This is a genomic window from Paenalcaligenes hermetiae (genome assembly GCF_039543645.1).
GTDB lineage: Bacteria > Pseudomonadota > Gammaproteobacteria > Burkholderiales > Burkholderiaceae_B > Paenalcaligenes > Paenalcaligenes hermetiae.
Map to the genome: position 1 here is coordinate 1 of NZ_BAABKD010000009.1, position 57,671 is coordinate 57,671.

51 protein-coding genes, 2 tRNA genes and 1 pseudogene (1 of these 54 running past the window's edge) are annotated in these 57,671 nt (G+C 48.0%); 24 read left to right on the forward strand and 30 right to left on the reverse strand.

The features are described from left to right. A pseudogene (gene tnpA / locus ABD980_RS05705) lies at positions 1 to 231 on the forward strand (IS200/IS605 family transposase); the annotation flags it as partial. Between the two features lie 92 nt (positions 232 to 323). On the opposite strand, the gene ABD980_RS05710 reads toward tnpA, so the two are convergent. After that, positions 324 to 398: transfer RNA gene (locus tag ABD980_RS05710), tRNA-Arg, on the reverse strand. 94 nt (positions 399 to 492) lie between these two features. Between ABD980_RS05710 and tsaE the strand changes: the two genes are divergently transcribed. Together tsaE and ABD980_RS05720 are read left to right on the forward strand one after the other, a co-directional pair. After that, positions 493 to 993, forward strand: coding sequence for a tRNA (adenosine(37)-N6)-threonylcarbamoyltransferase complex ATPase subunit type 1 TsaE (gene tsaE / locus ABD980_RS05715; RefSeq protein ID WP_260649260.1), 501 nt, complete (start codon positions 493 to 495; stop codon positions 991 to 993). Continuing rightward, positions 963 to 2,309 carry an N-acetylmuramoyl-L-alanine amidase gene (locus ABD980_RS05720; protein WP_300648702.1) on the forward strand — a complete coding sequence of 449 codons (1,347 nt, stop codon included), beginning with the start codon at positions 963 to 965 and terminating at the stop codon, positions 2,307 to 2,309. The genes tsaE and ABD980_RS05720 overlap by 31 nt, the downstream gene beginning before the upstream one ends. 58 nt (positions 2,310 to 2,367) lie before the next feature. On the opposite strand, the gene ABD980_RS05725 is transcribed toward ABD980_RS05720, so the two are convergent. After that, positions 2,368 to 3,009, reverse strand: coding sequence for a VTT domain-containing protein (locus ABD980_RS05725; protein ID WP_345370270.1), 642 nt, complete (start codon positions 3,007 to 3,009; stop codon positions 2,368 to 2,370). 104 nt (positions 3,010 to 3,113) lie between these two features. On the opposite strand from ABD980_RS05725, the gene mutL reads away from it, so the two are divergent. Then, positions 3,114 to 4,901, forward strand: a complete 1,788-nt coding sequence (gene mutL, locus ABD980_RS05730) for a DNA mismatch repair endonuclease MutL (RefSeq protein ID WP_345370272.1) — start codon at positions 3,114 to 3,116, stop codon at positions 4,899 to 4,901. Positions 4,902 to 4,904: 3 nt separating this feature from the next. Further along, positions 4,905 to 5,840: a tRNA (adenosine(37)-N6)-dimethylallyltransferase MiaA gene (gene miaA, locus ABD980_RS05735; protein WP_345370274.1), complete on the forward strand. Its 936-nt coding sequence runs from the start codon at positions 4,905 to 4,907 to the stop codon at positions 5,838 to 5,840. A gap of 73 nt (positions 5,841 to 5,913) precedes the next feature. On the opposite strand, the gene purM is transcribed toward miaA, so the two are convergent. Next, positions 5,914 to 6,963 carry a phosphoribosylformylglycinamidine cyclo-ligase gene (gene purM, locus ABD980_RS05740; RefSeq protein ID WP_260649231.1) on the reverse strand — a complete coding sequence of 350 codons (1,050 nt, stop codon included), beginning with the start codon at positions 6,961 to 6,963 and terminating at the stop codon, positions 5,914 to 5,916. 230 nt (positions 6,964 to 7,193) lie between these two features. On the opposite strand from purM, the gene ABD980_RS05745 reads away from it, so the two are divergent. The 3 genes from ABD980_RS05745 to folK are packed head-to-tail and all read left to right on the forward strand — an operon-like array spanning position 7,194 to position 9,753. Continuing rightward, the gene (locus ABD980_RS05745; RefSeq protein WP_345370276.1) at positions 7,194 to 7,895 is read left to right on the forward strand and encodes an HAD family hydrolase; all 702 of its coding nucleotides are present in this window, start codon (positions 7,194 to 7,196) and stop codon (positions 7,893 to 7,895) included. 8 nt (positions 7,896 to 7,903) lie between these two features. Beyond that, complete coding sequence (pcnB, locus tag ABD980_RS05750) at positions 7,904 to 9,268, forward strand: polynucleotide adenylyltransferase PcnB (RefSeq protein ID WP_345370278.1); 1,365 nt, start codon at positions 7,904 to 7,906, stop codon at positions 9,266 to 9,268. After that, positions 9,265 to 9,753, forward strand: coding sequence for a 2-amino-4-hydroxy-6-hydroxymethyldihydropteridine diphosphokinase (folK, locus tag ABD980_RS05755; RefSeq protein ID WP_345370280.1), 489 nt, complete (start codon positions 9,265 to 9,267; stop codon positions 9,751 to 9,753). The genes pcnB and folK overlap by 4 nt, the downstream gene beginning before the upstream one ends. An 81-nt stretch (positions 9,754 to 9,834) precedes the next feature. Here the strand turns inward: folK and ABD980_RS05760 are convergent, their stop codons facing one another. The 5 genes from ABD980_RS05760 to ABD980_RS05780 all read right to left on the reverse strand — a co-directional run bounded on the left by ABD980_RS05760 (position 9,835) and on the right by ABD980_RS05780 (position 14,572). Further along, positions 9,835 to 10,002 carry a hypothetical protein gene (locus ABD980_RS05760; RefSeq protein ID WP_260649235.1) on the reverse strand — a complete coding sequence of 56 codons (168 nt, stop codon included), beginning with the start codon at positions 10,000 to 10,002 and terminating at the stop codon, positions 9,835 to 9,837. A gap of 1 nt (position 10,003) precedes the next feature. Then, positions 10,004 to 11,095 carry a YeeE/YedE family protein gene (locus ABD980_RS05765; RefSeq protein ID WP_260649236.1) on the reverse strand — a complete coding sequence of 364 codons (1,092 nt, stop codon included), beginning with the start codon at positions 11,093 to 11,095 and terminating at the stop codon, positions 10,004 to 10,006. A gap of 8 nt (positions 11,096 to 11,103) precedes the next feature. Then, on the reverse strand, positions 11,104 to 12,060 hold the full coding sequence (locus ABD980_RS05770; RefSeq protein WP_300648714.1) for a sulfurtransferase: 957 nt from the start codon (positions 12,058 to 12,060) through the stop codon (positions 11,104 to 11,106). Between the two features lie 161 nt (positions 12,061 to 12,221). Then, positions 12,222 to 13,745 carry a fumarate hydratase gene (locus ABD980_RS05775; RefSeq protein WP_345370283.1) on the reverse strand — a complete coding sequence of 508 codons (1,524 nt, stop codon included), beginning with the start codon at positions 13,743 to 13,745 and terminating at the stop codon, positions 12,222 to 12,224. Positions 13,746 to 13,804: 59 nt separating this feature from the next. Further along, complete coding sequence (locus ABD980_RS05780; protein ID WP_300646742.1) at positions 13,805 to 14,572, reverse strand: crotonase/enoyl-CoA hydratase family protein; 768 nt, start codon at positions 14,570 to 14,572, stop codon at positions 13,805 to 13,807. Positions 14,573 to 14,808: 236 nt separating this feature from the next. Between ABD980_RS05780 and glyQ the strand changes: the two genes are divergently transcribed. The 7 genes from glyQ (at position 14,809) to ABD980_RS05815 (ending at position 21,595) form a co-directional block, all read left to right on the forward strand. After that, on the forward strand, positions 14,809 to 15,717 hold the full coding sequence (glyQ, locus tag ABD980_RS05785) for a glycine--tRNA ligase subunit alpha (RefSeq protein ID WP_345370286.1): 909 nt from the start codon (positions 14,809 to 14,811) through the stop codon (positions 15,715 to 15,717). Next, positions 15,717 to 17,852: a glycine--tRNA ligase subunit beta gene (gene glyS / locus ABD980_RS05790; RefSeq protein WP_345370288.1), complete on the forward strand. Its 2,136-nt coding sequence runs from the start codon at positions 15,717 to 15,719 to the stop codon at positions 17,850 to 17,852. The genes glyQ and glyS overlap by 1 nt, the downstream gene beginning before the upstream one ends. Continuing rightward, complete coding sequence (gene gmhB / locus ABD980_RS05795) at positions 17,852 to 18,388, forward strand: D-glycero-beta-D-manno-heptose 1,7-bisphosphate 7-phosphatase (RefSeq protein ID WP_345370290.1); 537 nt, start codon at positions 17,852 to 17,854, stop codon at positions 18,386 to 18,388. The genes glyS and gmhB overlap by 1 nt, the downstream gene beginning before the upstream one ends. A gap of 1 nt (position 18,389) precedes the next feature. Beyond that, a complete protein-coding gene (locus ABD980_RS05800; RefSeq protein WP_345370291.1) occupies positions 18,390 to 19,133 on the forward strand; it encodes a lysophospholipid acyltransferase family protein in 744 nt (247 codons plus the stop codon). Continuing rightward, positions 19,105 to 19,896, forward strand: a complete 792-nt coding sequence (locus tag ABD980_RS05805; RefSeq protein WP_345370293.1) for a M48 family metallopeptidase — start codon at positions 19,105 to 19,107, stop codon at positions 19,894 to 19,896. The genes ABD980_RS05800 and ABD980_RS05805 overlap by 29 nt, the downstream gene beginning before the upstream one ends. Positions 19,897 to 19,906: 10 nt before the next feature. After that, positions 19,907 to 20,302 (forward strand): lactoylglutathione lyase, encoded by a 396-nt coding sequence (gene gloA, locus ABD980_RS05810; protein WP_260649245.1) that lies wholly within the window; start codon positions 19,907 to 19,909, stop codon positions 20,300 to 20,302. A gap of 63 nt (positions 20,303 to 20,365) precedes the next feature. After that, positions 20,366 to 21,595 (forward strand): nucleoside recognition domain-containing protein, encoded by a 1,230-nt coding sequence (locus ABD980_RS05815; protein ID WP_345370297.1) that lies wholly within the window; start codon positions 20,366 to 20,368, stop codon positions 21,593 to 21,595. Here the strand turns inward: ABD980_RS05815 and rsmA are convergent. From rsmA to ABD980_RS05830, 3 genes are read right to left on the reverse strand one after another with little or no spacing between them, the layout of a single operon-like run. After that, entirely contained in the window at positions 21,592 to 22,377 is a 786-nt protein-coding gene (rsmA, locus tag ABD980_RS05820; RefSeq protein ID WP_260649247.1) for a 16S rRNA (adenine(1518)-N(6)/adenine(1519)-N(6))-dimethyltransferase RsmA, read from the reverse strand. The genes ABD980_RS05815 and rsmA overlap by 4 nt on opposite strands. A gap of 7 nt (positions 22,378 to 22,384) precedes the next feature. Then, the gene (locus tag ABD980_RS05825; RefSeq protein WP_345370299.1) at positions 22,385 to 23,770 is read right to left on the reverse strand and encodes a peptidylprolyl isomerase; all 1,386 of its coding nucleotides are present in this window, start codon (positions 23,768 to 23,770) and stop codon (positions 22,385 to 22,387) included. A 1-nt stretch (position 23,771) separates the two neighbouring features. Beyond that, entirely contained in the window at positions 23,772 to 26,150 is a 2,379-nt protein-coding gene (locus tag ABD980_RS05830; RefSeq protein ID WP_345370301.1) for an LPS-assembly protein LptD, read from the reverse strand. Between the two features lie 136 nt (positions 26,151 to 26,286). Here ABD980_RS05830 and ABD980_RS05835 point away from each other — a divergent pair, with 136 nt between their 5' ends. The 3 genes from ABD980_RS05835 (at position 26,287) to ABD980_RS05845 (ending at position 28,791) form a co-directional block, all read left to right on the forward strand. Further along, positions 26,287 to 27,321, forward strand: a complete 1,035-nt coding sequence (locus tag ABD980_RS05835) for an aminoglycoside phosphotransferase family protein (protein ID WP_345370303.1) — start codon at positions 26,287 to 26,289, stop codon at positions 27,319 to 27,321. A 4-nt stretch (positions 27,322 to 27,325) separates the two neighbouring features. Next, positions 27,326 to 28,009, forward strand: coding sequence for an N-acetylmuramate alpha-1-phosphate uridylyltransferase MurU (murU, locus tag ABD980_RS05840; RefSeq protein ID WP_345370305.1), 684 nt, complete (start codon positions 27,326 to 27,328; stop codon positions 28,007 to 28,009). A gap of 86 nt (positions 28,010 to 28,095) precedes the next feature. Beyond that, positions 28,096 to 28,791, forward strand: a complete 696-nt coding sequence (locus ABD980_RS05845; RefSeq protein WP_300648051.1) for a DUF6776 family protein — start codon at positions 28,096 to 28,098, stop codon at positions 28,789 to 28,791. A 63-nt stretch (positions 28,792 to 28,854) separates the two neighbouring features. Here ABD980_RS05845 and ABD980_RS05850 read toward each other — a convergent pair whose 3' ends face one another. Genes ABD980_RS05850 through ABD980_RS05860 form a run of 3 tightly spaced genes read right to left on the reverse strand, consistent with a single transcriptional unit; the run spans position 28,855 to position 31,341 of the window. Further along, on the reverse strand, positions 28,855 to 29,637 hold the full coding sequence (locus ABD980_RS05850) for a MetQ/NlpA family ABC transporter substrate-binding protein (protein WP_260649261.1): 783 nt from the start codon (positions 29,635 to 29,637) through the stop codon (positions 28,855 to 28,857). A 31-nt stretch (positions 29,638 to 29,668) separates the two neighbouring features. Continuing rightward, positions 29,669 to 30,334: a methionine ABC transporter permease gene (locus tag ABD980_RS05855; RefSeq protein ID WP_260649262.1), complete on the reverse strand. Its 666-nt coding sequence runs from the start codon at positions 30,332 to 30,334 to the stop codon at positions 29,669 to 29,671. Then, positions 30,331 to 31,341, reverse strand: coding sequence for a methionine ABC transporter ATP-binding protein (locus tag ABD980_RS05860; protein WP_345370310.1), 1,011 nt, complete (start codon positions 31,339 to 31,341; stop codon positions 30,331 to 30,333). The genes ABD980_RS05855 and ABD980_RS05860 overlap by 4 nt, the downstream gene beginning before the upstream one ends. A 503-nt stretch (positions 31,342 to 31,844) precedes the next feature. On the opposite strand from ABD980_RS05860, the gene ABD980_RS05865 reads away from it, so the two are divergent. Continuing rightward, a complete protein-coding gene (locus tag ABD980_RS05865; protein ID WP_345370312.1) occupies positions 31,845 to 32,639 on the forward strand; it encodes a hypothetical protein in 795 nt (264 codons plus the stop codon). A gap of 177 nt (positions 32,640 to 32,816) precedes the next feature. Here ABD980_RS05865 and ABD980_RS05870 read toward each other — a convergent pair. From ABD980_RS05870 to mnmC2, 3 genes are all read right to left on the reverse strand, one after another. Next, a tRNA-Lys gene (locus tag ABD980_RS05870) sits at positions 32,817 to 32,892 on the reverse strand. A 172-nt stretch (positions 32,893 to 33,064) separates the two neighbouring features. Further along, on the reverse strand, positions 33,065 to 35,248 hold the full coding sequence (locus ABD980_RS05875) for a glycoside hydrolase family 31 protein (protein ID WP_377536137.1): 2,184 nt from the start codon (positions 35,246 to 35,248) through the stop codon (positions 33,065 to 33,067). 109 nt (positions 35,249 to 35,357) lie between these two features. Further along, positions 35,358 to 37,181: a tRNA (5-methylaminomethyl-2-thiouridine)(34)-methyltransferase MnmC2 gene (gene mnmC2, locus ABD980_RS05880; protein ID WP_345370314.1), complete on the reverse strand. Its 1,824-nt coding sequence runs from the start codon at positions 37,179 to 37,181 to the stop codon at positions 35,358 to 35,360. A 94-nt stretch (positions 37,182 to 37,275) separates the two neighbouring features. Between mnmC2 and ABD980_RS05885 the strand changes: the two genes are divergently transcribed. The 4 genes from ABD980_RS05885 (at position 37,276) to mgtE (ending at position 41,390) form a co-directional block, all read left to right on the forward strand. After that, positions 37,276 to 38,121, forward strand: a complete 846-nt coding sequence (locus ABD980_RS05885; RefSeq protein WP_345370316.1) for an inositol monophosphatase family protein — start codon at positions 37,276 to 37,278, stop codon at positions 38,119 to 38,121. A 99-nt stretch (positions 38,122 to 38,220) separates the two neighbouring features. After that, a complete protein-coding gene (locus ABD980_RS05890) occupies positions 38,221 to 39,426 on the forward strand; it encodes a M20 aminoacylase family protein (RefSeq protein ID WP_345370318.1) in 1,206 nt (401 codons plus the stop codon). 90 nt (positions 39,427 to 39,516) lie between these two features. Next, the gene (locus tag ABD980_RS05895) at positions 39,517 to 39,918 is read left to right on the forward strand and encodes an acyl-CoA thioesterase (RefSeq protein ID WP_260649268.1); all 402 of its coding nucleotides are present in this window, start codon (positions 39,517 to 39,519) and stop codon (positions 39,916 to 39,918) included. 2 nt (positions 39,919 to 39,920) lie between these two features. Further along, positions 39,921 to 41,390: a magnesium transporter gene (gene mgtE / locus ABD980_RS05900; protein WP_300647394.1), complete on the forward strand. Its 1,470-nt coding sequence runs from the start codon at positions 39,921 to 39,923 to the stop codon at positions 41,388 to 41,390. A 2-nt stretch (positions 41,391 to 41,392) separates the two neighbouring features. Here mgtE and ABD980_RS05905 read toward each other — a convergent pair whose 3' ends face one another. The 5 genes from ABD980_RS05905 to ABD980_RS05925 form a co-directional block, all read right to left on the reverse strand. Then, positions 41,393 to 42,292, reverse strand: coding sequence for a CobW family GTP-binding protein (locus tag ABD980_RS05905; RefSeq protein WP_345370322.1), 900 nt, complete (start codon positions 42,290 to 42,292; stop codon positions 41,393 to 41,395). Then, the gene (locus ABD980_RS05910; protein ID WP_345370324.1) at positions 42,276 to 43,901 is read right to left on the reverse strand and encodes an amidohydrolase; all 1,626 of its coding nucleotides are present in this window, start codon (positions 43,899 to 43,901) and stop codon (positions 42,276 to 42,278) included. The genes ABD980_RS05905 and ABD980_RS05910 overlap by 17 nt, the downstream gene beginning before the upstream one ends. 4 nt (positions 43,902 to 43,905) lie before the next feature. Next, positions 43,906 to 45,303, reverse strand: coding sequence for a sodium/glutamate symporter (locus ABD980_RS05915; protein ID WP_345370326.1), 1,398 nt, complete (start codon positions 45,301 to 45,303; stop codon positions 43,906 to 43,908). Between the two features lie 187 nt (positions 45,304 to 45,490). After that, positions 45,491 to 48,214 carry a preprotein translocase subunit SecA gene (gene secA, locus ABD980_RS05920; RefSeq protein WP_300647430.1) on the reverse strand — a complete coding sequence of 908 codons (2,724 nt, stop codon included), beginning with the start codon at positions 48,212 to 48,214 and terminating at the stop codon, positions 45,491 to 45,493. Between the two features lie 128 nt (positions 48,215 to 48,342). Next, positions 48,343 to 49,230, reverse strand: coding sequence for a M23 family metallopeptidase (locus tag ABD980_RS05925; protein ID WP_300647398.1), 888 nt, complete (start codon positions 49,228 to 49,230; stop codon positions 48,343 to 48,345). Positions 49,231 to 49,247: 17 nt separating this feature from the next. Between ABD980_RS05925 and ABD980_RS05930 the strand changes: the two genes are divergently transcribed. Continuing rightward, a complete protein-coding gene (locus ABD980_RS05930; protein WP_300647400.1) occupies positions 49,248 to 49,730 on the forward strand; it encodes a DciA family protein in 483 nt (160 codons plus the stop codon). A 21-nt stretch (positions 49,731 to 49,751) separates the two neighbouring features. On the opposite strand, the gene lpxC is transcribed toward ABD980_RS05930, so the two are convergent. The 8 genes from lpxC to ftsW form a co-directional block, all read right to left on the reverse strand. Continuing rightward, on the reverse strand, positions 49,752 to 50,675 hold the full coding sequence (gene lpxC, locus ABD980_RS05935) for a UDP-3-O-acyl-N-acetylglucosamine deacetylase (protein ID WP_300647402.1): 924 nt from the start codon (positions 50,673 to 50,675) through the stop codon (positions 49,752 to 49,754). 153 nt (positions 50,676 to 50,828) lie between these two features. Continuing rightward, positions 50,829 to 52,037, reverse strand: a complete 1,209-nt coding sequence (gene ftsZ, locus ABD980_RS05940) for a cell division protein FtsZ (RefSeq protein WP_300647403.1) — start codon at positions 52,035 to 52,037, stop codon at positions 50,829 to 50,831. 96 nt (positions 52,038 to 52,133) lie between these two features. Further along, positions 52,134 to 53,360: a cell division protein FtsA gene (ftsA, locus tag ABD980_RS05945; protein WP_345370330.1), complete on the reverse strand. Its 1,227-nt coding sequence runs from the start codon at positions 53,358 to 53,360 to the stop codon at positions 52,134 to 52,136. Between the two features lie 12 nt (positions 53,361 to 53,372). Then, a complete protein-coding gene (locus tag ABD980_RS05950; protein ID WP_260649275.1) occupies positions 53,373 to 54,182 on the reverse strand; it encodes a cell division protein FtsQ/DivIB in 810 nt (269 codons plus the stop codon). A 2-nt stretch (positions 54,183 to 54,184) separates the two neighbouring features. Next, positions 54,185 to 55,129, reverse strand: a complete 945-nt coding sequence (locus ABD980_RS05955; RefSeq protein ID WP_300647404.1) for a D-alanine--D-alanine ligase — start codon at positions 55,127 to 55,129, stop codon at positions 54,185 to 54,187. Continuing rightward, a complete protein-coding gene (gene murC, locus ABD980_RS05960) occupies positions 55,126 to 56,535 on the reverse strand; it encodes a UDP-N-acetylmuramate--L-alanine ligase (RefSeq protein WP_300647405.1) in 1,410 nt (469 codons plus the stop codon). The genes ABD980_RS05955 and murC overlap by 4 nt, the downstream gene beginning before the upstream one ends. Next, positions 56,532 to 57,602 (reverse strand): undecaprenyldiphospho-muramoylpentapeptide beta-N-acetylglucosaminyltransferase, encoded by a 1,071-nt coding sequence (gene murG, locus ABD980_RS05965; RefSeq protein ID WP_300647406.1) that lies wholly within the window; start codon positions 57,600 to 57,602, stop codon positions 56,532 to 56,534. Before murG ends, murC begins: the two co-directional genes overlap by 4 nt. Next, positions 57,599 to 57,671: the 3' end of a putative lipid II flippase FtsW gene (gene ftsW, locus ABD980_RS05970; protein WP_345370335.1), read on the reverse strand. 1,118 nt of this gene lie beyond the right edge of the window; only the last 73 of its 1,191 coding nucleotides appear in the window; the start codon falls outside the window, past its right edge; its stop codon occupies positions 57,599 to 57,601. The genes murG and ftsW overlap by 4 nt, the downstream gene beginning before the upstream one ends.

The following is a 57,671-nucleotide window of genomic DNA, read 5'->3' on the forward strand; positions in this document are numbered from 1 at the left end:
GGACGGCGAGGACGATCACGTTCACCTGCTTGTGGAATACCCGCCCAAGGTGGCTGTCTCCAATCTCGTGAACCGCCTCAAAGGCGTCTCCAGTCGCCTGCTGCGCAAGGAACGGCCCGACATCCAGAAGCGCTACTGCTGTGGTCGCCGTCGTACTTCGCCTCATCCTGCGGCGGTGCGCCGATCTTCATCGTGCGGCAGTACATCGAACAGCAGCAAACCCCACACTGAAACCCAAAGACAAGGACGGCTGCGCCGTCCGCGCTATCCTTCCCCGCCCTGAACGGCGGGGCTTGTCGCGCACCGGGTCAGCCTCCTAATGCTGGCGGCCCCAGCAGGAATCGAACCTGCAATCTTCCCTTAGGAGGGGAAAGTTATATCCATTTAACTATGGGGCCAAAAGACCTAAAATTATAAAAACAACTCCTTGCCACGGCAATACTTTGTGGCTCATTTTTGCCTTCGACTGCGCATTTACATTATTTAACGCTTATGCTGAGCTTTGATCCTTTACTTGCTTCCGCCACTTTTTATCTTGCAGATGAAAATGCCACTATAGCGCTAGCCCAACAACTCGCCCAAATCGTTTGTCCGGCTCAAAACCGCATCCACCTTTACCTACAAGGGGACTTAGGTGCAGGGAAAACAGCATTTACTCGTGCTTTTTTACGAGCTCTTGGTGTAACTGGCCGGATAAAAAGCCCCAGCTATGCGTTGTTAGAAAGCTATAAAGTTTCTAGTTTTAATCTGTACCACCTTGATTTTTATCGATTTAATGACCCAGAAGAATGGGTTGAAGCCGGTTTTCGTGATATTCTAGAAGAAGACAATGCGGTGGTTTTAATTGAGTGGCCAGATAAAGCCGGCGGTCTACTGCCCGCCCCTGACCTCAATTTGTTCCTTCAGTATGAAAACGAAGGACGACGTCTCACCATTACTGCCCATAGTATCAAAGGACAAACATGGCTAAAAACAATCACACAGAACAACTAGATGCGGGGTTATGCCCAAACCGACGTCGTTTTGTGGCTTCGGCAACGACGTTATTGGTATTTCCAATCGTGCCTCGTATCGCCCACGCCAACAGCATTGTTGCCGTGCGTACTTGGCCTGCCGATGATTACACCCGTGTCACCCTGGAATTAGATCGTGAATTAAAATCCGAACACTTTACCTTAGCCAACCCACACCGCATGGTAATTGACCTACATGGTATCACGATCAACTCCACATTACGTGAACTCGTGTCTAAGGTTCGTGCCAACGACCCTTACATTAGTGATGTACGAGTAGGGCAGTTTCAACCAGATGTAGTACGCTTGGTATTAGATCTCAAACAGCCTATTGCGCCGCAGGTCTTTACCCTCAAGCCTATTGGCGAATATAAATATCGCTTAGTCATCGATCTTTACCCCTTGGTGGCTCGTGACCCCCTGCTTGCCTTGCAAAACGCAGAGGATACCGACCCTTTGGCGGCTGTACTCGAGCAGCTCGCTCAATCGCAGCCCTCTGTTCCAGTACCCACCGTTAAAGGTCAAACAGCCCCCCCTGTTGCGGCAACGCCTCCTCCGGCCCAGCTACCTAAGGTCACGCCTACACCCGCTAACCGCCCAATTTTAATTGCGCTTGATCCCGGGCATGGCGGCGAGGACCCCGGTGCTATTGGTCCCGGCGGTACACGCGAAAAAGATGTGGTACTACAAATCGCCCATCGTCTCAAAAAGCTTATTGACGCCCAACCCAATATGCGTGCTTATATGACACGCGATAAGGACTTTTTTGTTCCACTTGGGGTGCGCGTTCAAAAAGCTCGTCGTGTAAAAGCGGATTTATTTATTTCTATCCACGCTGATGCTTGGATTAAGCCATCTGCTCGCGGCTCTTCTGTATATGCTTTATCGCAAACTGGCGCCACCAGCTCTGCAGCTAGCTGGTTAGCAAAAAAAGAAAACGAAGCGGATTTGGTCGGTGGTATTAATATTGGTTCCCATAATAAACAGGTAGCTCAGGTACTGTTGGATCTTTCCACCGCAGCACAAATCAATGACTCAATTCGCGTAGGCACTGGCGTGCTTTCCGAAATCGGTAAAATCAATAAGCTCCATAAACGTCAAGTTGAGCGTGCGGGCTTTGCGGTACTCAAAGCCCCAGACATCCCCTCGATTCTCATTGAAACCGCTTTTATCAGTAACCCGACTGAAGAAAAGCTATTACGCAGCCCTGCACATCAAGAAAAACTCGCTCGCGCCATGCTTAATGGCATTCAAGATTATTTTAAATCTGGTGCCGCTTTAGCACAGCGCTCCTAGCTCCAAAGTAAAGGCCGTAGATACCACGGCCTTTGTACAAGCATCTCGTTAAATGTATTTATTTTAAAGCGCGACGGCTTTGTATAAAGCGCCAAGCTACTCCGCCCGCAACAGGCACTGCTGCCGCACTAATACCGATCAAGACAATCGTACTTAAATGGTCTTTAATAATAGGGACATTACCAAAAAAATACCCGAGTGTAATCAAGCCAAAAATCCATAACCCTGCCCCTAGAAAATTGTACGCTTGAAAGCGCCACACAGGCATGCTCCCCACCCCTGCTACAAACGGAGCAAATGTTCGAAACACAGGTAAAAACCGTGACATAACTACTGTTTTTCCACCATGTTTAGCATAAAAAGCCTGTGTTTTAAGCAAAGCTTTTTTATCCAGAAAACGGGACTCAGTACTAAACACCTTGGGGCCAATATACCGCCCCACATGATAGTTCACTGTATTCCCTAATATTGCAGCAACAAATAGAAGCAGCGCTAGAGCTACCGGGTTCAATAGTCCGGAAGCCCCAAAAGCTCCTGCAATGAACAATAAAGAATCGCCTGGCAAAAACGGTAACACCACTAAACCGGTTTCCCCAAAAATAATCAAAAACAAGATTAAATAAATCCAAGCCCCATACTGCTCCACCCATAACCCCAGGTACTGATCAATATGCAATAACATGGTTAAAATCTCAGGCATGGTTCCCCTTTAAACGAAATGATATTTTGATATAGCTGGCATTGTACGCCGTTTTTCCGGCAACGCATGCACTACAATAGTGACCAGATTTTATAGATAACGCCATGACATACCGTACGATTCAACCCCTACCTCCCTTACTGGTTAGCCAAATAGCAGCCGGAGAGGTCATTGAGCGCCCAGCATCGGTGCTCAAAGAACTTCTCGAAAATGCGCTAGACGCCGGTGCACAAACTATTGAGATCCGTCTTGATGGAGGAGGAATACGCCGTATCGCTGTCACCGACGACGGTCACGGTATCCCAAAAGAGCAGTTGCATTTGGCGTTAACCCAGCACGCTACCAGTAAAATTCGCTCTCTCGAGGAGCTCGAGGCTGTCGCCTCAATGGGTTTTAGAGGCGAGGCGCTGCCATCTATTGCCTCGGTAGCCACGTTAAGCCTACGCTCCCGTACCGCCGATGCCGAACATGCTTGGGAACTACACGCTGGACAATTAGAACCCCAGCCTAGCTCCGGCAGTCGCGGTACGACTGTAGATGTACGACAAATTTTTGATCATATTCCTGCCCGGCGTAAGTTTTTACGTACAGAATCCACTGAGTTGGGCCACTGCATTACGGCTGCTGAACGTATTGCCCTTGCCCACCCGCATGTGGCTTTTCGAATTTTTCATAATAATAAAATCAGCCGTCATTGGCCCTCCGGGACTATACAGGACCGTATCATGCAAATTTTGGGGGCTGATTTTGTGGAGCAATGCGTCGGGGTCGAAGCCGAACACGATTTAATCCGTCTCGAGGGTCTCACTATTCGCCCCGCTTTTGCTAAAAGTCGTACCGATCAGACCTTCACCTTTGTCAATGGTCGCTTTGTTCGCGACCGTCTCATGATTGCGGCCATTCACTCCGCTTATAAGGATGTACTCCATGGCGATCGTAAGCCGGCTTATGTTCTTTATCTTTCCGTCGATCCCACTTCTTTGGATGTGAATGTGCACCCCGCCAAGCACGAAGTCCGTTTTCGAGAACAAAATGCTGTGTTTGGTTTTATTCAAACTCATCTGCAACAGGCTCTGGCTGAAAACCAAGCACAGCGGGTACAACAATCAGAGCCTTCTGCTCCTCATACCACACCACCCAGCTCTAGCGCCATACCGCGAGCTCAACAACATTTTGCGCTTCATGAGCCTCAGCAACCTGCGCCCAGTGCTGAGCAATGGCAAGACTTTTATGCCCCCCTTACAACGCCCCCTTCCTCGACTCCAACTGCCCCTACACTACAGCAGGTCACAGAGCTAGCCGCTGAGGCTCTCCCCATGGGTATGGCCTTAGCTCAATTACACGGGGTATATATTTTATCGCAGGTTAAAAACGGATTAATTCTGGTGGATATGCACGCAGCGCATGAGCGTGTGGTCTATGAAAAGCTCAAGCAAGCTATGGATCAACGTGACCTTCCCATGCAGGAACTCCTGGTTCCAGTGGTTTTTTCATGCAGCCAAACAGAGAGTGCTCTCGTAGAGGAATTTCAAAGTCAACTTGAAACCCTCGGATTGATCATGCGCCCCACTGGTCCCACTTCTGTCGCCGTACGGGCTGTGCCTGCCTTATTAGCCAATGGCGATATCGAAGCCTTAGCCCGCCATGTTTTGGCAGACCTACAACGTTTTGGGCAATCAACTCGCCTTGAAGCCCAACGCAATGAGCTTCTATCTACCATGGCTTGTCATGGCGCCGTACGCGCCAATCGCCAGCTTACACTCACCGAAATGAATGCGTTGTTAAGAGAAATGGAAAAAACAGACCGGGCCGATCTGTGTAATCATGGGCGCCCTACCTGGTTTTACTGGAGTATGAGTGATCTGGATAAGTTATTTTTACGAGGCCAATAACAAATGACAGAACCGACTATTATTTGTTTAACAGGCCCAACAGCAGCAGGGAAAAGTGCCTCTACCCTAGCCATCGCACAACGCTGGGATGTAGAAATTATTGTCATGGACTCAGCCACCATTTATCGTGGTATGGATATAGGCACCGCTAAACCCTCCCCTCAAGAGCAAGCCCTGGTGCCCCATCATTTGATTGATATTCTAGATCCAGCTCAAAGCTACTCCGCTGCTGGCTTTGTCCACGATACTGAACAACTTATTGACGCGATCCATGCCCGCGGTAAGCATGTTCTTCTATGTGGTGGCACCCTGCTCTATTACAAAGCCCTACGCGAAGGACTGAGCCAACTTCCTGAGTCCACCCCTGCCCTACGCGCACAGCTCGATGAAGAAGCCGCAGAAAAAGGATGGCCAGCTCTACACGCCGAGCTCGCCACGGTCGACCCTGAGACGGCTCAGCGCCTCGCTCCCAATGACAGCCAACGTATACAGCGCGCGCTCGAAATTTATCGCCAAAGCGGCAAGCCCATGTCCCAATGGCTACGAGAGGCGCCCCCAAAACCCTTACGTCAGCGTCAATATCACACGCTCAGCTTAGAGCCCACCGAACGCCAACAACTTAGCCCACGTATTGCTCAGCGTTACCAGCAAATGATTGAACAGGGGCTCGTCGCTGAAGTCCAAGCGCTTTTTCAGCGTCCAGACTTACACGTGGGTTTACCTTCGATTCGTAGTGTGGGCTATAGACAAATTTGGGATTATTTAGCCGGTGACTATGATTTGGACGTGGCCATTGAAAAAGCAATCATCGCTACGCGTCAGCTAGCGAAACGACAAATGACATGGCTCCGTAGTATGCCTGAACGTCAACGCATTGATTGCATGCTCGCCCACCGTGCTGATTTGGTCGTGGATGCGGTTGCTCGCTATTGGTCCTAGCATAGCGCCGCTGCTATACCATAAAAAAGCTGGGTAATACCCAGCTTTTTTATTCAAACCCAACCAAAAAGGATTAGGCGATCACAACCTTGGGCTCATCTTGGGTGCGTGCCACTACCTGACCTAAGCGGTAAACTGTTTCCCCTTGGTCCACAAAAGCAGCCTGAATCGCACTGGCTTGTTCTGCCGGTACCACTACAATCATGCCAATACCGCAGTTAAAAACACGCCACATTTCTTCGTCTTCCACACCACCGTTTTCTTGTAGCCACTGAAATAACGCTGGCATTGTCCATGCGGAACGATCAATATGTGCAGCCGTATGCGGCGGCAATACACGTGGAATGTTTTCTAATAAGCCACCGCCCGTAATATGGACCAAGCCTTTAATCGCTGTACCAAAAGACTCAAGCACCGCTAATACCGGCTTCACATACAAACGGGTTGGAGCCATCACCACGTCAGCAAATGTCTGCCCATCTAATTCATCAGTAGGACGTACATTGGCATGCTTTAGAATTTTTCGAATTAACGAGTAACCGTTGGAGTGCGCGCCGCTCGATGCTAAGCCTAAAATCACGTCCCCCTCTGTAATCGTTTCGCCCGTAATGATTTTGGATTTTTCCACAGCGCCCACGGCAAAACCTGCTAAATCGTATTCACCATCGGGATACATACCGGGCATTTCCGCGGTTTCACCACCGATTAATGCACAGCCAGATAGCTCACAGCCTTTAGCAATACCAGCAACAACATCTGTCGCCGTATCCAAATCGAGCTTGCCACAAGCAAAATAATCCAAGAAATAAAGCGGCTCAGCGCCCTGGACCAAAATATCATTGACACTCATTGCTACAAGGTCAATACCTACCGTGTCATGACGCTGCCATTCAAAAGCTAAGCGCAACTTGGTACCAACACCATCGGTGCCTGAGACCAACACGGGCTCTTTTAAATGTTTAGGCAACTCGAACATTGCGCCAAAGCCACCTAAGCCAGCCAAAACGCCTGGGCGCATCGTGCGTGCGGCAAGTGGTTTAATACGGGAAACGAGCTCGTCACCCGCTTCAATATCGACCCCTGCATCGCGGTAGGTCAAGGATACGGATTGATTATTTGTCATGAATAAAGCCGAGGGAGAGGTAAAATTACTAAAAGTACAAATTGTACCGGAGCTACGAGCAAAGCCGCAGCGAAACGCTTATATTTTAATGGGTATTAACGAAGTCTGCAGCTTTTAAACACGAGAAGCACTTTGTGTTTGTATAATTGGCTAAAATTGAATCTATTTTGTCCTATTTCCTAGCAGGTGAACGTTCTCATCACCCTTATGCTTTTCTTTTGTGAGTCTGCATGAATTCCCCACAAAACCTTGCTTTATTTGATTTAGACCATACCTTATTGCCTTTGGATAGTGACTACCAATGGGCTGATTTTTTAGCGCGTACTGGTCGAGCCGGCGATCCTGCCGAAGCGCAACGCCGTAACGAAGAGCTCATGGATCTCTATAATGCAGGTCGCCTCACCGCTGAAGCTTCTGCCGAGTTCATGTTAGGCTTAATTGCTAATCGTCCTCGCGAAGTCCTCATGGAATGGCAAAATGCCTTCATGGAAGAAGTCATCATCCCCGCCATTCTGCCCCAAGCACAACAGCTTATAGATCAACATTTAGCTCAGGGCGATCTCTGTGCCATCGTAACCGCCACGAATGAATTCGTCACAGCCCCTATTGCTAAGCATCTGGGCTTCGAGCATTTAATTGCCACCATTCCTGAAAGCCAAGACGGTATGTATACAGGACGCATTTATGGTGTTCCTTCTTTCCAAGAGGGGAAAATCACACGCGTGGACCAGTGGCTCCACGAGCTCGGTTTACGTCGTGACCAGTTTGAAAAAATCTGGTTCTACAGTGACTCACCTAATGATTTGCCCTTAATGGAGGTCGTGTCTCATCCTGTAGCCACCAATCCAAGCGATCGTCTACGTCAAATTGCCCAAGAACGCAATTGGCAAATTATTGATCTATTTGACGATTTACTTGATGCAAAATCCTAATTCAACGCATGCTAAAACAAACCATTAGAAACTTTGTTTCTAGACTTTTTTCTAATCCTGCACGGCGCTCAAAAGGTCCTCAACGCTTGCCATTTGAACAGCATCGCATCGATAGGCGTTTAGTTTCTCGTCACGCTATCAAAGTATGCGAAGTGCTTCAACAAGCAGGCTTCGAGGCCTATATTGTCGGGGGAGCAGTACGCGATCTTTTAGTCGGCCTAGAGCCCAAAGACTTTGATGTAGCGACCAATGCTACCCCCGAACAAATTCGCCCCCTTTTTAGGCGGGCACGTATCATCGGGCGCCGTTTCAAGCTGGTACATGTGGTTTTTGGGCGTGAGATTATCGAGACCTCTACCTTTAGAGCCGATAACAAACAACATGAAATCACAGATGCCCACGGCCGTATTTTGCGTGACAATGATTATGGCGAGCTAAAAGACGATGCCATGCGTCGTGACTTTACACTCAATGCGCTTTATTACGACCCTACCTCTGAAACTGTAATTGACTACCATCAAGGGGTAGAGGATTTAAAAAAGCGTACGGTACGTATTATTGGCGATGCCGAAACACGCTATCGCGAAGACCCGGTACGTATGTTACGTGCCCTACGTTTTGCCGCGAAACTGGATGCCACTATTGACCCCGGCACCCATGCCCCTATTGCACAGCTTGCTCACCTCATTGAGAATGTCCCCGAATCACGCCTTTTTGATGAAAGCATTAAATTACTGGCTTGCGGTAATGCGATGGTGTGCTTAAAAATGCTTCAGGCAGAAGGTCTTGGCGAGCAGCTCTTTCCTATTCTAGAGCAGCTCTTACATCGTGATGAGGATCGGGCCTTTATCGACCTGGCTCTCAGTCGTACGGATGCTCGTGTTCGCAGTGGCAAAACCATTAGCCCAAGCTTTCTGTTTGCGACCTTGCTTTGGCCTATTGTTCGTGAAAAATGGCAGGCTTATCAAAAACAAGGTATGCATCCAGCACAGGCTATTGCTCATGCCAGTGATGACGCCTTGCAGCTCCAGTCGCGTGCCATGCCCATTCAAAAGCGCTTTCAATCAGATATGCGAGAGATCTGGTTTACACAAACTCGCTTTGAACGCGTTAATAACCGGGCTATTTGGCGTATGATGGAGCAACCACGCTTTAGGGCTTCTGTGGACTTTTTACAGTTACGCGCTGCCGTTAAAGAAGTTGACAGTGTAGACGCTCAATGGTGGATGGATCTCGCCAATGCGGATACAGAAAATCGTAGTATATTGATCGCTGAGCGTACTCCTCCAACACGTACGGGCACAGGAAAACGTCCTCGTCGCCGTAGCCGTCGCCCTCGTCGCTCCAACCAGTCTAAACAGGATAACGCATGAATGCCCCCGTTATTGCTTATGTCGCCTTAGGTGCTAATTTAGGTGACCCCATTGGTACGCTCCTTGATGCGTGCGAGGCATTGCATCAGCTTCCAGAGTCCTCGGGGGTGCAAGTATCAGGCTTTTACCGTACTGCCCCTATCGATGCCGATGGGCCAGACTATATCAACGCGGTTGCTCGCCTACAAACCCGACTAAGCGCTCATCAGTTATTACACCATTTATTAGCTATAGAAAATCAACACGGGCGCGAGCGTCATTACACCAATGCGCCTCGGACCCTGGACTTAGATTTATTGTTATATGGTGACCAAACGATTCAGACCGATGACTTAATCGTTCCACACCCCCGTATGCATTTGCGGGCTTTTGTCTTACAGCCTTTGGCTGAGCTAGCTCCTAACCTGCGATTGGCCCAAGGCTCTATACAACAGCTGCTTCAGGCTTGTGCTGATCAAGCCATTACACCGCTCGATCCACACTAATATGGATACTCTCCCCGCCCAGAATGGCGGGGCTTGTTACGTACCGGGTCAAATCAAAAAATGCCTTCGATGCAAAAAATGTTAAAAGCTTGCGCAATGCCCACCAGAAGGGGCTTGCCCTGAGCCAATCGCTATAATAGGGGCTTCGAGGCGCAAGTTAATGGGTGGTGAACGATACCAGTCCCAAAGAAAAAATCCCAAGAGCACTACCCAAAACACAACCATACGTGTTCTTAACGCTTTATTCATATCAATACCCATAGTAGCGGCGAATGCGTACACCGATCAACGATCCCATAAATGCCATCACCACCCAAATCCAACCATGGACACTGCCGGTAGAAATACCACTGACCATTGCCCCTACATTACAACCAAAAGCCAAGCGTGAGCTATAGCCTAATAAAAATCCAGCCACTAAGCCCACCACCCACTGCGTTGTTGTTAACGCTTTGGTGGCATCAGTGTTCTTACGGGCACTGATCCACAAAGCCCCTGCTAGAATCCCAATGTTCGTAATCGAAGTAATATCTAAAAATACCGATTGTTGTAGCGCTTGCGCATTCACAGGTTGGCCCCAAAATGCATTTCCCGTCGGGTCAAATAAATGGGCCGCCTGAGCGATTTTGGCAGCCCACAGGCCAAATCCATATACCACTCCCCAAGGCTGCCCAGCAATAATCAAATTCAGAATGGCCAAAATCGCTAATAATACCGCTCCGATTAGCGCGGTTTTATTCCACACGCTTTTCACCGATGGGGCTGTTTTTGACCAAAGCCAGCTCATCACAGCAAGCAAAGCTAAGCCTAAAAAAGTAAGTAATAACGCCGCACTCGCGCCATAAGTGCTCACTAGACTAACCGGCTGATAAGCGCCTAGCTCTAACCACCAGCCTAAATGGGCTGAGCCTAAAAAACTGCCCAAGGCAAACATAGGCAAAATGGCCATATTCAAAGGAATACCTAATCCCGCTTTATATAAAGTACCGGAGCCACATCCATCGGCGATTTGCATGGCAGCCCCAAAAACAAATGCCCCGATCAGTAAACTAATACTCAAAGGACCTAAGGCAGCGCTCAGCTCACCTGGAAAGGCGGCTAATAATGGGATAGACACAGCGGCCGCAATCGCTAGTAACACCAGCTGAGCCAATACTCCACTGGCATCACGCTGATTAATTAAATTACGCCACCCCGTAGTAAACCCAAATCGTGCCCCGGCAAGCACCGCCCCGAGCCCTATACCTACTAAAAAGAGTAGACTCTGACGAATAGAAACAAACCATAATAAAAACAGGGCAAAAAGCGAAAAAGCCCCTGTTAACCATATTCGATGACTCATTGTTATCTCTAATTATTGAATAGCTGTTGAAACTTTAAGCGAATCTGCCCTAAGCGGTTTGGGGTATGCTCCATGGGCAACGCTTGAGCAGACTGTGTCCACTCAGCAAGTGAAGCTGGATACAGCTTCACATTTGGCAATTGTGCGATTTCGGACAAGACAAACCAATTGGTCGCTGCCCAATGTCCCGTATTACAAAATGACACGGTGTCTTGTGCTTGAGCTAAACCAGACTGCTGTACCTGTTTCTGAATGACTTCGATGGGTTTTAAGGTGGCACTATCGGTATTGAACCACTGTTGATGCGGCACGCTTTTAGCACCTGCAATCGTCCCAGGCACACTTGCGGTAGGCGCCTTGGTTTGCCCCTGAAAAAAGCTCTCTGGGCGCGCATCAAGCCACTGTGACGAAGCATCTGGCTGCTGTATTTTTTCAAGCAGCTCCTGCTGAGAAATCACAATAGCATCATTGATCTGCACCACAAAATCACTGGCCTCAGTGGTAACTGGATCTTTGCTGATAGGGAGCTTTTGTTTTTGCCATTGTTGGTAACCACCATTGAGCACACTTAACTGAGTTAACCCCGCATATTTAAATGTCCAATATACGCGAGCCGCGGCCCCAAAATCCGTCTGGCTATCCCCTTCTGCATACACAATCACATGATCTTGTGCGCTTAGCCCTAACTGCCGGATTCGTTGCTGCAATGTGTCTTTTTCAATTAACTGTCCCGGATTATTCGCTGGGCCACGCCACAACGCGTACGGCGCAGACAATGCGTGTGGAACATGCCCTTTTTCATAGTCTTCTTTTGCACGTATGTCCACCACTTTCACCTGAGGCAAATCCACCAACTGGGACAAGGTCAGTGCATCCACCACTGGCTGTACCACTGGGCCAGCAAACAAACCGTGTCCCCACCACAAACTGAACGTTAAAACCAATACCGCACGTAATTTTGTCATCAAGCACTCCACCAGATCACCCAAAACTAAAAACTAGGGTTCACTTTTCTTACTATGGGGCTCAATTTTCACACACAGTCAACCACCTAAATAAATAAACTTTAGCTATATGTTTATATACAAAAATGCCCCTATGACGGGGCATTTATTAGAATAGGTAATTAGGCTGAGACAATAGGAATGGTTTTAATCATTTCTTTCCAATGCGCTGGTCCGGTTTGATGCACGGACTCACCCGTTGCATCTACTGCCACCGTTACCGGCATGTCTTTGACCTCAAACTCGTAAATGGCTTCCATACCTAAATCCTCAAAACCCACTACTTTTGCCGTTTTGATCGCTTTAGAAACCAAATACGCCGCCCCACCAACCGCCATTAAATAGGCCGATTTATGCTTTTTAATGGCTTCAATGGCTTTGGGACCACGCTCTGCTTTACCAATCATAGCAATCAGCCCCGTTTGCGCTAGCATCATCTCTGTGAAGCTATCCATACGCGTCGCTGTAGTTGGCCCCGCTGGACCAACGGCCTCGTCACCCACCGGATCAACAGGCCCCACGTAATAAATCACACGATTAGTAAAATCCACCGGCAGTGGTTCGCCCTTTGCTAACATGGTTTGAATACGCTTATGCGCCGCATCGCGCCCAGTCAGCATTTTCCCAGACAATAATAAAGTTTCACCTGGTTTCCAGCTCGCCACCTCTTCGGCTGTAAGTGTATCCAAATTAACAGCTTTAGACTGATTGTAATCAGGCGCCCAAGCCACATCAGGCCAAACATCTAAAGACGGGGCTTGTAATTTTGCTGGACCACTGCCATCTAGCACAAAATGCACATGACGCGTTGCTGCACAGTTAGGAATCATAGCAATCGGCTTAGAGGCCGCATGGGTGGGAAAAGTATTGATTTTTACATCTAGAACAGTAGTTAACCCACCTAATCCCTGCGCCCCAATTCCTAACGCATTCACCTTTTCATAGAGCTCAATACGTAGCTCTTCGATTTTGTTTTGTGGCCCACGCTGCAACAACTCAAACATGTCAATGTCTTCCATCAGCGATTCTTTGGCCATTAACATGGCTTTTTCAGCCGTGCCCCCAACGCCAATCCCAAGCATTCCAGGCGGACACCAGCCCGCTCCCATTTGCGGGATTTGTTCTAGCACCCAATCCACGATGGACTCACTGGGGTTTAACATTGCAAAACGACTTTTATTTTCTGACCCGCCACCTTTTGCCGCTACGCCGACTTCGACCGTATCCCCGGGAACCAATTCCACATTCACAATACAGGGGGTGTTATCTCGCGTGTTTTTACGCGCAAAGATGGGGTCATCTAACACGGAAGCACGTAAAGGGTTATCGGGATTGGTATAGCCCTGACGTACCCCCTCGTCACAAATGTCTTGTAGTGAACGATTCGTATCAAAACGCACGTTCATCCCTACTTTCAAAAACACATTCACCACCCCTGTATCCTGACAAATAGGGCGATGGCCTTCTGCTGACATTTTAGAGTTGGTCAATATCTGAGCAATAGCATCTTTGGCTGCAGGGTTTTGTTCGCGCTCATAAGCGCGAGCCAAATGCTCAATGTAGTCAGCCGGATGGTAGTAGCTAATAAACTGCACCGCATCGGCGATAGATTGGATGAGATCGTCTTCTTTAATTACTGTGCTCATGATGGTGTTGTAAAAAATAAACAAAAGGCTTTGTCACACCGACAAAGCCCAGCAAAAAACTACTTACCCTGCCAAACGGGTTTACGTTTTTCAGCAAAAGCCGTGGCTCCCTCTTTGGCATCTGCCGAGGTAAAGACATGTGCAATACGAGGGCGCTGCAAGTCAAACATATGCGCCTGAGACCAATCACGTGACTCGGCAATAACCTGTTTAGCTGTTTGTACTGCCAATGGCCCATTTTCCTGAATACGCGCAGCCAAATCTAAAGCCCCCTGAAGCGCCTGCCCCTCGGGGACAACACGATTAATTAAGCCCCACTGTGCCGCTTGCTCAGCACTAAACATATCACCAGTTAACACCAGTTCCATAGCAACCACATAGGGCACCCGCGCAGGTAAACGAAGTAAACCGCCAGAGCCTGGCACAATACCGCGTTTGGTTTCAGGAACGCCAAATTTAGCCGTTTCAGCGGCAATAATCATATCGCATGACATCGCGATCTCTAGTCCACCAGCCAACGCATAACCCTCGATCGCCGCAATAAGAGGCTTACGTGGTGGTTTTTCACAAATGCCCGCAAAGCCCCTATCACCTACGTAAGGACGTTGCCCGTCTTTAGCAAATGCTTTTAAATCCATACCCGAACAGAAGGTTTGATTGGCGCCTGTTAAAATCCCTACAACCACATCGGGATTAGCGTCTAGCTCATCGAGTGCTGCCGCCAACTGTACAGCTGTGTCATAATTGATCGCATTACGTGCTTCAGGTCGATTCAAGGTAATAATTAATACCTGACCTTGCTTGTCTACCTTTACCAGTTCTGCCATGGTGACTCCTTTTGGTTGGTTATTGTATGAACTTCAAAAATAGCTTCTATACAATAGGGCTATTTCTTAACTTGTTATCATACGATCTTTTGTCTGAAATGGGCTTTTTCTAAAATGAACTGTCCACCCTTGATCTGGGCGATTTGGTTATCCATGTGAAAAGCTAGGTCTAGCTCCAGACAAAAGGTAAAATAACCCATTTTGCGGCATAACGTTTATTTGGCCTACTTTGCAACATGCTCACCTTTCAACAATTAATTCTGCAACTTTCACACTACTGGGATGAACAAGGCTGCACTTTGCTCCAGCCTTTTGATATGGAAGTGGGTGCAGGCACTTCTCATACAGCGACGTTTTTGCGTGCCATTGGTCCAGAGCCATGGCGTGCGGCTTACGTGCAACCTTCGCGCCGTCCTACTGACGGGCGCTATGGTGAAAACCCAAACCGACTCCAACACTACTATCAATACCAAGTCGTCCTCAAGCCCGCACCTGAAAACATTGTGGATTTATACATTGGTTCTTTAAAAGCCATTGGTATTGATCCCAGCATTCACGATATCCGGTTTGTGGAAGATGACTGGGAAAACCCCACTTTGGGCGCTTGGGGTCTGGGCTGGGAAGTCTGGCTCAATGGCATGGAAGTCACTCAGTTCACCTACTTCCAGCAGGTCGGTGGCCTAGACTGTGTGCCCGCTACCGGCGAAATCACCTATGGGCTTGAGCGTCTTGCGATGTACTTACAAGGGGTCGAAAGCGTTTATGACCTGGTGTGGACCAAAGACAAGCAAGGTCATGCCATTTATTACCGTGATGTCTTTCATCAAAACGAAGTTGAGCAATCCACTTATAACTTCGAATACGCCAGTACGGATATGCTCTTTGCCCACTTCAATAATCATGAAGCAGAGGCTAAAAAGCTCATTGAGCTTCCCCTTGCTCTGCCAGCCTATGAGCAAACTCTAAAAGCTGCTCACACCTTTAATATGCTTGATGCTCGCGGTGCCATCAGTGTGACAGAGCGCGCTGCCTATATTGGCCGTATCCGCAACCTTGCACGGGGGGTCGCCCAAGCTTATTACCATTCCCGCGAAGCCCTTGGTTTCCCTATGTTGAATAACCAAAACAACAAGGAGACCGTCTAATGTCCGAAGCCACCATGTTGAATCGCTCCTTATTAGTCGAACTCCAAACCGAAGAGTTACCTCCTAAAGCCCTAGAAAAAATGGGGCAAGCCTTTGCTGATGGGGTAGCCAACGTCCTTAGTCAACGTCACTTATTACAGGGCGATAGTACCATCACCGCGTATGCAACGCCCCGTCGTTTAGCTGTCCATATTACCCATGTTGCCCAACAAGCCGCCGATCAGCCCTTTAGTGAAAAGCTTATGCCCACTAAAGTCGGTATAGATGCCGATGGGAATATGACGGCCCCCCTACAAAAACGACTAGATAGCAAAGGACTAGGTCACCTAAGCTTAGCCGATCTAGAAATTAAATCAGACGGCAAGCAAGACTATCTCTATGCAAATGGCATGGCAACCGGGGCCAAGCTCGCCGATGTGATCAATGAGGCCATCGACTATGCAGTTACGCACCTGCCCATTCCTAAAGTGATGCGCTATCAGCTTAATGATGGCATCACAAGCGTACGCTTTGTGCGCCCTGCTCATGGTTTAGTGGTTCTCTGGGGCGAAGACGTGCTTGATGCCCAAACCCTTGGCTTAACTTCGGGTCGTACCACGTTAGGGCACCGCTTTATGTGCGAAGGCCCACTAAACATTACTTCGGCAGATAGTTACGAACAACAACTTGAGCAACAAGGTTGGGTGATTCCCTCTTTTGCTAAACGTCGCGAAAACATTCGTCAACAATTACAGCAAGCGTGTGAGCAGCATCAAGCCACCCTGGGTGATGACCCTGAAGTCCCTGCTTTATTAGACGAGGTCACAGCATTAGTCGAACACCCTACGGTTTACAAGGGCGAATTTGATCCTGTGTTCCTTGAAATACCCAGTGAGTGCTTGATTTTAACGATGCGGCTTAACCAGCGCTACTTCCCCCTCTTTGACCCAAATACCCATGCGCTAACACATCGCTTTTTAATCGTGAGCAATATGCAGGTTGAGGATCCTTCACATATTATTGAGGGAAATCAACGAGTGATTCTGCCACGCTTAGCGGATGCACGCTTTTTCTTTGAAACCGATCGCAAGCAGCCGCTCATAGACCGAGTCCCAAGTCTAGAGAACAGTGTTTATCACAACAAGCTTGGTTCACAACGGGTACGCGTGGAGCGTTTACGTCGTTTGGCAGTACATATTGCCGAACAACTGGGCGCGGACACGCAGCTTGCCGATCGTGCCGCCCTACTCGCCAAAGCTGACCTCAATACCCTCATGGTGGGAGAGTTCCCTGAGCTTCAAGGGATTATGGGCGCGTATTATGCTCAAGCCGATGGCGAGCATGAGCACGTTGTCAATGCACTACGTCATCAATATGAGCACCGTATTCACGCTCCTGTTAGCACCGACTCTCTGATTGCCACTACGCTATTTTTAGCGGAGCGCGCAGAAACCCTTATCGGTATTTGGGGAATAGGCTTAGCTCCTACAGGCGAACGCGACCCTTATGCCTTACGTCGTGCCGCTTTGGGCTTAATCAGCGCGTTCGAACAGCTCAACCAAGGGGGGTATCTGACTCACTCCCGCTTAGATTTACGTGAGCTGCTCACCTTCTCGGCTGCCGGCTTTGACACCAGCGTCTTAGCAGAAAATACCGTTGAGGAGGTAATTAATTTTATTTATGAGCGCTATCGCAACCAACTTGTTCAAAGTCACGACCGTAAGGTCGTAGAGGCTGTGCTCGCTTTGCAACCGCCCCTACAACAAGTGAACGCCCGCATCAATGCTTGTGTTGCCTTTGCCCAGCGCCCTGAGGCAGAGAGCCTTGCAGCCGCTAATAAGCGAATTAGTAATCTGCTCCAGCGCAATACAGAAGCGGCCACCCCGCTGGACCCTAACTTACTGACTGAGCCCGCCGAACAAGCTTTGGCAGCAACGATTCGCGAGCTTGCGCCTGTAGCCCAACAACAGTTTGAACAAGGCGACTTTAGCGCTTCTCTCGCCACACTGGCAGCGGCTAAAGAGCCTGTGGATCGATTCTTTAACGATGTCATGGTCATGGCCGAGGACATGGCTGTACGCAATAATCGCCTAGCTTTGTTGCGGCAATTACACCAGTCCATGAATCAAGTGGCTGATTTATCCTTACTTGCCTAGTGAAAACTGCTATTTTAGACCGCGATGGAGTCATTAACTATGACTCCAAAGCCTTTATTAAATCACCCGATGAGTGGGTTGCTATTCCTGGCAGCCTAGAGGCCATTGCTAAGCTCAAGCAGGCCGGTTGGCGGGTCATCATTGCCACCAACCAGTCTGGCTTAGCTCGTGGCCTGTTTAATATGGATACGCTTAACGCCATTCATCTGAAAATGCGTCAGCAGCTTGCTGCTTTCGGTGCACATGTTGATGCTATTTTTATTTGTCCTCATGGTCCTGATGACCACTGTACATGCCGCAAGCCTTTACCCGGCATGTTCATTGAGGCCATGCGTCGTTATGATCTGAATCCAGAAAACTGTGTGGCCGTTGGGGATTCTTTACGAGACCTACAAGCCGCTCATGCCGCCCAGATTTCTACGGCACTGGTTTTAACAGGGAACGGCGCTCAAACGCAGCAACAACCCCTACCCCCCTTTACCACTACTCACCCCGACTTAGCAGCTGTGGTGCAATTTTGGCTTGCTCAATCCTAATATGCTGTATTTACGCGCTTTTTTATTCCAGCTTTTTTTGATTATCACCGTCATCCCCTATGCGTTTGCTTGCATACTCTGGGCTCCTCTACCCTTACGCTGGCGCTATAAACTCACTACTGGATGGCCCCGCATGGTGATCTGGGCAGCAAAAGTCATTTTAGGCATACGATGGCAAATCATTGGAAAAGAGCACTTACCAGATGGTCCTGCTGTCATATTATCTAAACACCAATCCGCTTGGGAAACCTTTTTCTTTACCGTACACCTGCCTCGTGATGTATGTTTTGTCTACAAAAAAGAACTAAACCGCATTCCATTTTTTGGTTGGGGGCTCGCTCTTTTAAATATGATCCCTATAGATCGCTCTAAGGGACGCGATGCATTTGAGCAGGTGGTGACCACGGGACAATTACGTCTTAATGAAGGACGCTGGCCCTTATTGTTCCCAGAGGGCACCCGTGTCCCACCCGGTAAACGTGTACGCTATAAGCATGGTGGTGCGGCCTTGGCCACACAATGCCAAGTTCCTGTTATTCCAATCGCACATAATGCAGGGGAATACTGGCCCAAAGGAAAGTTTCTCAAAAAACCTGGGCTCATTACCGTTTCTATTGGCCCCTTAATCCCCACAGCAGGGCGTACTGTGAACGAAGTCAATCAAGATGTAGAGCATTGGATCGAATCCGAAATGCAACGTTTAAATCCAGAACGTTATGAGCTACCAGCTTCTCAAGCCCGCTAAACTTCCCCCTGGAACCCAGTGGAAGAACACCACGGTTTTAGAGCGTCCCTTAAGCTATATGCTTAAACGCTCTCGTCGTAAAAGCATTGGTTTACGCATCAGTGATGAAGGCTTGATTCTCACTGCCCCCCACTGGGCCACCAGCCAACATATTCAACAAGCTTTAGACACCAAAGCCACATGGATATTTAGCAAACTCGAAGAACGGCTCAAACGTTTGCAACAACAAGCAATGAGTCATACGGTCTGGCAAGAGGGGGGGCAACTTCCCTATCTTGGCGTCACCATTACGCTTCAGCTCAACCCGCTATTAAAACAGTCGGTGTATGCGGGGGAGCTTAATCAGCCCTCCCATGAAGATCGTCTCTGCTTGCATTTACCCCCTGACGCAGATAGTCAGCGTATCCAAGACCTTTGTCATAGCTGGCTCCAACAACAAGCCAAACGGGATTTTGCGATACGTTTATCGTACTTTTTAGAAAAAAGTGGTTATCAGACACGCTTTAACCAATGGCGTCTAGGCAGCCCAGCAAAGCGCTGGGGTTCTTGCTCTAGCCAAGGCAATATCATGTTAAATTGGCGTTTGATTCACTTTGCACCTGCTATTATTGATTATGTGATCGCCCACGAGGTGGCTCACTTAAAAGAAATGAATCACAGCCCTGCCTTTTGGCAAGAGGTCGAGCGCCTTTTGCCTACGTTTTACACGGCACGGCAACAGCTCAAGCAGTTTGACCCTGCGAGCCTACCCTTATTTGAATAAAGGAATGATTATGCGTATTTTGCACACCATGCTGCGCGTAGGTGACCTACAGCGTTCTCTGGACTTTTATACCAATGTTTTGGGTATGAAACTCTTACGCCAAAAAGATTATCCCGATGGTAAGTTCACCCTGGCTTTTGTTGGTTATGGTGAAGAAAGCGAAACGGCTGTACTTGAGCTGACCCATAACTGGGATACGGACAGCTATGACTTAGGTAATGGTTATGGTCATATTGCTCTAGAGGTCGAAGATGCCTACCAAGCCTGTGAGACGATTAAAGCCAAGGGCGGTAAGGTCGTCCGTGAAGCAGGCCCAATGAAGCATGGCAACACCGTAATTGCTTTTGTCGAAGACCCCGATGGTTATAAAATCGAGCTAATTCAAGCTAAAGGGCGCGAAGACTAAAGCTCACCTTACGGGATACAGTAAGCGGGCTACTGCCCGCTTTTTATTTGGGATAAAGTCATTATGTTAAATACCCTTTGGGTGTTGTTTTTTGTGGTTGCTGCCAGCAGTGGGCTATATCATTGGCTCATACTAGGCCAAGCCGATATTTTTAGCCAAATGGTGCAAAGTTTATTTGCTATGGCTGAGCTATCTGTACAAATTATGATTGTACTTTTTGGCACCCTTAGCTTATGGCTTGGTTTCTTACGCATCGCAGAAAAAGCCGGTCTTATTGAAAAGCTCGCTCGCTGGCTTACCCCCCTATTTACACGCTTAATGCCAGGCGTTCCAGCAGGACATCCCGCTCTGGGTTTAATCACCCTAAACTTTGCTGCTAATGGGCTAGGCTTAGATAATGCCGCCACCCCAATTGGGTTACGCGCCATGCGTGCCCTGCAAGAGCTGAACCCAGATCCTAAAACAGCAACAAATGCTCAAATCCTATTTTTGGTCTTAAATACGTCCTCGCTCACCTTATTGCCTATTAGTATTTTTATGTATAGGCTACAGCAGGGCGCTGCCGATCCCACCTTGGTTTTTTTACCCATTTTATTAGCGACAACCGCCTCTTCCTTAGCTGGGCTGCTCGCCGTCGCTCTGGTACAACGCATACGCCTAGGCGATCCAATACTCTTACTCTGGTTGGGCTCGCTGCTACTCTTGCTGGGGCTATTTATTGCCAGTCTCGCTACTCTAAGCGCAGCGGCTCTGAATCACTTTTCATCCCTACTCGGCAACCTGAGCTTATTAGGGGTCATTGCTCTCTTTTTATGGGCTGGTTGGCGTAAAAAACTGGCCTTATATGACCAGTTTATAGAGGGCGCCAAAGAAGGCTTTGAGGTAGCCAAAAATCTACTGCCTTATTTGCTGGCCATGCTCTGTGCTATTGGCCTATTACGAGCTTCAGGCGCCTTAGAAATAGCACTTAGCGGGATTCGTTGGGTAGTGGATAGCCTAGGCGTGGATAACCGTTTTGTTGATGCTCTGCCCACAGCTCTGATGAAGCCATTTTCTGGTGGTGCGGCTCGGGCGCTATTAATAGAAACCATGCAGCACCATGGTGTGGACAGTTTTGCCGCCTTATTGGCTGCCACCTTTCAGGGCAGCACGGAAACCACTTTTTATGTTCTTGCTGTGTATTTTGGTGCGGTCGGTATCCAACGCGCTCGGCATGCCATCCCCTGCGCGCTAATTGCCGACGCTGCCGGTATCAGCGCCGCTATCGCTGTCAGCTACTGGTTTTTTGCTTAAGGTGCTGCTAATAATGGCGTCAGTGCGTCGCTAAGCGCAATGTACTGAGCCAGACTCACTTGCTCTGCTCTGGCGGTGGGATCAATGCCAACAGCTTCCCAGTTAATCTGGGGGGCCCAGTCTGCTAAAACCCGCCGCAACATTTTGCGTCGCTGACTAAAGGCTTTGGCTACCACTTGGGCAAACACCGCCTCATCTTTGGCTTGAAGACGATCCGCTTTTAACGGTCGCATCCGTACCACCGCTGATGTCACCTTAGGTGCTGGATCAAAGGCCTCTGGCCCTACATCAAATAGTTTAACCATCCGATATCGAGACTGCAGCATCACGGATAAACGCCCATAAGCGGCATCCCCTGGCTGAGCCACCATACGATCAATGACCTCTTTTTGCAGCATAAAATGCTGATCCAAGACCTGATCCGCATATTGCATCAAATGAAACAACAAAGGGCTCGAGATGTTATAGGGCAAATTACCGACTATACGTAAGCCCGAGCCAAACTGACTAAAGTCCACGGTGAGCACATCCGCGGAAATAATCTGAAGCTGCTCAGGACGGTATTTTCTTTCTAAAAAAGCGACTAAGTCACGGTCGATTTCAATCACAGTAAGCTGATCTACTGCCTGTGTTAATGGCTGCGTTAACGCAGACATCCCAGGCCCAATTTCAATCAGTTTGTCTGTTGGTTGGGGATCAATCGCACGCACAATTTGGTGGATAACCCCCTCATCGTGCAAAAAATTTTGTCCAAAGCGCTTACGCGCCTGATGATGTTGCATGTAAATCCTATTTGCGACGCCCTGAGCTTAGCTCAGGATCTAAACGATTATCAATATAGGCTTGGCTACGAATTTGGCTAAGCCAGTCATCAAAAGCGGGCTCTACGCGCTGTTGATGTAACATTTGGCGAGCCTGCATACGTCGGAACTCATTACCAACGTTACGGTCACGGCGCTCATCAACGCGAATAATGTGCCAACCAAACTGTGAACGAATGGGCGCGCTAACCTGCCCTACCGCCAAAGCATCCATAGCCTGCTCAAATGCCGGTACCGTTTCCCCTGGATTCAACCAGCCTAAACTCCCCCCTTGCGGAGCAGAAGCATCTTCGGAATAGGCGCGAGCGAGCTCCTCAAAATTTTCACCATTACGTAAACGATAAGCAATTTGATCAATGCGCTCTTTAGCCTGCTCATCGCTTGTTATCTGATTAAATTTAATCAAAATATGACTAGCCCGCGTTTGGGTTACTAAGAAATCTGCCTCTGCCGATTGCGCATTGCCCGCTTGAGAGCGATTAAGCACTTTTAAAATATGATAGCCTGCCCCACTGCGCACCACGTCTGTTACCTGACCTGTGGCCGTATCTTTTAGTGCTGACGCAAATACATCCGGCCATCCCTCTAAAGGCCTTGCTCCCAGCACACCACCCTGCAATGCTTCCGGACCATCAGAAGAGGCTGCCGCTACACCAGCAAAATCAGCCCCTGATCGCACCTGACGTAATAATGATTCCGCTTTTTGTTTAAGCTCTGCTTGTGTAGCTTGACTTGCCCCCTCGGGTACACGCACGAGTATCTGTGCCACCTCGAGGATTTCATTCGCCTGTGCTGGTTGTTTGGTCGAAGCCGGATCAATACCTTGGCTTTTTAATAACGCATCAATCTCTGAGTCAGAAATACTAATCCGGGGGTCAATGACTTGCTGGCGAATACGATCTATTAAGACTTCCTGGCGCAAGCTTCGCAAATAAGTTTCCCATTGTAAGCCGCCCTTTTCAATCTCCTGACGCAATTGAGCTAAGGACATCTGATTACGATTTGCGATCAGCTCCGCCGCTTCTAAGGGATCAATTTGGTCTGGGTTAAACCCCATATGTAACGCTTCTTGGCGTAATAAGCGCTCATCGATCAACCGTTGCAAAACCTGACGCTGTAAGATTTCCTCGTCGGGAACTGGAATTTTTTGCGCACGCAGATTTTTTGTCACTTCTGCGACCTCGGCATTGACCTGACGCAAAGTGATGACATCTTGGTTAACTACCGCTGCAATTCCATCCACATAACCCTGGGAGTCGGTAAGGGGCTGCGCCATAGCAAGCTCTACATTGGCAACGCCGCCAATAGTCATTAAACAAAACACGACTTGGCGCGTTAATTGCTGTAACTGCATATTATTCGTACCTCTCAAAAACGGTTTTTTCTGGGATGGATGGCGTTACAGGCTTATAGCCTACAATACGCTCTCGCAATAGGCTCATTGGATTTGTCCCAATAGAACCTAAACCAGAGAGTTCTAACTGTAAAAATACAGCACTGTTACTTTTTTGGGCGGAGACAGCATAGCGCTGGAGCACAAAACGCCCCGTCCAGCAACAGTCACCCTTATACTCCAATCCAAAAATCGTCTGCGTACTGCGTTTTTCTTGAATAGAGTAATCAACCCTACCTAAACCATACAGTTTATTTGACAATGGCCACTGCGTGGTTAAAGAAATCTGCTCTTTGGTTCGCTCATCGTTATTAACAAATTGGTATTGAGGGTTATCAAAGGCGCGAGGATCTCGCTCATAACGATAAGAAGCCGCTATCGTTGCTAGACGTTTAGGCTGCCAGCGTACCCCTGCGCTCATACGGTTTCGATCACGGGATTCGGGGTTAAGCTGTGCATCAAAACGTACATGAAACTGATCAGTGAGCGCAGCATAAGCACCAAACAAATAGTCAGAACGTGTGCGCTCTGGGGGATATTCATGTGCTGTAAAATTATGCAAGAATACCTTCTGGTTAGTAAAGTGAAAACGCTGTGCGGCCTCTAAGCGTACTCGCTCAAATCCCGTATCACTATCTAACCAACGAGTAGAAAGCCCCATAGTTAACTGGTTAGCATTGGCAATACGATCCCAACCACCACTATAAATATTCTCGCTAAAGGCTTGAGAAAAGTTGAATGTAGCGACGCTGGTATCTAAATTTGGAATATCGTTTTGATCCCGATAAGGAACATATAAATAATACAGCCGTGGCTCTAGTGTTTGGATCGAGTCAATCCCAAAAAGCCGCGTATCACGCTCAAATGTCATCCCCATATCCAGAGAAGATATCGGCACCACACGCCCAACGTTACGAGCTAAGTTGCGCTGAGCCACATTATTAACAGATTTCCAGTCCGTATCATAATGACTTAAGTGCAAGCCAAATTTAGGAGTGACATACCAACCCGGGCGCACAATAGGATAAGCCACTGTTGTATAAGAGGATATTCGTGTGCTATTTGGTGCTAAGCGAGTACGCCTATAGGCATCAAACTTATTGACACTCCCCGAGTAATAAGGCATTACAAAACGAGTCGCCTGATTTTCGGTCTGCACATCGAAACCGCCCCAGTTATATCGTTTCCCAGTCAACCTAAGCTGCGGCAACCGATCGTATTCAGGGCGACGATACCTTCTTTCTGCGTCCTGCAGCGTCTGGTATTTAGAAACCGATAAGGCCGCATTAAAATATTTAGCTCCGCTCCAGGTAAAACGAGCATTACTTAATAGCTCTGTCACCGAGGCTTGGTTAATCCCAAAAGTGGATAAGTCTCGGAAATAATCGTCATCTGAAACCCGACGATAGTTATAAGCAAAGCCGACACCCCCCCCAATATGATGCTGATGTTCCGCGGCAAAGTACCAACGATCTGTATCCGTTTTATTATCATTGGCTAAATAGGAGCCCGTGAGCTGACCCTGATGCCGCTTGCCTAGATAACGGAACTCTCCTTGCAGCTGTACCCCTCGTTTACTTAAGACGCGCGGTGTTAACGTAGCATCGTAATTTGGGGCAATATTAAAATAATAAGGAATGGAAAACTCTAAACCACTATTCGATGAATACCCATAGGATGGCACTAAAAAACCGCTTTTGCGCTCCTCTCGTAGGGGAAAAGCCAAATAGGGCGAGTATAAAATAGGAGCATTTTTAAAATACAACACCCCATGTTTAGCTACCCCCGTATTTTTATCATTATATAAATCGACTTGTGGGGCGCGTATAAACCATGAAGGGGCAGGACACGGACAACCCGTGTATTCCACGGTTTTCATACGCAAGTGATTTTTAGATAGTAAATCAGCCTGCTCCGCCGAACCTGAGCCCCCGGATCCCCCAAATACGAAGCGAGGGCTTTGTATCGCACCCGTTTCATTTTGGATGTTGTAGTCAATATGCTCACTTTGAATTAAGCTGCCCTCGCGAAGGAGCTTGCCTTGACCTCGGATTCGTAAATCACCAGAGTTAGGGTGATATTCGATTTTTTCGCCTTTAGCAATCGAATCAACACGACGGACTTGAGCATCCCCTTTCAGTAAAACAGTTCCATTTTCTGTGCGCTCAAGTACATCACCCGTAAAAAATACAGTCATGTCGTCCTCAGCCAAAGACTGCACCTGCAAATGCGAGGCCGCCTTTAGTCGAGGAACATGCGGTTCTGAAGCCAAAGCCGGTTTTAGCGTATTATTTACGACTAAACCCGCTAAAATCATAAGGGTGTACCAACCTGATCGCACAACGTTTGTGTCCTTAGAAAATGATTCGCTATGTATCTTTGATACCTATTTAGCATCACAAATCGCTATTATAGTGAAGCCGAGCGTATCGCGGCACCTAAACCGTTAAAATTTATTAGCTTAGAGTCTTTTATTTATGCAAGATCCTGCAGTCCTACGTCAACAACAACTCAAACATTGGCTCGCCACATTAGCACCAACTTATCAAATTGATCCTCAGCAGCTACAGCCAGCCTCAAGCGACGCGAGCTTTAGACGTTATTTCCGAGTTTCCCACGCGGATGCCTCATATATTATTATGGATGCACCACCAAGCCAGGAAAATAACGCTGCCTTTATTGATATACAAGCACGCCTAGCTAATGTTGGCGTACGAGTGCCCGACATACTCACCTATGACCTAGACTTGGGTTTTATGCTACTAAGCGATTTGGGCACGCAAAACTTCTACCAAACGCTACAGTCCCCTATGGACGCAAGTGCGTTACAAGCTCTCTACCGTCTCACTATTAAGGAGCTAGTACGTATGCAGCACGCAGATCCTACTGGCTTGCCGGTTTATGATGCCAACCGTATGTTAGAAGAGCTGCAGCTATTTGAGCAATGGTATATCAAAGGTTATTGCAAAACCGAGCTAAGCGATACAGAAAAACAAAGCCTAGACACACTATTTAAGCGTCTAGTCCAAGATAATGTACAGCACGGCCAGGTTTTAGTGCATCGGGACTTTCATTCACCTAATCTCATGATGCCTACAGATGCATCCCTACGGCCTGGCGTCATTGACTTTCAGGATGCCGTCATCGGCCCTATCACCTATGATATCGCCTCCCTAGTAATGGATGCTCGCTATAGCTGGGATGAGGAACAGCAATTAGATTGGGCAATTCGCTATTGGCAAGCCGCTCACCATGCCGGCCTAGCTATCGCTGAAGACTTTGCAGAGTTTCACCGAGCGTATGAATGGATGAGCGTACAACGCAATTTGCGTATATTAGGTGTATTTAGCCGCCTTTCTTTGCGTGATCAAAAACACCACTATTTGGATCATATCCCACGCGTTTGTCAGTATTTGCGTCAAGTCTTTATTCGTTATGACGAATTCAATGCGTTACGTCGCCTCTTTGACCGCTTAGAAAACAAACAAACCGTATTAGGAATGACTATTTAATACCATGCGAGCTATGATTTTAGCGGCTGGTCGGGGCGCACGGATGCGCCCACTTACTGACCATACCCCCAAACCCTTATTAAAAGTTGGCGGCAAAGCCTTAATCGAGTGGCATCTTTTACGTTTAGCCCAGGCAGAGATTACTAATATTGTGATTAACCACGCTTGGCTAGGTGAGCAAATAGAGGCCTATTTAGGCGATGGCAGCCGTTTTGGTGTACACATCCAATACTCTGCTGAACCCACTGCTCTAGAAACCGCTGCCGGCATAAAAAAAGCGTTACCTTTACTGGGTGAACACCCTTTTCTTGTCATCAGCGCGGATGTATGGACGGACTGGGATTGTCGCGTCGCACCCTATTTAGCTCAACGCTTACACCAACAGCAGGCGCTAGCGCACTTATTGCTTGTCCCTAACCCTTCGCATCACCGCGAGGGCGATTTTGACCTAGCACATGGGTACATACAGTCTAAAACCTCGACATCCAGCTATACCTATAGCGGTATGGGTGTATTTAGCCCACGGTTTTTTGATCAAGTAAATGCAGAGGTGCCTACGCCATTACGTGAACCTCTCCATCAAGCCATTCAACAGCAAAAAGTTCTCGGTAGCCTTTATCAAGGACAATGGCAAGATGTAGGCACACCGGAAAGATTGCAACAAATAGAACAAAGCTTGGCTCATTAGCTTGAACAGGCTATGATTTCTGGCAGCCGCTCGGCATTTTTGCATTGATCTTATTTCTTCCAATCTTTACAGGAACAATTTGCCCCATGCTAGGTTCCAAACGACCCGTATTTAAACCCACCGCCTATGGCTACACCCGACGCAAACGTCGTATCCCTCGTTGGTTAGTGTTAATGATTACCGGCATGGTCTTAGGTGCGGGAGGTTTACTTTTTGTTCAAAAAAGCTATGGCCCACCTATGCTCACGGTCGAACAGTCACAACAGCTACATGATGAGCTTAATAGTGTAAAAGCAGAAAATCAGCGCTTGCAGTCACAAATTACTCTTGCTGAGCGTGAGCGCGATGATAGCCTGAGCCAAGTCGCCACTATCAAAGATAAGCTGGAGCGTCATGACAGTATTGTGGCAGCCCTAGAGCGAGACCTTGCCTTATTTGCCCGTGCTATCCCGGCCGATCCGCGTGGCACCTCTCCCGGTATACGCGCAGCCGAATTTAAAAACAATAGTGCCGAGCTAGACTATAACGTTTTGCTAATGCAAGACGATGAAAAAGCATCTACATTCAAAGGCACAATGAAATTTAATGTTATGGGACGTTACCCCAACGGACGTACCGGCCATATAGACTTAGAGCCGGTTGCCGTAGAGTTTGGGCATTATCTACATGCACAAGGCTCTGTAGAGCTGCCCTCTGGTATGACTGCACGTCAAATTACCATCCAAGTCTTCCCTGAGGGCAGCCAAAAAGCAGCGGCTATGCGAATTATTAACGTACGCTAGTCACGGCTGAATCAATAAAAAAGCCATCGTCATTACGATGGCTTTTTTACTATGATTGGCTACTTAGAATGCCGGCACAATTGCGCCTTTGTACTGCTCTGTAATCTGCTGACGCACCGCATCAGAATGCAATGCCTGCATGAGCTTTTTCACATCCTCATTATCCACTTTATCCGCTGTGGTGGCCACAATGTTGGCATAAGGCGAATCAGCACCCTCGATAAATAGGGCATCATTTAATGGATTTAATCCCGCTTCTAACGCATAGTTGGTATTAATCAACGCCAAATCCACATCTGCTAGTACGCGCGGCAAAGTAGCTGCCTCTAGCTCTTTAAATTTGAGCTTTTTGGGATTTTTTACAATATCCCGCGAGGTAGCCAAAATATTCTCAGGGTCTTTTAGCTCAATCAGCCCTTGCTGTTGTAATAACAGCAAAGCACGAGCACCATTAGAAGGATCATTAGGCAATGCCACCAAAGCCCCGTCTTTTAATTCAGATAGCGCTTTGATTTTTTTCGAATAAGCACCAAAGGGCTCTACATGCACCAAGCCAATAGAAACCAGCTCGGTTTTATGTTCTTTATTAAAAGTATCTAAATAGGGCTTGTGCTGGAAAAAGTTCACATCCAAATGCCCATCAGCCACCTGAGCATTGGGCTGTACATAGTCGGTAAATACCTTAATATCAAGCTCTACCCCTTGTTCCGCAAGCGTCGGCTTCACAAACTCGAGCAGCTCCGCATGTGGTACGGGGGTGGCAGCCACAGTCAGTTTACCCGCATGGGCTGAACCAACCGCTAACGCAGCCAGCGATAGGGCAAAAGCGGGAATCAATTTTTTCATGAATGGTGCTCCTAAAAGTAAATCGAATGAATTATTGTGTCTTACTATGAATCATAGCAGCTAGCTTATCACCAAACATTTGAAGCAATTGCACTAAAACAACTAAGATCAACACAGTAACTAACATCACATCGCTTTGGTAACGCTGATACCCAAAGCGTAGCGCAAGATCCCCCAAGCCCCCACCACCGATAACGCCCGACATCGCTGAATAACCTACTAGGGTAATCGCCGTGACCACAATTGCAGCTAAAATCCCTGTTGTAGCCTCTGGCAATAAAGCCATGAGTACGGTTTGTCGTGAATTAGCCCCCATCGCGCGACAAGCTTCAGAAACGCCTGGATCAAGCTCACGCAGTACATTTTCTACCAAGCGCGCAAAAAAAGGCGCCGCACTTGCTACTAAAGGCGGTATTGATCCTTGTACACCTAAAGACGTTCCGGCTAAAACACGCGTTAACGGAATCATCACGATCAATAAAATTAAAAATGGCACCGAGCGTAAGACATTCACAACCAATGATAATGACTGATACGTAACCCGGTTTTCTAAAAGCTGCCCTTTGGCAGTAAGAAACAAAATCACACCTAAGGGCAGACCAATTAAAACCGTAAACAGGAGCGAAAACCCTGTCATCAACAACGTATCAAGGGTGGCTTCAAGAATTAGGGGCCAATCAAGATTATCAAAGCTCATGGACGTAATACCTCGCAATCAACGCCTTGTTGGGCTAATAGGGTTTCAACCTGTGACCATCGGGATAAATCACCGTTAGCCGCTACAACTAACTGCCCATAAGGCACATCTTTAATACGACTGACTGCTCCCTGCAAAATGCTTAAATCTAGCTGGTAATCACGACTAATTTGACTTAATAAGGGAGTCGCTGTCGATGAGCCGGTAAAACTCAAACGCAATAACCGCCCTTGCACTTCGGCCGCCATATCCTGCCACCCTTCGGCCTCTACCCCACTTTCAGACAGCAAAGACTGTGTGACCGCATGTTGTGGATGTAGGAACACATCTAATACCTCTCCCTGCTCCACAAGCTTCCCCGCATCAATCACCGCCACCCGATCACAAATGCGTCGAATCACATCCATACTATGCGTAATTAGCACGATCGTTAGCCCTAAATCCTGGTTGATTTGTGCCAGCAACCGCAAAATAGACTGCGTCGTTTCAGGGTCTAAAGCTGAAGTAGCCTCATCGCAAAGCAGTAGCTGAGGGTGATTCGCTAATGCTCGCGCAATCCCTACACGCTGCTGTTGCCCACCTGAAAGCTGGCGTGGATATTTATGCACATGATCTTGCAACCCCACAAGCTCTAACACCTCTAATGCCCGTGCTTTTTGTTGCGCACGCGTTAGCCCTGCTAGCCGTAACGGAAAACATACATTATCCAACACGGTACGCATCTGCAACAAATTGAAATGCTGGAACACCATCCCAATTTTTTGACGTACTTGGCGTAGTTGGGGCTCGGCTAAAGTACTAATGTCCTGATCCTGTAACCAAACTCGTCCACTGCTGGGTCGTTCTAAGAGATTCAGCATGCGAATCAAGGTGCTTTTTCCGGCACCTGAGCGTCCAATAATGCCAAAAACCTCTCCCGCTTGAATCTGTAAATTAATATCGTCCAAAGCCACCACTGTTTTGGTGCCTGAGACATAGTTTTTATTGATATGTTCTAAACGTATCAAGGGATACACCTTATGTCGCGATGTCTGCGAAAAATGGATTAACTAAATACTTTCGTCAATACCGATAAAAAAACCGTACTAAAAAAAATAAAACCCTATTTTGCCTCGTTCCAATCCTTAAAAACAACAAATCATGTACAAAAATGAGTAAATCTCTTTGGGATTCTTATTTGCACAAAATAATTCGTTAAGCTATTTACATCTATTCATTTTCTCTAGGAGGATCTGTGTTATGCAAATGGTAGTGACTCGTACTCTGTGTGACGCTTGCTTGACATTACCTGTAGCTGTAGCAGCCACACCCCCTCATCCAGAATTACACCTTTGTAGTGAATATATCCCGATAAAAGGTGAGAATTTTGAAGCAAAATTTAAATGTCGGGCTTGTGATACGATTTGGCTACATCGAAAAAACAAATGGGGGGCCTGCGAGGGTTTTAGGCTGAACCCATAATATAAATTATGCTAGGCTAATATCATGCTAACCTAATTAGGCTTATAGAATGACAATGCCATGCAAACTGATTTACGCCAAATCACTTCAAGCTGCTCATGCTGTGATCGTGGCCTTGCGCGAAAGCTGGCAACAGCTAATCCAATATAAGGCCACACCAACGCCTGAGCTACTACAACGTTATCAGCAGCTCATTCAACAATTGCAACAGCTGCCTCTACCTGCTGACATTAAGCCCGTTTTAAAACAGCTTCAACAACAATTACAAAACCATCACACTGGCGTTAAGCTCATGCCATTGCAGCAAGCTTTAGCGCATTTTGGGATTCAGCTAAATCATCAAACTGACAGCCCATGGTTTCATTATGATCCTGGTCAGCCTCTACCCGTTGTGCTCCAAGGCCTAGGCAAAGCATGGCGCCAACAACTAAAAAAATATAAAGACCACCCCACCAAACGCCTACAACTTGCTTGGCAAAACCTGCCCTATAGTGCGGCTTTTCATGAGGCTTGTTTAGCTTTGCGCGCTATTTTACGTGAAAAAAACACGAGCGACAGCCCAGCGTTGCCATTATTGTATTATATTGCTGCCTTTCATTCTTTTATACGTATCGAGCCAGAAACCCCACGTGGGGATTTAATTGCCGCCGCCTTTTCTGGCAAATCTCTTTTACAACAACCCATTTGTTATCAGCAACTAGGCACACAGGCGTTAGCACTTCTCAATCAAACAGACCAACAGCGTATACAAAAGCAATGGGGGCTACCCGCACAGCATCAACGCTTGGCCGATTTACTCCCTGACCTACACCAACAATATCTCACCGCTGTTCAACCCTCTTAGCCCTGAGCCAGCTGTTACAACTAACCAACGGTCATCCTCTATAAAAAAAGCCCAATGGCCTGCATACCATTGGGCTTTGCCGTTAAAAACGGGTTTCCTGCAAGGAACAATTTGCTATGTCATCAGCAAAAACAAAAACGCCACCTATGAATAAGTGGCGTCTTTGAGAATTCGGGCTGGTGGGTCGTGCGCGACTCGAACGCGCGACCAACGGATTAAAAGTCCGCTGCTCTACCGACTGAGCTAACGACCCAACCGAAAGATTAAATTATTGCATAGCTGTTTTTAACTGTCAAGCTTTTTATAAAAAGTTTACATAAAAAAGCCTGCAATAATTGGGTCTTTGCTTACCGGTGCACGCACCTAAATAAGCAAAGACGTAACTATAACATGTTTTTAAAAAAAGTACACCTTTTTTTTAAAAACTATCGAGCTCGGGAAATACGAACCTCTGCACCACGTCGTTTGACCTCAAGGCCCTCTGAAGGCAGGATTTTTAACCCTTCCAGACCTTTAATATAGCTAGAGCCTTGCATCTGCATTACACGAATTTTATTACGCATCACAGCAGGGCTATGCTCTGGCATACCAAACATCCAGACTTCTTCGAGTAAGCGGGCAGAATTGAACTCTGATGTATTGAGCGCTTTCGGGCCTAAACACAACATATGTCCCTCGCGTCCAAAAACAGGGAGCCGGTCCAAACCCGCTTTAACCACCCAACGTGAGCCACCCTCATAGCGCCAGCCTGTGGATAAATCCCACCAGTCGCTGCCTTTAGGTAGATATACCTCGATCTCGTCACCTGGCTGCACAAAAGGTGCAACCAGTAGTGTTGAGCCGAGCATGTACTGATGTTTCCAGTTTAACGCTTCGGGATCATCCGGAAACTCTAGCGATAAAGCACGCTGCACAGGCAAACCACAGCGCACAGACTCTTCGATAATGCCCAGCACATAAGGCACTAAGCGATAACGCCATTCCAGCCAATGCGCTATAAGCTTTTGGGTCTCAGCATCAAACGAGGTAGGCAATAAGCCATCCACGGCTTGAAAATGAAAGTTTGCTGAAAATACCGCCATCGATAACCAGCGCACATAAAGCTCTGGTGTCATGCTATCTAGGGGAGCACTTGCCGAGCCAATTTGATGTGTTTGTGCTGTAATCCCGCTATTACCAACCGAAAGTGCAGCCTGCAAGGTCTTGGCTAAGCCATCCCAGTCATTGGTCACATCTGGCCCTAACTGCCAAGCAAAGCGATGTGCAGAAGGATATAAATCGCGACTTGCTACCAAGCCTTCTTGGGGTGTTTTGTGCCCTGCAAAAGCATCGAATAAGGCTTGGCGTGCAAGTAACGGATAGACCGTGCGTAACATCGCACCGCTTTCTCCACCACGGGCTGTGATCTCATCTGGCAAATCATATTGCGCTTGAATCACCACCGCCCCCAAGCCCTCATCGTAACTTTGGCGTAAACGCTCCACCCAGAGCTTATAAGCGTCCTTGTGGGTTAAATCCAACAACCCAAAGTCTTTACCTGCAGTGACGGCATTGCCTTTAAAAGTGTAGGCCAAACCGTCGTCATCATTAATAAGCAGCCAGCCTCGGTCCTCCCACTCATCGAATAATGCTGTGCCTACTGCCACCCCCGGAAAAACCGAAGCCGCTAATTTGCACTGCTTGTCTTCGGCGGCAGCCATCGTGTCGCGTACATCGGCAATACGCTCGGCATCCCACTCAAAAATAGGGCGGTCAGCACTAAAGCCTAGGGCTGCAGGCGGTGCTAGGTTTAAGACATCAACCCCAACCTGAAGCTGCTTAAGCTGTTCAATGGTAGCGTAGCCTTGCTCAATGGATTGACTCTGCGTTTGATCCAACCAAACCCCCATTGGCCAGAGCCCAGGTTGCCCTGCTCGCCCTGTCAACGCGGTATACTGGTTTAAGATTTCGACAGGCTGACCTATAAAAATAAACAGGTCAAATACCGTGGCATGAACCGTTAACTGATACTGATCCGCTTGGCTTAGTGCCACATCATGCTCTACGCGCTCAAATGTATTTACGTAAAGCCCCCAGCCGCGATTACTCCACGCTAATGGCAACACTCGATCCGCATAATGATCTGAAACGAGTTTTGCACCACGTCGATTAAGATCACCCGTGGTCTCACCCAAACCAAAAATACCGTCGTTAGGGTCTAGGGTTAAAGCAAACTGCCATTGAGGCGTTGCGATCAAAGACTGACTTTGTAATAAAAGCTGATCCCCGTTATACGCGCGCAAAGCAAACGTGTCTTTATCGATCTCGAGCACGCTTTCGCCTTGCTCAATGCGCCAACCCTGTGCTTGCTCCGTGACTTCGAGCTCGCCAACGGCATCCTGTCGGGCAAGAAGCATATCGGCATATTGTTGTGCTCGCGCTGATACTCGCTCGGGCTGAATATGCTTGAGCGCACCAAAGCGCAAGCGAAATACGCCAGGGGCATGGGCTTCGATACGAAGCATGAGATCATCGGTTGCGGCAAAATCAGCCGCCGAGGATTTTGTGGATATAGAGCTTAGAAGATTAAACAATTGCGTCACATCATCAGAGTGTGTTTTGGACGGCACAATGCGATCCTCAAGGGCAAAGCCCAAAACTAGAATTAAAAGATACTATTTTGACGCATATTTGCTGCAAAGCAAATACGCATCACTACTATATATGAACAGACACGTATTATCGCAGGTCTAGCGCTCGGGATAAATCACGCTCTATCAGCGCCGGCTCTGCCGCCATCTGTGCGGCAATTTGTTCGGCAAGTACCGCCGCCCAACTAAAGCCATACGAACCATAGCCTGCATTTAACCATAAGCCCGGCAAAGGCTGAGCCAACACCGGCAAATGGTCTTTTAATGCGGCTCGAGTTCCCACCCAAGCACTTTCTACCGCCAATACGTCCTGATCCAACGGCACTAAAGGCTCCGTTTTTTGGAATATTTCGCGACAAGCAGCCTGCGACAGTGATCGGGGCGGTTGATCGTAAGTGCTACCTAGCACATAGCCTTCGGCTAAAGGAACCACATAACCACTACCTGCAACAATACGTGAGGGTGCTGCATTTAAAGCAGTACGCGCTATCGAAATACTTTGTCCTCCTATTACATCTAAACCCATGACTCGTGGAGCTTGACCGTGTAGAGCCTGTGGCAACAATGACGTAACACCTTGTGCATTGGCCAAAATAACATGCTGGGCCTCATAGTGATCACCCGCACGGGTGATCACTTTCCAACCTTGAGTAGAGGCATGAACAGTCACTACCGTATCAGCTCGCCACGTCACCAGGTTTGTTTCCAATAGCTGTGTTAATAACTGTTGAGGGCGAATAACAGCGCCTTTAGGAAAATACAAAGCACCGTGCTTCACCGGCGTGCTCGCATACCGCGATGCGTCTTGTGCTGTTAGATATTGTACCCAATCTAAATCAAAGGCGAGCTCTGCCACACTTTGCTGCTGTAAAAATGCCTCTTCTTCGCTTTGAGCGACAACAAGAGAACCCACAACCTGCATCGCCCCCGTCGATGACTGCCAACGCTGCAGCGCCCGCAATATTCCGGCACGACTGAGACGAGCACGCGGAGCGTCATCTCGGGTCAATAATGGGGTCATAGCTAATCCAGCATGCCCAAGTTGCGCTCCCCCTGCTCCATGTATGAAGTGAGGGTCCAGAACACAAGTAGCAATACCTCGTAACGATAACGCATGCGCCGTTGCGGCTCCCGCTATACCGCCCCCCACTATGATCACCGGCTGTTGTGGCGGCTCAGTGTAAGAGCGCCCTAAATGCGGACGCAGTGTGGCTTTGATCATATGGCGTTTATAAGCAAAACCCGGGTGGCGCGTCACCATAAAGCCCGCATTTTGTAAATCGCGACGAACCTGAGCCGCTGCACACCAGGTTGCCGCCGTCGCACCGGGTGCTGCCATACGCACCAATTGCCCAAACACTTCTGGCGTCCACATGGCCGGATTAACTCGTGGCGCAAAACCATCTAAATAAAATGCATCGGCCTGACATACCATCTGTTTTGCGGCTTGACGAATATCACCAAAAAACAAGGTCAGCGTCACCGCCCCCTGCTCAAACTCTAAACGATGGATGCCCGGGACTAACACCGGCCACTGCGCCAATAACTGGTCAGCTAGCTTACGCAAAGCAGCAGGTGTATGCGCCAACATCAACGCCAAATCTTTTGCATAAAAAGGGTGTGCTTCGAACGACACAAAATGCAAACGGCGGCTACGCTGCTCATCCTGCTGCCAAGCTGCCCACGTTGCTAAAAAATTATTACCTAAACCAAAGCCGGTTTCTACGATAGTAAATTGCTCCCTGCCCCGCCAACGCTCTGGCAACCCATTTCCTCCTAAAAACACATACTCGGCTTGTTCTAAAGCACCAGACGCGGCGTGATACAGGTCATCGTAGCGATCACTGCAAGCCAGCCCCGTCTCGGTAAAAGTTGGAGTAGCAGGAACTAAAGGTTGAAATGCGCGTGTCATATGGATTCGTTTTAATAATGGGTTGCTTGTACAATTTGAAGAGCAGGAGCAGTTTTTGCTCTTTACCGTCTCTTCATTCTTTTAGGTCGAGTTTATGCAAACCTCTTTCGCTCTCAGCAGTAGCTTAGAAACTGCCGTACAAGCGGCTCATGCCGGAGCTGCTATTTTACAAGCCTATGCGAATAATCGCAGCGAATTAGTCATTGACACAAAAATGCGTAATGACTTAGTGTCGCAAGCCGATCGTGAAGCGGAAGCAGCGGTTATCCATATTTTACGCAGCCAAAGCCCCGAATTTGGGCTCATTGCTGAAGAAACAGGCGGACAAGCAAACCAGCAGCTGGCTACATGGTATATCGACCCTTTAGATGGCACCACCAACTTTTTACATGGTATTCCGCACTATGCCGTCTCAATCGCTTTGATTGCTCACGCTGGCACAGAAATCAACGGCTCTCGCTTAGACCAAGATACCCCCGTGATTGGGGTGGTGTATGACCCCAACCGAGAGGAAATGTTTACCGCCATGCATGGTGTGGGGGCTTGGCTCAACGGGCAACGCATTCAATGCTCTCAGGCTGACAGCTTAGCTAATAGTGTGGTAGCAACGGGTTTTCCTTTTCGGGATTTTAGTTTTGCCAACCAATACATGCCAACGTTGAACACCGCCATCACCAGCACGCGTGGGGTACGTCGCCATGGCGCTGCGGCTTTGGACTTAGCCTGGGTGGCATGTGGTCGCTTTGATGCCTATTGGGAAATGGGCCTTGCCCCTTGGGACGTAGCAGCAGGCACTGTTATCGTGCGTGAAGCTGGTGGGATTAGTGAAGACATGTACGAACAACTGCCTTGGCCACGTAATGGCTATGTGTATAGTGGTAACGCTACTGTGGCCCCTGAGCTTTTAGCCATGATTAAACCCCATTTGATCTATCCTTAAGCAAGGGCGCTGCGCGTCTTTACGGATTCTCTTTAGCAACATTACCGCGTAACATGGTAGTCATCATTCCTACGACTTGGTATTGCTAAAGGTGAATCCATGACAACGCTTCCTCCCCTTGATCTCTGGCACGATGAGTTCATCGCTATTCGCCGCGATCTTCATCAGCACCCCGAACTCGGTTACGAGGAATTCCGTACAGCAGATAAAATCGCAGACTATTTGCAAAGCTGGGGTATCCCCTTTCACCGTGGTTTGGGTGGTACAGGGGTGGTAGGGATTTTAACCGGCACCCAAGGCACTGGGCCGACGATAGGACTACGAGCTGATATCGATGCGCTGCCCATGCCAGAGCAAAATCAGTTCGCGCATAAAAGCCAACACGATGGTGTTATGCATGCCTGTGGCCATGATGGCCACACCACCATGTTGCTTGCCGCCGCCAAATATTTAGCACAACATAATCATTTCAAAGGCACAGTCTATTTTATTTTTCAGCCAGCCGAAGAAGGCCTAGGCGGTGCCAAAAAAATGATCGAGGATGGCCTTTTTACCCAGTTTCCAATGGATGCTGTCTTTGGTTTGCATAACTGGCCAACTCTGCCCACTGGTCATTTTGGTTTGCGTACCGGTGCTATTATGGCTTCGAGCAATATCTTTGTGATTGATATCCAAGGCAAAGGAGCCCATGGCGCTATGCCGCATTTAGCGGCAGACCCCATTATGGCGGCCACCTCTATTGTTCAAGGTTTACAAACCATTGTCAGTCGCTATCTTGACCCACAAGAACCTGCCGTACTAAGCATTACCCAATTACATGCTGGTTCCGCAGATAATGTGATTCCCGATACAGCACAAATCCGAGGTACGGTTCGTACATTTTCATCCCAAGCCACCGATCAAATCGAAGAGCACCTGCGTCGCATTAGCCAGCAAACAGCAGCGGCGATGTCCTGTCAGGCATACATTGACTTTGACCGGCGCTACCCCCCTACCGTTAACCATGCTATTCCCACTCAATTTTGCGCGGATCTACTTAAAAACTGGCTAGGCGAAGCATCCGTCATCGACCCCGTCGTCCCCTCCATGGCCGCTGAAGATTTTTCTTTTATGCTGGAAAATGTTCCCGGCTGCTATTTATTTCTAGGCAATGGAGATGGAGATCATCGCTTAGCCGGACATGGTTTAGGTCCCTGCACGCTACATAATGGTAGCTACGACTTTAATGATGCCCTCATCCCTATTGGAGCGACCTATTGGGTTAAACTCGCCCTAGCCTGGTTAAAACAAGCTCCCGCCTCTTAGGCTCATCACAAAAGTTTGCAGCAGGAATCTAGCATCTAGGTACAATAATAAGCATTTCTTTTTGTTTGTATTTTGTACCTAGGAGTCATCATGAGCGGTGCTCTGATTTCCATTCCCAAAGACCGAGATCCTGTTTTACGTGTTATTCCAATGCCCGGCGATGCCAATATGCATGGTGATGTATTTGGCGGCTGGATCATGGCTCAAGTTGATATCGGGGGCTCCGTGCTGGCCTCGCGGCGCGCACAGGGTCGGGTAGCTACGGTTGCCGTTAACTCTTTTACCTTTAAGCAACCGGTATTTGTGGGCGATTTATTAAGCGTCTATGCCGAAATCATTAAAACCGGCACCACCTCTATTACCGTTTCGGTCGAAGTCTATGCAGAGCGTAAACTTTTACCTGATGAAACGGTCAAAGTCACCGAAGCCGTTTTAACCTATGTTGCCACTGACGACCAGCGTCGTAGTCGTCCTTTACCGCCTTTAAAATAACTATGACCCAATCTGCGCCTACTGCGACCCGCCCTACCGTCCGTCGCTTAGATCCGGAAGATGCTCAGCTTGCTTTACAACGCCTACAAAGCATTCTTAAACGTCACGAAGTGATTACGCTTCTGACCGAAAAGCAAAGCGAAGGCGATGAGCGCTCCGAGCTTATCTCCAATCTTACACATCGTCGTCACGAAAACGAGATTCGAGCTATTATCAATCATCTGCACCCTGCGGACATTGCTTTTATCCTCGAATCGCTCCCTGAGCCTGAACGACAGCTTGTGTGGGATCAAGTCGCAGAAGAACATGATGCTGACGTCCTTCTTGAAATCGAGGACTGGGTACGCGAATCGTTAATTAAATCCATGGATGCCGAAGAGCTTATTGCCGCGGCCTCTTCCATGGATGCCGATGAGATTGCGGATCTGGCACACGACCTGCCACCCGATGTTATGGCCGAGGTGCAAAAGGGGCTAACTGATGCCGAGCGTGCCCAATTGATCGCTGCCATGGGCTATCCCGAAGACACCGTGGGCGCAATCATGGACTTTGAGATGGTGCGTGTACGCGAAGACGTCACCCTCGAAGTGGTTTTACGCTACTTACGCCGCCTTCAAGAGCTTCCTGATCACACAGACCAAATTTTTGTGGTGGACCGCGAAGACAAGCTGCAGGGCACACTGTCTTTAGCCACACTACTGGTCTCTGATCCTGACAGCCTTGTTTCCCACGTTATGTCCACCGACTATTTTAGTCTGCATCCTTTGGATCCGGACACTGATGCGGCCAGTGCTTTTGAGCGCTATGACTTAGTCTCTGCGCCGGTCGTCGACGATTATGGGCGGCTCATTGGACGGGTGCCTATTGATGAGGTCGTCGACGTACTGCAAGAGGACTCACAAGAACAAGAACTGTCTCGTGCTGGCTTACAAGAAGAAGATATTTTTGCACCAGTACTCAATGCTTTACGCAACCGCGCACCTTGGTTACTTATTAACCTGTGTACAGCCGCCACCGCATCATTTGTGGCTTCTCGCTTTGAGGATACGGTCAGTCATATTGTGATTTTGGCGTTTTTAATGTCTATTGTCGCCGGTATTGGTGGCAACTCGGGCAACCAAACCATGACCATGATTATTCGTGCCATGGCAATGGGGCGCATTACAGGCTCTAATATATGGCCCTTGGTCAAACGCGAGCTTTTAGTCACCTTTTTGGTCGGCGCCTGCGGTAGCCTTGTCACTGCTACATTTGCTTGGTTTATTTCAAAGTCCATCCCCATCGCTTTGGTGATGATGGCCGCCATGATCGGCAATATGCTGGTTGGCGCAACCCTAGGGGTATTAATCCCTACCCTGCGTAGCCGTTTTGGCAAGGATCCTGCCGTTGGCTCTTCCGTTTTACTGACCTTTGGCACCGACTCCCTAGGTTTTTTTATTTTTCTAGGGCTTGCTACGGTATTTTTATTATAAGTTCAATCTTGGTTTTTCTTACACAGCGCTTGCAGCTTTTGTTGTAAGCGCTGTAGCTTTTCTAACGAACGCCCAATAAAAACCAATTGTGTTTTTTGAACCTGAAAAGTCGGCGAGCAGTGACACTGCCCCCTTGTGTACTGTACCACATACCCTTTACTTGCAGCGGCATCTAAACACACGCGCCCTTTCGCTCGGTACAATGTATCTGCATAACTTTGCAGCAGCTCAACAAGTACCCGTTCCTGTATTCCATATTCGCTTTCAACGCTTAAACTGTGCCATCCTGATGAGGCATCAGCTATAGCAGGGGCCGGCCTAATTGACGTAGCCGATTCCATCGTAGGCATCATTTCATAATGAACAGGAGCTCTGGTTTTTTCTACCAAATCCGCTAAGGGAACCGCCAAAGGCTGCTGAGGAAGGCAGCGATTAATCACTAGCTGGGTAGCACTTTGTATTTGCCTCTCCCAAACCGTGTTAACCAGCTCATCTACACTATGTTGTGCCGCTAAGGAAGCATCGACAAAGCACCAATTATCACGCAACACAAATCGCTGTGAAACCCGAATCATATCCACAATTTTGGCTGAATCTGCAATGCCGCTTAGCTCCATATATACCTGACTCGGTGCAGGCGAAAGCCGCCCAATTTCAGCCATTTTTTCCGCCATGCTGCCACCCAACGTGCAACATACACACCCATTTTGTAAGCGTATAATCTGCTCATCTTCATAATCGATGAGCTCGGCATCTATATTTAATTGCCCAAAATCATTCACAATAATCAAGCTATTAGGCTCAATGCCCGCTTGAATCCAACGATTTAAAGCTGTGGTTTTTCCTGCACCTAAAAAACCAGAAAGTAGTACGACAGGTATTTTTTTAGGTTCGTACGACATGCACCTGTCCTCCAACCACCGTAGCATGCACCGTCATATCACGCAGTTGATCTGGTGTCGTCGCGTACAAGTCATGCTCTAAAACCACCATATCGGCGTACTTTCCTACTTCTAAACTTCCTACTTGATCATCCAAATGCAAGGTATAAGCCGCACCCAAGGTGACTGCATATAATGCTTGATCCATAGATAAGGCTTCATGCTCACCTAAAACTTGATCCGTTGCCGTGCGACGTGCTAACGCACACCACATTGAAAACAAAGGCCCTAAAGGCGTCACAGGTGCATCCGAATGCATTGCCACTGGTATCCCTAACTCATAAGCCGATCGTAACGGTTGCATGCGACGCGAACGACTGTAGCCTAGAGTAGATTGGCGGTGAATATCACCCCAATAATAAATATGATTAACAAACATATTTAAACAAACCCCCAGCTTAGCCGCACGACGCATTTGCGCTTGGCTAATAAACTGGCAATGTTGCAACGTATGACGATGATCTGGCCTGTACCATAACGTCTGTGCTTCCTCGATCGCATCAAGCATCAGTTCTACCGCCTCGTCACCATTGGTATGAATATGGAGCTGTAAGCCCGCTTGATGATAGTCCATTACCATTTGCTTTAACGTTGCGGGTGGGGCGTTCCATATCCCATTCTCTTGCCCATTGTGATAGCCAGGCCAGCGCATGCGTGCTGAAAACCCCTGAATAGAACCGTCCGTCATCAGTTTCACTAATCCAAAATGTAACCGATCCGTATTAGCTTGCTGACATTGTTGAACACGCTCTATTCCCTGAGAGCTTTGCCACTCTAAGGCCGCCATCGCAGGTACTAAACGCACAGGATAATCGGTTTGACTTGTCGCCTCTTTTAAAACAGCCACCCCTTGATCACTTAATGGATTATATAAATCAGTAATAGTGGTAATTCCGGTACGCTGTGCTGCCAAAGCATATTGCTTTAATGTTTCAAGACTGGCTACCTCATCAAAAATACTCTGCCCTAGTGCTTCAAACACCGCATGCATTGCTGCCATTTCTCGCAACTCCCCGTTTGGTGTGCCATCCTCTGTACGCATTACCCCTTCGATTTGACTCTGCGCTAGATTCGTTTGACGCAACATCGCCTCATTAACAGTCATCAAATGCAAGTTGGCATGAAACACAACCACAGGGCGGTCAGCCACCACCTCATCAATAATGGCCTTATCTAAACGCTCCCCGTCAAAATAAACGGGATCAAACCCCCAAGCTATGAGCGGCTTACCTGCAGGTAATTGCTGGGCTTGCTGCAGAAGCTTCTGCTGAATTGCCACTAAATTTTGGCAGCCATCCCAATACTTGCCCTGCGGGTCATAACGTGGAAAATAGCCTAAATAAAGGTACTTCCACATCGCACCCTCTAAGGCATGGCTATGTCCCTCGACAAAACCTGGATAAATATATTTATCGGCAAACTGCTGATCTAATCGATACTCACCTAAATCCTTAAGTTCTTCTAATGGCCCGACACCTAGCACCCGCCCCTCTTTTACCGCAATATGCGTGGCTATAGGTAAAGATGGATCCATCGTAATAATGCGTTTGGCCTCAAAAATAGTAAGCATGTCTTTATCCTCCTACCATGCTAGGTTTTAATGCAGGGGTTGTTTTTTTGATCATTAATGGCATTAACACTAAAGGAATAAAAGCGGTGGCCGCAAAAGCAAGTAAGTAAGTGTTCGGATCTAAGGATGGGGCGATCGGTGTCAAAATAAAAAGCACTGGCAAATTCACTAAAACAATAGCTAAGTTAAAAAAAGCGAGCTCTTTAGCAACGGAAGTGCTAAAGTCAGCGTCCACCAAGCGCAAAAGTAACAGTCCTGTTCCCGTCGAGCCGGTGCAGCAACCAAACGATGTAAGCGCTCGCTCGGGGGCTAATTTTCCACTTAACTTAGCGCTATACCAACATAGAATAAAAGTGGCTATCGTCACAGCCGTTGCCACCAGCAGCACGGGAGCTAATAACGCGTACAATACCGAAAATGCAATACTCATAATGGTTCCTACCACCATAAAGTCGACAGAGGCGCCGGTAATACGCTTTAACGTCTCATCATCTACATAACTCGACCAGCCCGCCTTATCAATGATAAGACGCATCAGCACACACACACCCAAGCCATGAACAAAGAACATATTATGACTAAAAAGCACGGCAATACTGATCCCAAACGGCGCATGTCCTAGCGCTACTTTCTGCATAAAAGACAGCCAAATATGGGTGATACCATAAGCAATACCCAGTAGGCCCAAATGCCATGCCAAACTATCCATATTGGCACTATGTGTCACTAAGCGCGTAGCACTTTGGCCGCGATTTGCATGAAAAAAACCAACTAAAAATGTCTCATCAATACGAGAGCGTTTATTGGCGTTCTGTCCTTTTTTAATCACATGACGAGCTGCTGGCACTCCCACCAAAAACGCTACTAAAAAACCAATGGACGCATAAATCAACCCAACTTGTGCAGCATTGGCAATCCCATATTCCTGCTCCCAAATTCCGCCATAAGTCAGAGCCTGTCCTGGTCCCTGAGTAAACCCATGTGTAATCAAAGCCCCTAAAAGAGGTCCCACCTGACTCCCTGTTACCGCATCATAAAAGACTATCAACCCGTAACCAATTAAAGCTTGCAAACCAAGACTAGCAGTCCAAATTAAAGTTAACCATATGCCTCCCCGTACCACTCCGTCACCCGCTAAGGCTTTTTCATTACTACTCCCCGTCAAGCACAAGGACATAAAACTCAAGGTGAAAAAGTGAAAGGTTAACGAGTTAAAATCTGCAGGCGTATAACCCGGAATTAATGCAAAAGACAACAAAACAAAACCTAATACCCCGCCTAAAATGCTAGCAGGGACCAAGGACTGCTGTAAGAAAGGGATTCTTTTACGTAAAACCCCGCCAAGAAATAACATAGCTGCCATCAAGGCAAACGCCATAATTCCATGAAAAGAGTCTCCCATGTTGGTCTCCTGTGTGGATAATACTTTTGTGAATTATTATTTAAAAATAACGATGTTTGCACACCATTATGCGAGCAAGGGCCCAGTTCATACATAAGTAATTACCCATATTTGTCTCGAATAATGAGACAAAAACAAAAAAGCCACCTACTTAATAAGCAGGTGGCTTTAACAAACCAAGGAAAAACTAGTTTAAACGCCCATGGCAATGTTTATATTTTTTACCACTACCACATGGGCAATTATCATTACGCCCCACTCGTGGAATGGCTTCCGTAGCTGAGTCTTCTTCTGTAGGCATTAAAGCCTCGCCCTGTACCGCAGCGTCATAATCAGCATGTTGATAACGAACATTTTCTAACTCTACTGGTGGCTCTGTTTCAGCTGGCGCTTGTTGGATCTGTACCGTTAGGAGTGTTTTAATGACCTCATCACGAATACGGTCTAGCAATTCAGCAAATAGCTCAAAAGCCTCGCGCTTGTATTCTTGTTTAGGGTCTTTTTGCGCGTACCCCCGCAGGTGAATACCCTGGCGCAAATGATCTAGAGCCTGCAAATGACCACGCCACTGCGTATCAATAGACTGCAGCACGATAGCACGCTCAAAGTTTGCCCACTGTTCTTGCCCAACCAACGCTACTTTTTCATCCAAGGCCTGTTTAGAAGCCGCTAATACCCGATCTAAAAGGTCTTCTTCGGTCAGGTGCGTTTCTTTTTCAACTAAGGTCACCAAGTCCAGCTCAATATGAAATTGCGTAGCCAGTGCCGTTTGTAGGCCTTTAATATCCCACTGCTCTTCCATACTTTCTTCGGGCACATATTGGTGGAAGAAATCCGTAATTGCTCCCTCGCGCATGAAGGCAATGTTTTCACTAATATCATCGGATTCAAGCACCTCATTGCGCTGTGCATAAATCACCTTACGCTGGTCATTCGAAACATCATCAAACTGTAATAACTGTTTACGAATATCAAAGTTGCGCGCCTCTACTTTGCGTTGTGCTGATTCGATTGAGCGCGTTACCATGCGAGCCTCGATCGGCTCGCCCTCGGGCAAGCGCAAGCGCTCCATAATATTACGTACCCGATCCCCTGCAAAAATACGCATTAGCGGATCATCAAGGGATAAATAAAACCGTGAAGAACCAGGGTCGCCCTGACGCCCTGCGCGACCTCGTAGCTGATTATCAATACGACGAGACTCATGACGCTCCGTACCAATAATACGTAATCCACCAGCCGCTTTTACCTGTTCATTAACAGGTAGCCATGCGGCGCGAATTGCTTCGATACGCTCTGCCTTTTGTTCAGGGCTCAGCTCTGGATCATGCTGGACTTCAGCAATTTGGCGCTCGATAGAACCACCAAGCACAATATCTGTACCACGACCAGCCATATTGGTTGCAATGGTAATGCTACCTGGCTTACCGGCATCAGCAATAATCTGCGCCTCGCGCTCATGTTGCTTAGCGTTTAAGACCTCGTGCTTAAGCCCTGCTTTTTGTAATAACCCGGAAAGCAATTCCGAATTTTCAATGCTCGTCGTACCCACCAACACAGGCTGACCACGCTCGTGACAATCTTTGATATCAGCCAAAATTGCATTGAATTTCTCCTGATCGGTTTTAAATACCTGATCATTCTGATCCACCCGAATCATGGGGCGATTGGTTGGGATCACTACGGTTTCTAAGCCGTAAATTTCTTGGAACTCAAACGCTTCTGTGTCTGCTGTACCGGTCATACCAGCCAGCTTTTCGTACATGCGGAAATAATTCTGAAAGGTAATAGAAGCCATGGTTTGGTTTTCATTTTGGATTGCCACACCCTCTTTGGCTTCTACGGCTTGGTGTAAGCCTTCGGACCAGCGACGTCCCGTCATCAAACGCCCTGTGAACTCATCCACAATAACGATCTCGCCATTTTGGACCACGTAGTGCTGATCGCGAAAGAATAAGTTATGCGCCCGCAATGCCACCATAATATGATGCATCAGCGAAATATGACGCGGGTCATAGAGAGACTCACCCTCTGGGAGTAGGCCCATATCAGCTAGAATTTTTTCTGCTTTTTCATGTCCAGCCTCTGAGATATATACCTGTTGAGCTTTTTCGTCTACCCAAAAATCCCCCTCGGGCTCTGGCTCATGGGGTTTGGGTTCGGCAGCCATCTTGGTAAGTAGGGGCGGAACCGCATTGATCGCCTGATATAAGGCCGTGTTGTCATCGGCCTGCCCAGAAATAATCAAAGGAGTACGCGCCTCATCAATTAAGATGGAGTCTACCTCGTCAACAATGGCAAAGTGCAAGCCCCGCTGACGACGCTCCGAGGCATGGTATTCCATATTGTCGCGTAAGTAGTCAAAACCAAACTCATTGTTGGTGCCATAGGTAATGTCGGCTTGATAAGCCGCTTTTTTTTCTTCGTTTGACTGATTCGGGACAACAACCCCTACCGACATCCCTAAGAAATTATAGAGCTTAGCCATGGTTTCCGCATCACGACGCGCTAAGTAGTCGTTCACGGTCACCACATGTACCCCTTTACCCGTTAAGGCATTTAAGTACACCGCCAGCGTGGCCATTAAGGTTTTACCCTCTCCGGTACGCATCTCGGCAATTTTTCCATTATGTAAAGCAATGGAGCCTAACAGCTGCACATCAAAGTGACGCATGTTATAGACTCGCTTAGCGCCCTCGCGCACCACCGCAAACGCTTCGGGTAACAGTGAGTTCAATGACTTACCCTCAGCAAGACGCTGACGGAATTCTACAGTTTTCGCTTGAAGCTGTTCATCTGTTAGTGCTTCATATTCGGGTTCAAGCGCGTTGATCTGTACAACTTGCTTGCGGTACTGCTTAAGCAGTCGATCATTGCGACTGCCAAAAAGTTTTCTGAGCAAAGAAACCATTCTTGTATCGTCTAGGTAAGATTCACGGCGCATCATCTAAGTGCGCCTACTCCCATTCCTATGATTCGGGTTAAGGGAAAACTGGCAACATAACAATACAGTTTAACGCAGCTTGATGCCAAATAGATTTATTCTACCTTTTTGTTCTGGGCAAACTGAGTCGAAATTGCCTCTTTGGGTAAAAATAACATGGGGTCTAAAGGCTGATCTTCAAGCCGAACTTCGAAATGTAAATGTGCCCCTGTTGTCCTGCCGGTTGCGCCAACCCGAGCAATAAGCTGTCCTTTTTCCACGACATCCCCGAGCCTAACTAAAATAGATGAGGCATGCGCATAACGTGTAACCAAGCCATCTCCATGAGTAATTTCAACCATTTTGCCATAACCACTACGATAACGAGCCTCGGTCACAATACCACCGGATGCCGCTACAATAGGGGTGCCAACTGGAGCAGAAAAATCCATGCCTTCATGTAAGGTATAACGCCCGGTAATGGGATGACGGCGCCACCCAAAGGGTGAGCTCATATAACTAACATCCACAGGATGAATAGTGGGATAACGCGCCTGATTGCCTAAACGTTGGCTCAAAACGGTATCAAGCATCATCAACCAGTCCTGACGTTGTGATAAGCTATTATGTAAATCATCGAGTTGCTTACCTAGATCTTGAGCGCTACCATTAAAACTGATACTCGACTCTGGGTTTTCTATATCCATAAGCTCTGGATCGGTATAGGCCACACCTGTTGTGTCAGCAATACGACGACCTAAATGCTCCATTTCGATAACCTTAGCTTGTAGGTCACCCACTCTTTGAGCCAGCTGCTGAACACTCTGCTGTACGTAAAGCGCGTCTCTGGCCTGTGCTTGATCTAAAAGCCACTGCTGCTCAGGGCTTAGGGTTTTAGCGTTCAGTTTAGACTGCACTAATGCCCCAGCAGCAGCTGACAAGCTTAACCCCATTACTACCGTAAATATACGTACTATCCATTTTTGTGTATGGCTTAACTTCATTGCGACGGTTTCCCTTTATGTCTCGGGCTTTTTTTCAACGGTTTCATCAACGATCATCTGCTCCTGCCAGCCCTATTACAGGGTGGCTAGAAAAAGATTCCCATCAGCTGTTACAGACAGCCAATAAATACCTTGAATTAGAAAAAAAGCTTCAGTCCTGTCTTCCGACAGGACTCAAGCTCTGTAAAGTGGCTCATATTGATAGACAACAGTTAACCATTGCGGTTCCCAGCGCTGCTCATGCCACCAAACTGCGACAGCTTGTACCTAGTCTACTGCAGCAGCTTCAAAGCCATGGCCAGTTTAATCAAATACACGTCCAAATCCAATCCGTATTTTTTACTGAGGATTTGTCACTAGGACGAGTACAACAAGGTGGGCGCGGTATAGATGAAACTGGCCTAGAAGCCTTTACTGAGCTTAAGCAGTCATTAGAGCCTGGACCTATAGCTACAGCTATACAAAAACTATTAGCTCGCCACCAAAAAGAAAAAGGCTGAGGAAAAACTCAGCCTTAAATACTATGCCAGCTTCCACTCGCGCACATATGGCAAAGAAGCCGTTTCTGTTTCAGCATAGCTAACAAGCTCCCAGCTGTCTTGCGCTGCAAGTAGTGCCCGTGCAAGCTGGTTATTAAGACCATGTCCCGATTTGCATGCCACATAACGAGCGACCAATGGATGACCAATTAAATACAGATCACCAATGGCATCCAGGATTTTATGTTTAACAAACTCATCCTGATAACGTAAGCCATCTGCATTCAATACACGAAACTCGTCCATTACAATGGCATTATCTAGACTCCCCCCACGAGCCAACCCTGCGGCACGCATGGCTTCTACCTCACTGGCAAACCCAAAAGTACGCGCTCTGGCTACAGACTTTGCATAAGAGTCTTTAGCAAAATCCACCTCGGCAAAATTAGCCGTAGCATCAATGGCTGGGTGTTGAAAATCAATAGAAAACTGTAAAGCAAAACCCTCATAGGGTTCAAGACGCGCCCATTTTAAATCCGCACCGGAGCCTTCTCGCACCTCTATCGGTTTTAGCACACGTAAAAACTGCTTAGGACGATTCTGCTCTGTTAATCCAGCTGAACGTAGCAAGTACACAAAAGTACCCGCACTTCCGTCCATAATAGGGACCTCTTCGGCCGATAAGTCTACATGTAGGTTATCAATACCTAAGCCGGCTAAAGCCGACATCAGATGTTCTACTGTGGATACTCGCACACCTTCTTTTTGCAGCACCGAAGCCATCGTCGTCCCTCCTACCAAATGCGCTTTGGCCGGGATACTGACGATAGGGTCCATGTCCACACGATGGAATACAATGCCTGTGTCAGGCTCAGCTGGACGCAAAGTGATCTCGACCAAATGCCCTGAGTGCAGCCCAATGCCTTTCGTGCTGACAGTTTTAGAAATAGTGCGCTGACGTAACATAAATCAAAAATTATAAAAACGAATAACTGCTATTATACGGCGATAACTGCTGCACCGCAGCAACTCGTCGTAATCGTGGCTCCCCATCAGGTGGCTAGCCAATGCTAAAGCACTAGCTAGCCATGCGAGAGCACACCTATCGGGGGTAGGTGTTTAGTCTGCCTGTTTACGTAGGTAGGTTGGAATATCGTATTGATCCATACCAGAGGTTTCTAAAGCACGTACCTGCAAGGACGCTTCTGCACTGCGAGTCCGCATAACAGAAGGAATCGATGGGGCAGGCTCTTCAGAAATTGGCTCGGGCTTTACTGGCTCAACGGTAGTTGGCTCATTATCCGTTCCCGTGCGTAAGACAGGCTCTGCAGCAGGAGTTTCCACTAGCTGCGGACGTGCCTGTTCCTGCTCTTTGTGTCGTCCTAAGCCGGTAGCCACCACGGTAACGCGTAGGCTATCACCCATGCTATCATCGTATGCTGTACCAAAGATTACGTGCGCATCTTCCGCTGCGTAACCTTGAATAATATCCATAATCTCTCGTGTCTCACGCAGTTTGAGATCTCGGCCTGCCGTAATGTTCACCAAGACACCACGTGCACCATGTAAATCCACACCCTCAAGCAATGGGCATGCAATCGCACGCTCAGCGGCCTCTCGGGCACGACCTTCACCAGAAGCCACCGCAATACCCATCATGGCTTGCCCTTGCTCGCCCATAATGGTTTTCACGTCTTCGAAGTCAACGTTTACGTTACCTTCTACGTTAATAATTTCGGCAATACCGGCACAAGCATTATGCAAAACATCATCCGCGACTTTAAAGCAGTCTTCTTGGGTGGCGTCTTCGTCCATTAAGTCGTAGAGGTTTTCATTTAAAACCACGATTAAAGAGTGAACGTGTTTTGATAGCTCTGCGATACCGGCATTTGCCGTATTCATGCGACGCTTACCCTCGAAATTAAATGGTTTCGTCACAACGCCAACTGTCAAAATGCCAAGCTCTTTAGCGACCTCAGCCACAATGGGGCTTGCTCCAGTCCCCGTGCCCCCGCCCATACCCGCAGTAATGAAAACCATATGGGCTCCTTCGAGCACTTTGCGGATCTCATCTCGTGCCGTTTCTGCCGCCGCACGACCTTGCTCGGGTTTAGCTCCGGCTCCGAGCCCAGAGCGACCCAACGCGATTTGCACAGGGGCTTCGCTACTTGCTAACGCTTGTGCATCAGTATTGGCGCAAATAAACTCTACGCCTTGAACGCCGGAATGAATCATGTGATTCACCGCGTTACCACCAGCACCGCCCACACCAATGACCTTAATCACGGTAGAGCTATTACTAGTGTCTAGTATTTCAAAGTTCATCATTTCGATTCCCTCGCATATGTATTTGGCAAGAATGTTGTCTTGCCTCCCCGATCAGTTGTTATATACGCAGTTACTGTTTTTTACAAAAAACAAGTGTTAATTCATAAACCATTCTTTGGCTTTTGCCAATAAGTACTTAAAGCGACCTTGCGTCTGTATCCCTTTACGACCGCGCCCATAATCCAAACGAGCCTGAGTCAATAACCCCATGGCGGTAGAAAAACGTGGATTGCGCATCATGTCTGCTAAGCTACCATGGTAAATGGGCATAGCGACTCGTACTTGCTTTAAAAATACGTCCTCTGCTAGCTCCACAATACCAGGTAATAATGCCGTGCCCCCAGTAATCACTACCCCAGAGGCTAATAGGTCTTCATAACCGGATTCCCGCACGCTGTGTTGTACTAATTGAAACAATTCTTCAACACGTGGTTCTATAACCGCTCCCAGCGCATGGCGCTTTACTTGGCGATTTGGTCTATCACCTAAACCCGGAACCTCGAACAGTTCCTCGGGGCTTGCATTTGCCTCGCGTGCTAAACCATAACGCAGTTTGATTTCCTCTGCGTCTGGCATCGGTGTACGCAACATGGTAGCAATATCACTTGTGATTTGGTCTCCCGCGATGGGGATCACCTGCGTATGTCGTATAGCACCACCGGTGTATATCGCTATATCAGTGGTACCACTACCTATGTCTATTAATAATACACCGAGTTCTTTCTCATCCTCAGTCAAACAGGCCAAACTTGAAGCCAAAGGTGAAAGCATCAATTCTTTGACCTCTAGGCCACAGCGGCGTACGCAACGCTCAATGTTTTGGGCCGATGATGCGGTCGCCGTCACTATATGGACCCGAACCTCCAGTCTAAAACCACTCATACCGACTGGATCTTTAATGTCTTCTTGGGCATCCACAATGAACTCTTGCTCCAACACATGCAGCACCTGTTGATCCATTGGGATATTCACTGCTTGAGCAGTTTCTATTACCTTAGCGACATCCGTAGGAGTGACTTCCTTGTCCTTGACGGCAACCATGCCACTTGAGTTCAAACTACGAATATGGTTACCCGTAATCGCAGTATAGACCTCGCCTATTTTGCAATCAGCCATCAACTCCGCTTCTTCGAGTGCGCGCTGAATTGAGTTCACGGTGGCTTCAATATTGACAACGACCCCCTTGCGCATGCCCATGGACTCATGTTGACCTAGTCCTAATACTTCGAAGCGGCCCTCAGGCAAGACCTCGGCTACCACAGCCACAACTTTACTCGTGCCTATATCTAATGCAACAATGAGATCCTTATTATCACGGGTCATAGAATTTTATCTTTATTCAATAATTGTAGGTGGGGCTAGCTCGATAGCAAAACCATTGCTATAGCGCAAATCTGCGCTTTGAATAGCCCGCCCCTCTAGTCGTTCTAGCAATGTAGGCCAAGCTTGCACAAAACGCTCTAGGCGCTCTGCAAAATCCCGTGCGCCTGAAGTACCATGCAAATCTGCAATATCCGCAGCAGGATCACGCCCAAGCTGCATACGCATACCGTTAGATAGCACAACATCCCAAGCATAACGAGGACTGAGATTAAACTCATGGATGCTAACTCCCAGTGGTGTGAGCCACTGAGTAATTTCAGCATAGCGCTGTACCACTAAATGCTCAGAGTTAGCCGGTCCACGCAACTGAGGCAACTGTACTTCCTCGCCTAAGACAGCCTCATTTGCAGAGAACGGCTCACCCCAAGTGTTAATCATGTCATTTTCATTCCAATATGCCATGGGCTGGTGTTCTTCTATTTTAACCTCTAATGTGTTTGGCCACACCCTTCGTACTTGAGCGCGTCTCACCCATGGGGCACTTTCAATCAAAACACGCGACTGCTCTAAATCAATAGTGAAAAAATTCCCCTTTAACTGCCCCGCAATAGTTGCGCTTACCGTCGCAGGCGTTACATAGACCAAGGCGTCATTATTGACCCCTTCAATTTTAACGGTATCAACCACAAAATAAGGTAGGCGAATCACCCAAACTATTGCACTGAGCAACAAGCCGATTACAGCTAGTAGCGCCAGTACATTCGCCACATAATTGACGTGACGATAGTCTAATGAAAATGAAGGTAAATATCGCCCTAACATACTTATTTTCTAGCCACCGCTTGAAGTTTTAAGCTCGCACTTTTTAAGATGCTTAAGCATAGCTGTTCGTAACTTATCCCTTCAGCCTTGGCTGCCATGGGAACTAAAGAATGACTCGTCATGCCAGGCGAAGTATTGACCTCGAGCAACCAAGGCTGATTATTTTCATCCAGCATGAAATCCACACGTCCCCAGCCCTCGCAGTTCACACCCAAATATGCTTGACGTGCATACTCTTGAATTTGCATAGTGAGTTCAGCAGGTAAGTCCGCGGGACAAAAATACTGCGTCGCATCACTGTAGTATTTGTTTTCAAAGTCGTAGTTGCCATCAGGGGCTACTATTTCAATCACTGGTAAAGCCCGAGCCTGCTCGCCTGAACCTAATACCGGCACAGTAAGCTCACGCCCTTTAATAAAGCGTTCAGCTAGCACAAACCGATCAAAACGCGCCGCTAACCGATAGGCGTCAAGCATTTGTTCTGAGGTTTCAATACGGCTAAAACCTACGGTTGAGCCTTCGTGCGCAGGCTTCATAATAAAAGGAAAAGCCAAGACCTGATCCAATTGACGTAGGTCTTGCTCTGACTGCAATAAAGCAAACTCAGGAGTAGGCAAGCCAAGTTGCAACCAAACCCTTTTTGTCATGACTTTATCCATCGCTAGGGCGGATGCCATCGGCCCACTTCCCGTGTATGGAATCTGCAGTAGCTCTAACGCCCCTTGTAGCGTTCCGTCCTCACCAAAACGTCCATGCAAGGCGATAAAAACACGGTCAAAACCAGCTTGAGCTAAATCACTTAAATTTTGAGATTGCGTATCAAACAAATGAGCATCAACCCCTAACCGGCGGAGCGCATCATGTACCCCTGCTCCGGACATCAGAGAGACCTCGCGTTCGGCTGAAACACCACCGTACAACACCCCAACTTTTCCTAAATGATTCATGCTAATTCCTTTAGTTGACCCGCCACCCGACTAATTGAACCTGCCCCCATTAACAATACGACATCCCCATCGCGCACAAAATTATGGATGGCTTCAGGCAGTTGTGCAACATCTTCTACAAAAACAGGCTCGACGCGTCCAGCAACACGAATGGCTCGTGATAAGGCGCGCCCATCCGCCGCAATAATAGGCTCTTCCCCAGCCGCATAGACCTCGGTTAAAAATACAGCATCGGCTTGGCTGAGAACCTGCACAAAATCCTCAAAACAATCGCGTGTGCGCGTGTAGCGATGGGGCTGGAATGCCAACACTAGACGACGATCAGGCCACGCTCCACGAGCCGCGTCTAAGGTGGCTTGCATCTCAGCTGGGTGGTGCCCATAATCATCAACCACCGTATACGTGCCCCCACCTGCCGCAGACGGTACCGCCAAATCACCGATTTGAGCAAAACGGCGTCCTACACCTGTAAAGTCATCTAAGGCCGCAGCAATATCCGCATCGGCCACTCCAAGTTCAGTAGCGACAGCAATCGCTGCCAAGGCATTCAAAACATTATGCTTACCGGGTAAGTTCAAACGTATCGATAATGTAGGTAACTCGCCCGCACTTCCTTGGCGTATCACATCAAAATGCATTTTAGTGCCAACATGGCGTACATTAATAGCCCGTACCTGCGCTTGCTCATTATCAATACCGTACGTCGTCACCGGTCGTGATACAAAAGGAATGATCTCTTGTACATTCGCATCATCCACACAGAGAACGGCGCTCCCATAAAAAGGAAGGCGTTGGGTGAAATCAATAAATGCGCTTTTCAACCGAGCAACATCATGGCCATAGGTGTCCATATGGTCCACATCTATGTTTGTAATAATCGCCATGACAGGCAATAAGTTCAAAAAGGAAGCATCGGATTCATCTGCCTCGACGACAATATAGTCTCCCTGTCCTAAGCGAGCATTCGCCCCAGCTGAATTCAATCGCCCCCCGATCACAAAGGTGGGGTCCAAGTCGCCAGCGGCTAAAATACTAGCAACTAAGCTAGTCGTCGTAGTTTTACCATGGGTCCCAGCTACAGCAATGCCTCGCTTTAAGCGCATTAGCTCAGTTAGCATCAACGCTCTGGGCACCACGGGAATGCGCAACGCCCGCGCTGCTAAAACCTCTGGGTTATCATTACCGATCGCCGTAGACACCACGATCGCCCCCATCCCTTTTACATTATCCGCATGATGCCCGATAACAATACGTGCCCCAAGCTGCTCTAATCGTCTTGTCACCGCTGACTCTTGAATATCCGAACCACTAATGGCATATCCTAGGTTCAACAAAACCTCGGCAATACCGCTCATACCTGAGCCGCCAATCCCGACAAAATGAATATGTTGAATACGATGTTTCATGCATTTCCTTTAGCTAATCGCACACACGTATTAGCAATTTTTTCTGTGGCTTCTAATTGCGCATGCTCCTGAGCATGAATGGCCATTTGCTGCAGTTGCTGACGATTGAGTTGTCGTAACCAGCTAGTTAACCACTCTACAGTTAGAGCAGATTGTGGTTGCAACCAGGCGGCATCACAATCACTTAAATAACGTGCATTGGCAGTTTGATGATCATCTATGGCATGGGGTAAGGGCACGAACAGCGCAGCCACCCCTACGGCGGCCACCTCTGCAACCGTCATTGCTCCAGCACGACAAATCACCACATCCGCATCAGCCATCGCGGTTGCCATATCATCAATAAAAGCTGTTGCTGTGGCTTTTACTCCTAACGCCCGATAATGATCCTGCACCTGACGCACATGCATCTGACCTGTTTGGTGTGTCACCACCGGTCGTTGAGCCTCTGGGATTTGTTCTAAAGCCAAGGGAATCACGGCATTCAACGGCGCCGCCCCGAGGCTGCCTCCAACCACCAATAAGCGCAAAGGCCCCCGTCGTCGCCCATAGCGCAACGCCGGTGCAGCTTGCTTAGTAAAACTTGCTCGCACCGGATTACCCACCATGACAGCCCCCGGGAGCGCCCCAGGGAAACCCACTAAAGCCTGGCGAGCTATTTTCGCAAGGTAACGATTTGCCGTACCGCCAATGGCATTTTGCTCATGTATGATCAGAGGTATCCCTGCCAGTTTTGCCATGAGCCCCCCAGGAAAGGCGACATACCCACCCATGCCTAGCACCACACTCGGGCGCGCTACCTTTAATGCTTGTCGGGCTTCTAGGCAAGCTTTTACAAGACGAAAAGGAAGCTGCACCATAGCAGAAACCCCTTTGCCTCGTAAGCCAGCAAAACGTAACGGTAATAACGGAAAACCATGCTCAGGCACAAGCTGACCTTCCATCCGCTCTGGATGCCCTAACCAATAAACGCGCCAGCCTTGAGCGCGCAAATGATGCGCTACAGCAAGCCCAGGCATAATATGACCGCCCGTGCCTCCTGCCATGATCAATATTGATCGACTCATCGCCGTATCCCCCGCATTAAATTCCGGTTCTCATGGTCTACACGTAATAACAAGGCAATAGCCATCAAA

Bases quoted from the DNA above. Each gene is read 5' to 3' on its own strand.
- tsaE (WP_260649260.1), top strand. From the start codon at position 493: ATGCTGAGCTTTGATCCTTTACTTGCTTCCGCCACTTTTTATCTTGCA.
- ABD980_RS05720 (WP_300648702.1), top strand. From the start codon at position 963: ATGGCTAAAAACAATCACACAGAACAACTAGATGCGGGGTTATGCCCA.
- ABD980_RS05725 (WP_345370270.1), bottom strand. From the start codon at position 3,009: ATGCCTGAGATTTTAACCATGTTATTGCATATTGATCAGTACCTGGGG.
- mutL (WP_345370272.1), top strand. From the start codon at position 3,114: ATGACATACCGTACGATTCAACCCCTACCTCCCTTACTGGTTAGCCAA.
- miaA (WP_345370274.1), top strand. From the start codon at position 4,905: ATGACAGAACCGACTATTATTTGTTTAACAGGCCCAACAGCAGCAGGG.
- purM (WP_260649231.1), bottom strand. From the start codon at position 6,963: ATGACAAATAATCAATCCGTATCCTTGACCTACCGCGATGCAGGGGTC.
- ABD980_RS05745 (WP_345370276.1), top strand. From the start codon at position 7,194: ATGAATTCCCCACAAAACCTTGCTTTATTTGATTTAGACCATACCTTA.
- pcnB (WP_345370278.1), top strand. From the start codon at position 7,904: ATGCTAAAACAAACCATTAGAAACTTTGTTTCTAGACTTTTTTCTAAT.
- folK (WP_345370280.1), top strand. From the start codon at position 9,265: ATGAATGCCCCCGTTATTGCTTATGTCGCCTTAGGTGCTAATTTAGGT.
- ABD980_RS05760 (WP_260649235.1), bottom strand. From the start codon at position 10,002: ATGAATAAAGCGTTAAGAACACGTATGGTTGTGTTTTGGGTAGTGCTC.
- ABD980_RS05765 (WP_260649236.1), bottom strand. From the start codon at position 11,095: ATGAGTCATCGAATATGGTTAACAGGGGCTTTTTCGCTTTTTGCCCTG.
- ABD980_RS05770 (WP_300648714.1), bottom strand. From the start codon at position 12,060: ATGACAAAATTACGTGCGGTATTGGTTTTAACGTTCAGTTTGTGGTGG.
- ABD980_RS05775 (WP_345370283.1), bottom strand. From the start codon at position 13,745: ATGAGCACAGTAATTAAAGAAGACGATCTCATCCAATCTATCGCCGAT.
- ABD980_RS05780 (WP_300646742.1), bottom strand. From the start codon at position 14,572: ATGGCAGAACTGGTAAAGGTAGACAAGCAAGGTCAGGTATTAATTATT.
- glyQ (WP_345370286.1), top strand. From the start codon at position 14,809: ATGCTCACCTTTCAACAATTAATTCTGCAACTTTCACACTACTGGGAT.
- glyS (WP_345370288.1), top strand. From the start codon at position 15,717: ATGTCCGAAGCCACCATGTTGAATCGCTCCTTATTAGTCGAACTCCAA.
- ABD980_RS05800 (WP_345370291.1), top strand. From the start codon at position 18,390: ATGCTGTATTTACGCGCTTTTTTATTCCAGCTTTTTTTGATTATCACC.
- ABD980_RS05805 (WP_345370293.1), top strand. From the start codon at position 19,105: ATGAGCTACCAGCTTCTCAAGCCCGCTAAACTTCCCCCTGGAACCCAG.
- gloA (WP_260649245.1), top strand. From the start codon at position 19,907: ATGCGTATTTTGCACACCATGCTGCGCGTAGGTGACCTACAGCGTTCT.
- ABD980_RS05815 (WP_345370297.1), top strand. From the start codon at position 20,366: ATGTTAAATACCCTTTGGGTGTTGTTTTTTGTGGTTGCTGCCAGCAGT.
- rsmA (WP_260649247.1), bottom strand. From the start codon at position 22,377: ATGCAACATCATCAGGCGCGTAAGCGCTTTGGACAAAATTTTTTGCAC.
- ABD980_RS05825 (WP_345370299.1), bottom strand. From the start codon at position 23,770: ATGCAGTTACAGCAATTAACGCGCCAAGTCGTGTTTTGTTTAATGACT.
- ABD980_RS05835 (WP_345370303.1), top strand. From the start codon at position 26,287: ATGCAAGATCCTGCAGTCCTACGTCAACAACAACTCAAACATTGGCTC.
- murU (WP_345370305.1), top strand. From the start codon at position 27,326: ATGCGAGCTATGATTTTAGCGGCTGGTCGGGGCGCACGGATGCGCCCA.
- ABD980_RS05845 (WP_300648051.1), top strand. From the start codon at position 28,096: ATGCTAGGTTCCAAACGACCCGTATTTAAACCCACCGCCTATGGCTAC.
- ABD980_RS05850 (WP_260649261.1), bottom strand. From the start codon at position 29,637: ATGAAAAAATTGATTCCCGCTTTTGCCCTATCGCTGGCTGCGTTAGCG.
- ABD980_RS05855 (WP_260649262.1), bottom strand. From the start codon at position 30,334: ATGAGCTTTGATAATCTTGATTGGCCCCTAATTCTTGAAGCCACCCTT.
- ABD980_RS05865 (WP_345370312.1), top strand. From the start codon at position 31,845: ATGACAATGCCATGCAAACTGATTTACGCCAAATCACTTCAAGCTGCT.
- mnmC2 (WP_345370314.1), bottom strand. From the start codon at position 37,181: ATGACACGCGCATTTCAACCTTTAGTTCCTGCTACTCCAACTTTTACC.
- ABD980_RS05885 (WP_345370316.1), top strand. From the start codon at position 37,276: ATGCAAACCTCTTTCGCTCTCAGCAGTAGCTTAGAAACTGCCGTACAA.
- ABD980_RS05890 (WP_345370318.1), top strand. From the start codon at position 38,221: ATGACAACGCTTCCTCCCCTTGATCTCTGGCACGATGAGTTCATCGCT.
- ABD980_RS05895 (WP_260649268.1), top strand. From the start codon at position 39,517: ATGAGCGGTGCTCTGATTTCCATTCCCAAAGACCGAGATCCTGTTTTA.
- mgtE (WP_300647394.1), top strand. From the start codon at position 39,921: ATGACCCAATCTGCGCCTACTGCGACCCGCCCTACCGTCCGTCGCTTA.
- ABD980_RS05905 (WP_345370322.1), bottom strand. From the start codon at position 42,292: ATGTCGTACGAACCTAAAAAAATACCTGTCGTACTACTTTCTGGTTTT.
- ABD980_RS05910 (WP_345370324.1), bottom strand. From the start codon at position 43,901: ATGCTTACTATTTTTGAGGCCAAACGCATTATTACGATGGATCCATCT.
- ABD980_RS05915 (WP_345370326.1), bottom strand. From the start codon at position 45,303: ATGGGAGACTCTTTTCATGGAATTATGGCGTTTGCCTTGATGGCAGCT.
- secA (WP_300647430.1), bottom strand. From the start codon at position 48,214: ATGGTTTCTTTGCTCAGAAAACTTTTTGGCAGTCGCAATGATCGACTG.
- ABD980_RS05925 (WP_300647398.1), bottom strand. From the start codon at position 49,230: ATGAAGTTAAGCCATACACAAAAATGGATAGTACGTATATTTACGGTA.
- ABD980_RS05930 (WP_300647400.1), top strand. From the start codon at position 49,248: ATGTCTCGGGCTTTTTTTCAACGGTTTCATCAACGATCATCTGCTCCT.
- lpxC (WP_300647402.1), bottom strand. From the start codon at position 50,675: ATGTTACGTCAGCGCACTATTTCTAAAACTGTCAGCACGAAAGGCATT.
- ftsZ (WP_300647403.1), bottom strand. From the start codon at position 52,037: ATGATGAACTTTGAAATACTAGACACTAGTAATAGCTCTACCGTGATT.
- ftsA (WP_345370330.1), bottom strand. From the start codon at position 53,360: ATGACCCGTGATAATAAGGATCTCATTGTTGCATTAGATATAGGCACG.
- ABD980_RS05950 (WP_260649275.1), bottom strand. From the start codon at position 54,182: ATGTTAGGGCGATATTTACCTTCATTTTCATTAGACTATCGTCACGTC.
- ABD980_RS05955 (WP_300647404.1), bottom strand. From the start codon at position 55,129: ATGAATCATTTAGGAAAAGTTGGGGTGTTGTACGGTGGTGTTTCAGCC.
- murC (WP_300647405.1), bottom strand. From the start codon at position 56,535: ATGAAACATCGTATTCAACATATTCATTTTGTCGGGATTGGCGGCTCA.
- murG (WP_300647406.1), bottom strand. From the start codon at position 57,602: ATGAGTCGATCAATATTGATCATGGCAGGAGGCACGGGCGGTCATATT.